This is a genomic window from Agrobacterium genomosp. 2 str. CFBP 5494, from assembly GCF_900013495.1.
In the GTDB taxonomy this organism is placed as follows: Bacteria; Pseudomonadota; Alphaproteobacteria; order Rhizobiales; family Rhizobiaceae; genus Agrobacterium; species Agrobacterium pusense.
The window spans coordinates 170,446-228,116 of the sequence record NZ_LT009718.1 but is presented as its reverse complement, the minus strand read 5'-3'; the positions used below and the strand labels follow the sequence as shown (position 1 = coordinate 228,116).

At 59.4% G+C, this 57,671-nt stretch carries 41 protein-coding genes and 2 riboswitches (2 of these 43 only partly in view); of the genes, 23 read left to right on the top strand and 18 right to left on the bottom strand.

The window, feature by feature from the left end; genetic code table 11:
* The 3 genes in view from holA to leuS are tightly spaced (at most 11 nt apart) and all read right to left on the bottom strand, a layout consistent with a single transcriptional unit that may run on beyond the window.
* Nucleotides 1–439, bottom strand: the 5' end (the start) of a protein-coding gene (gene holA / locus AGR2A_RS01005) for a DNA polymerase III subunit delta (RefSeq protein WP_072495181.1). 599 nt of this gene lie to the left of the window's left edge; 439 of the gene's 1,038 nt are visible here — the first part of the coding sequence; it begins with the start codon at nt 437–439; its stop codon lies off the left edge, out of view.
* Nucleotides 440–450: 11 nt separating this feature from the next.
* Nucleotides 451–996: an LPS assembly lipoprotein LptE gene (lptE, locus tag AGR2A_RS01000; RefSeq protein WP_006698300.1), complete on the bottom strand. Its 546-nt coding sequence runs from the start codon at nt 994–996 to the stop codon at nt 451–453.
* Complete coding sequence (leuS, locus tag AGR2A_RS00995) at nt 989–3,619, bottom strand: leucine--tRNA ligase (RefSeq protein ID WP_080822346.1); 2,631 nt, start codon at nt 3,617–3,619, stop codon at nt 989–991. Before leuS ends, lptE begins: the two co-directional genes overlap by 8 nt.
* A gap of 191 nt (nt 3,620–3,810) precedes the next feature.
* On the opposite strand from leuS, the gene AGR2A_RS00990 reads away from it, so the two are divergent.
* Complete coding sequence (locus AGR2A_RS00990) at nt 3,811–4,470, top strand: YggS family pyridoxal phosphate-dependent enzyme (RefSeq protein WP_072495178.1); 660 nt, start codon at nt 3,811–3,813, stop codon at nt 4,468–4,470.
* 57 nt (nt 4,471–4,527) lie between these two features.
* On the opposite strand, the gene AGR2A_RS00985 is transcribed toward AGR2A_RS00990, so the two are convergent.
* Nucleotides 4,528–5,229 carry a DUF1013 domain-containing protein gene (locus tag AGR2A_RS00985; RefSeq protein ID WP_006698297.1) on the bottom strand — a complete coding sequence of 234 codons (702 nt, stop codon included), beginning with the start codon at nt 5,227–5,229 and terminating at the stop codon, nt 4,528–4,530.
* A 230-nt stretch (nt 5,230–5,459) separates the two neighbouring features.
* Here AGR2A_RS00985 and acs point away from each other — a divergent pair, with 230 nt between their 5' ends.
* Complete coding sequence (gene acs / locus AGR2A_RS00980; RefSeq protein ID WP_004444026.1) at nt 5,460–7,412, top strand: acetate--CoA ligase; 1,953 nt, start codon at nt 5,460–5,462, stop codon at nt 7,410–7,412.
* Between the two features lie 107 nt (nt 7,413–7,519).
* Here the strand turns inward: acs and AGR2A_RS00975 are convergent, their stop codons facing one another.
* The 6 genes from AGR2A_RS00975 to AGR2A_RS00950 form a co-directional block, all read right to left on the bottom strand.
* Entirely contained in the window at nt 7,520–8,527 is a 1,008-nt protein-coding gene (locus tag AGR2A_RS00975; protein ID WP_004444024.1) for a TRAP transporter substrate-binding protein, read from the bottom strand.
* Nucleotides 8,528–8,566: 39 nt separating this feature from the next.
* Complete coding sequence (locus AGR2A_RS00970) at nt 8,567–9,844, bottom strand: TRAP transporter large permease (protein WP_080822340.1); 1,278 nt, start codon at nt 9,842–9,844, stop codon at nt 8,567–8,569.
* Between the two features lie 4 nt (nt 9,845–9,848).
* Nucleotides 9,849–10,379, bottom strand: coding sequence for a TRAP transporter small permease (locus tag AGR2A_RS00965; protein WP_072528831.1), 531 nt, complete (start codon nt 10,377–10,379; stop codon nt 9,849–9,851).
* A 21-nt stretch (nt 10,380–10,400) separates the two neighbouring features.
* Nucleotides 10,401–11,558 carry a fumarylacetoacetate hydrolase family protein gene (locus AGR2A_RS00960; protein WP_080822338.1) on the bottom strand — a complete coding sequence of 386 codons (1,158 nt, stop codon included), beginning with the start codon at nt 11,556–11,558 and terminating at the stop codon, nt 10,401–10,403.
* Between the two features lie 196 nt (nt 11,559–11,754).
* Nucleotides 11,755–12,471, bottom strand: coding sequence for a FadR/GntR family transcriptional regulator (locus tag AGR2A_RS00955; protein ID WP_045533422.1), 717 nt, complete (start codon nt 12,469–12,471; stop codon nt 11,755–11,757).
* Between the two features lie 119 nt (nt 12,472–12,590).
* On the bottom strand, nt 12,591–14,036 hold the full coding sequence (locus AGR2A_RS00950; protein WP_004444014.1) for an FAD-binding oxidoreductase: 1,446 nt from the start codon (nt 14,034–14,036) through the stop codon (nt 12,591–12,593).
* 200 nt (nt 14,037–14,236) lie between these two features.
* Between AGR2A_RS00950 and denD the strand changes: the two genes are divergently transcribed.
* The 4 genes from denD (at nt 14,237) to AGR2A_RS00930 (ending at nt 19,001) form a co-directional block, all read left to right on the top strand.
* The gene (gene denD / locus AGR2A_RS00945; RefSeq protein WP_006698295.1) at nt 14,237–15,223 is read left to right on the top strand and encodes a D-erythronate dehydrogenase; all 987 of its coding nucleotides are present in this window, start codon (nt 14,237–14,239) and stop codon (nt 15,221–15,223) included.
* Nucleotides 15,220–16,122, top strand: a complete 903-nt coding sequence (locus AGR2A_RS00940; protein WP_006698294.1) for an NAD(P)-dependent oxidoreductase — start codon at nt 15,220–15,222, stop codon at nt 16,120–16,122. The genes denD and AGR2A_RS00940 overlap by 4 nt, the downstream gene beginning before the upstream one ends.
* A gap of 9 nt (nt 16,123–16,131) precedes the next feature.
* On the top strand, nt 16,132–17,916 hold the full coding sequence (locus tag AGR2A_RS00935) for an IlvD/Edd family dehydratase (RefSeq protein WP_072495175.1): 1,785 nt from the start codon (nt 16,132–16,134) through the stop codon (nt 17,914–17,916).
* Between the two features lie 110 nt (nt 17,917–18,026).
* Complete coding sequence (locus tag AGR2A_RS00930) at nt 18,027–19,001, top strand: threonine ammonia-lyase (protein WP_072495174.1); 975 nt, start codon at nt 18,027–18,029, stop codon at nt 18,999–19,001.
* 11 nt (nt 19,002–19,012) lie between these two features.
* On the opposite strand, the gene AGR2A_RS00925 is transcribed toward AGR2A_RS00930, so the two are convergent.
* The gene (locus AGR2A_RS00925) at nt 19,013–20,116 is read right to left on the bottom strand and encodes an NAD(P)/FAD-dependent oxidoreductase (protein ID WP_072495246.1); all 1,104 of its coding nucleotides are present in this window, start codon (nt 20,114–20,116) and stop codon (nt 19,013–19,015) included.
* Between the two features lie 227 nt (nt 20,117–20,343).
* On the opposite strand from AGR2A_RS00925, the gene AGR2A_RS29850 reads away from it, so the two are divergent.
* Nucleotides 20,344–20,487: a hypothetical protein gene (locus AGR2A_RS29850; protein ID WP_004443999.1), complete on the top strand. Its 144-nt coding sequence runs from the start codon at nt 20,344–20,346 to the stop codon at nt 20,485–20,487.
* Nucleotides 20,488–20,563: 76 nt separating this feature from the next.
* Here the strand turns inward: AGR2A_RS29850 and AGR2A_RS00915 are convergent, their stop codons facing one another.
* Nucleotides 20,564–21,742, bottom strand: a complete 1,179-nt coding sequence (locus AGR2A_RS00915) for a M20 aminoacylase family protein (protein WP_004443996.1) — start codon at nt 21,740–21,742, stop codon at nt 20,564–20,566.
* A 564-nt stretch (nt 21,743–22,306) separates the two neighbouring features.
* Between AGR2A_RS00915 and AGR2A_RS00910 the strand changes: the two genes are divergently transcribed.
* Nucleotides 22,307–30,802 (top strand): GH36-type glycosyl hydrolase domain-containing protein, encoded by an 8,496-nt coding sequence (locus AGR2A_RS00910; protein ID WP_072495173.1) that lies wholly within the window; start codon nt 22,307–22,309, stop codon nt 30,800–30,802.
* 528 nt (nt 30,803–31,330) lie between these two features.
* Here the strand turns inward: AGR2A_RS00910 and AGR2A_RS00900 are convergent.
* Nucleotides 31,331–33,097 (bottom strand): glucan ABC transporter ATP-binding protein/ permease, encoded by a 1,767-nt coding sequence (locus tag AGR2A_RS00900; protein WP_004443992.1) that lies wholly within the window; start codon nt 33,095–33,097, stop codon nt 31,331–31,333.
* A 335-nt stretch (nt 33,098–33,432) separates the two neighbouring features.
* On the opposite strand from AGR2A_RS00900, the gene AGR2A_RS00895 reads away from it, so the two are divergent.
* The 6 genes from AGR2A_RS00895 (at nt 33,433) to AGR2A_RS00870 (ending at nt 41,963) form a co-directional block, all read left to right on the top strand.
* Nucleotides 33,433–34,170, top strand: a complete 738-nt coding sequence (locus AGR2A_RS00895; RefSeq protein ID WP_004443990.1) for a helix-turn-helix transcriptional regulator — start codon at nt 33,433–33,435, stop codon at nt 34,168–34,170.
* 105 nt (nt 34,171–34,275) lie between these two features.
* Nucleotides 34,276–37,737: a pyruvate carboxylase gene (gene pyc / locus AGR2A_RS00890; RefSeq protein WP_072495171.1), complete on the top strand. Its 3,462-nt coding sequence runs from the start codon at nt 34,276–34,278 to the stop codon at nt 37,735–37,737.
* 122 nt (nt 37,738–37,859) lie between these two features.
* Complete coding sequence (locus tag AGR2A_RS00885) at nt 37,860–38,639, top strand: DeoR/GlpR family DNA-binding transcription regulator (RefSeq protein ID WP_035207974.1); 780 nt, start codon at nt 37,860–37,862, stop codon at nt 38,637–38,639.
* Nucleotides 38,640–38,672: 33 nt separating this feature from the next.
* Complete coding sequence (locus tag AGR2A_RS00880; RefSeq protein WP_004443984.1) at nt 38,673–39,863, top strand: MFS transporter; 1,191 nt, start codon at nt 38,673–38,675, stop codon at nt 39,861–39,863.
* Between the two features lie 120 nt (nt 39,864–39,983).
* A complete protein-coding gene (gene ispG, locus AGR2A_RS00875) occupies nt 39,984–41,234 on the top strand; it encodes a flavodoxin-dependent (E)-4-hydroxy-3-methylbut-2-enyl-diphosphate synthase (protein WP_006698284.1) in 1,251 nt (416 codons plus the stop codon).
* A 66-nt stretch (nt 41,235–41,300) separates the two neighbouring features.
* Entirely contained in the window at nt 41,301–41,963 is a 663-nt protein-coding gene (locus AGR2A_RS00870) for an OmpA family protein (RefSeq protein WP_004443979.1), read from the top strand.
* Between the two features lie 31 nt (nt 41,964–41,994).
* Here the strand turns inward: AGR2A_RS00870 and AGR2A_RS00865 are convergent, their stop codons facing one another.
* Nucleotides 41,995–42,909, bottom strand: coding sequence for a polyprenyl synthetase family protein (locus AGR2A_RS00865; RefSeq protein ID WP_004443976.1), 915 nt, complete (start codon nt 42,907–42,909; stop codon nt 41,995–41,997).
* 237 nt (nt 42,910–43,146) lie between these two features.
* Between AGR2A_RS00865 and mtgA the strand changes: the two genes are divergently transcribed.
* Nucleotides 43,147–43,794 (top strand): monofunctional biosynthetic peptidoglycan transglycosylase, encoded by a 648-nt coding sequence (gene mtgA / locus AGR2A_RS00860; protein ID WP_220360067.1) that lies wholly within the window; start codon nt 43,147–43,149, stop codon nt 43,792–43,794.
* Between the two features lie 15 nt (nt 43,795–43,809).
* On the opposite strand, the gene AGR2A_RS00855 is transcribed toward mtgA, so the two are convergent.
* Both AGR2A_RS00855 and metA read right to left on the bottom strand, forming a co-directional pair.
* Nucleotides 43,810–44,829: an aldose epimerase family protein gene (locus tag AGR2A_RS00855; protein ID WP_072495170.1), complete on the bottom strand. Its 1,020-nt coding sequence runs from the start codon at nt 44,827–44,829 to the stop codon at nt 43,810–43,812.
* Between the two features lie 76 nt (nt 44,830–44,905).
* Entirely contained in the window at nt 44,906–45,832 is a 927-nt protein-coding gene (metA, locus tag AGR2A_RS00850) for a homoserine O-acetyltransferase MetA (protein WP_022556978.1), read from the bottom strand.
* Between the two features lie 84 nt (nt 45,833–45,916).
* Nucleotides 45,917–45,993: riboswitch (SAM riboswitch) on the bottom strand.
* Nucleotides 45,994–46,082: 89 nt separating this feature from the next.
* On the opposite strand from metA, the gene AGR2A_RS00845 reads away from it, so the two are divergent.
* The 7 genes from AGR2A_RS00845 to AGR2A_RS00810 all read left to right on the top strand — a co-directional run bounded on the left by AGR2A_RS00845 (nt 46,083) and on the right by AGR2A_RS00810 (nt 54,397).
* Nucleotides 46,083–46,736: a thiamine diphosphokinase gene (locus AGR2A_RS00845; RefSeq protein WP_072495169.1), complete on the top strand. Its 654-nt coding sequence runs from the start codon at nt 46,083–46,085 to the stop codon at nt 46,734–46,736.
* A gap of 4 nt (nt 46,737–46,740) precedes the next feature.
* A complete protein-coding gene (locus AGR2A_RS00840; RefSeq protein WP_072495168.1) occupies nt 46,741–48,567 on the top strand; it encodes an ABC-F family ATP-binding cassette domain-containing protein in 1,827 nt (608 codons plus the stop codon).
* Between the two features lie 88 nt (nt 48,568–48,655).
* On the top strand, nt 48,656–49,048 hold the full coding sequence (locus AGR2A_RS00835; RefSeq protein ID WP_072495167.1) for a VOC family protein: 393 nt from the start codon (nt 48,656–48,658) through the stop codon (nt 49,046–49,048).
* A 45-nt stretch (nt 49,049–49,093) separates the two neighbouring features.
* Nucleotides 49,094–49,204: riboswitch (TPP riboswitch) on the top strand.
* Between the two features lie 37 nt (nt 49,205–49,241).
* Nucleotides 49,242–50,255, top strand: coding sequence for a thiamine ABC transporter substrate binding subunit (gene thiB / locus AGR2A_RS00830; protein ID WP_080822336.1), 1,014 nt, complete (start codon nt 49,242–49,244; stop codon nt 50,253–50,255).
* A 19-nt stretch (nt 50,256–50,274) separates the two neighbouring features.
* The gene (gene thiP / locus AGR2A_RS00825) at nt 50,275–51,915 is read left to right on the top strand and encodes a thiamine/thiamine pyrophosphate ABC transporter permease ThiP (protein ID WP_072495166.1); all 1,641 of its coding nucleotides are present in this window, start codon (nt 50,275–50,277) and stop codon (nt 51,913–51,915) included.
* Nucleotides 51,912–52,628 (top strand): thiamine ABC transporter ATP-binding protein, encoded by a 717-nt coding sequence (locus tag AGR2A_RS00820; RefSeq protein WP_072495165.1) that lies wholly within the window; start codon nt 51,912–51,914, stop codon nt 52,626–52,628. Before thiP ends, AGR2A_RS00820 begins: the two co-directional genes overlap by 4 nt.
* A gap of 254 nt (nt 52,629–52,882) precedes the next feature.
* Nucleotides 52,883–54,397, top strand: coding sequence for a M48 family metalloprotease (locus AGR2A_RS00810; protein ID WP_072495164.1), 1,515 nt, complete (start codon nt 52,883–52,885; stop codon nt 54,395–54,397).
* A 51-nt stretch (nt 54,398–54,448) separates the two neighbouring features.
* Here the strand turns inward: AGR2A_RS00810 and leuC are convergent, their stop codons facing one another.
* Nucleotides 54,449–55,858, bottom strand: a complete 1,410-nt coding sequence (gene leuC, locus AGR2A_RS00805) for a 3-isopropylmalate dehydratase large subunit (protein WP_072495163.1) — start codon at nt 55,856–55,858, stop codon at nt 54,449–54,451.
* A gap of 413 nt (nt 55,859–56,271) precedes the next feature.
* Between leuC and AGR2A_RS00795 the strand changes: the two genes are divergently transcribed.
* Complete coding sequence (locus tag AGR2A_RS00795) at nt 56,272–57,549, top strand: MFS transporter (protein WP_022556971.1); 1,278 nt, start codon at nt 56,272–56,274, stop codon at nt 57,547–57,549.
* A gap of 47 nt (nt 57,550–57,596) precedes the next feature.
* Here AGR2A_RS00795 and AGR2A_RS00790 read toward each other — a convergent pair whose 3' ends face one another.
* Nucleotides 57,597–57,671 carry the 3' end of an amino acid ABC transporter permease gene (locus AGR2A_RS00790; RefSeq protein WP_080822331.1) on the bottom strand. It continues 759 nt past the right edge of the window, so the window shows 75 of its 834 coding nt (coding positions 760–834); its start codon lies off the right edge, out of view; it ends in the stop codon at nt 57,597–57,599.

Below are 57,671 nucleotides of genomic sequence, written 5' to 3'. Positions count from 1 at the left end.
GCGCATCGTCCGCGTAACAGGGAATGGCTGCGATGGATCGAGCCGGTTCCGCGATCTTGCGCAGCCCCGTGCCCTTCTTGATGTCGCCTGCTTCGATGATGAGAAAGCTCGCTTCCGGCGGCGTTTCCGCCAGAATCTGGAGGGCATCCACCAGCGCCTTTTCAGCTGACGCGCCCTTGATCCAGACAAGTTTCTCGCCGCCGAAAAGACCAATGGCGTTCACCTCATCCAGCAAACGCCCCGGGTCGCCCTGGAGATCGGACGCAGTCAGTTTCAGCGACGCAAAAGCGTCGTCGGGATCTATACCCGTCTTTTTGGCGATGAGGGTTGCGCGTTCTGATACGAGACCGCGATCCGGACCGTAGAGCACGAAAACGCGAAAGCGCTCCGCCGGATTCTCGGCGAAGCGCTCGAATTCATGGGACTTTATCTCCGCCACGGCCGCCGCTCTCAGCGGCCGAGCGTGGCGGCGATATCGGTGCGGATGATTTCGGCAAGTTCGCGCGCCGCACGGTTTTCGGCGTCGCGGGTCGCCCGGATCTTGGCGAATTCCTGCTGTGGCAGATCCACCTGCGCCGTCACGCTGCGGCGTGCGGAGCGCAGGATCTGACCGTCGGAAATGCGCGTCAGCACGTATTGGCCGCTCATGATGACACGGCCTGGATACGGCCCGTCGTAATTGTTGTTCGTCCGTGTGGTTAGGTCGTAATTCTGCACCTCTGTCGAGGAAGCGCTCGAGCTGACCGAAACCTTGACGTTATATTGCGCCGTCGTCGGCTGCCCAGCGCCGCCAGCCAGAAGGAAGATTAGCTGGTTGCGAACTTCCTGTCCAACTCTGCCGCCGATATCGGAGACGCTGACGGCCGCCAGCCTTTCCTTGGTCCCGGAAGCCTCGCCATAGAGCGGGCGCACCTGGCAGCCCGCCAGAAGACCAGCCATCATCACGACGGAAATTGCTGCCGCGACGCGGCTCCATCTCGAAAAAACGTCAGACAACAATGTTCACAATCCTCTGCGGAACCACGATGACTTTCTTGGGCTCGCCGCCGGCAAGAAGAGATTTGACGGCATCCAGAGCAAGGGCAGCCGCGCGGACCGCATCTTGATCTGCATCGCGCGCGATTGTCAATTCGCCGCGCTTCTTGCCATTGACCTGCACGGGCATGACAACGTCGTTTTCCTCGACCAGCGATGGCACGAAGGTCGGCCATGGCGTCTCAGCCACCAGACCTTCATTGCCGAGTGCCGCCCAGCATTCTTCCGCCAGATGTGGCGTCATGGGGGCGATGATGCGGATCAGGATTTCGACGGCATCACGCGCTGCCGCCTTGACGTCATCGGACTTGCCGCCCGCAGCGACATCCGCAAGCGGACCGGCGAGTGCATTGACCAGTTCATAGATGCGGGCAATGGCCTTGTTGAAGGCGAGCTTGTCCAGATCTTCCTGAACGGCCTTCAGCGTCTTGTGAGCCGCCTTGGAGGCCGCCAGCCCTTCACCCTCGGTCGCCGGCTTCGGCTTCACGCCCTTCAGCTGTTCGGCAGCTTCGCCGATGATGCGCCAGACGCGCTGGACGAATCGGTTCGCACCCTCGACGCCCGATTCGGACCAGATGACGTCGCGATCCGGCGGCGAGTCCGACAGCACGAAGAAGCGTGCTGTATCGGCGCCGTACGATGCGATGATATCATCGGGATCGACCACGTTCTTTTTCGACTTCGACATTTTTTCGATCGAGCCGATCTTCACCTCTTCGCCGGAAGAAAGCAGGAAAGCTCGGCGCGTGCCGTCATTTTCCTCTATCCGCAGGTCCGCAGGTGGCACCCATTCGCGCGCGGTGCCTTCACCGCGGCTATAGGTCTCATGGACCACCATGCCTTGGGTGAACAGACCCTTGAAGGGTTCCTTGACGTCCACGTGACCTGTTTCGCGCATCGCGCGGGTGAAGAAGCGAGAATAGAGCAGGTGCAGGATCGCGTGCTCGATACCGCCGATATATTGATCCACCGGCAGCCAATGATTGGCGACCTTCGGGTCGGTCGGTGCGTCTTCCCAGGGTGCCGTGAAGCGCGTGTAATACCAGCTGGAATCGACGAAGGTGTCCATCGTGTCGGTTTCACGACGCGCGTCATGGCCGCATTGCGGGCAGGAGACATGACGCCAGGTGGGGTGGCGGTCCAGCGGGTTGCCGGGCACGTCGAATGTCACATCGTCAGGCAGCTTGACGGGCAGGTCCTTTTTCGGGACCGGCACGACGCCGCAGACTTCGCAATGAATGACCGGGATCGGGCAGCCCCAGTAACGCTGACGGGAAATGCCCCAGTCGCGCAGACGGAAATTGACCTTGCGCTCGGCCTGAGGCGCGTTGCCCAGCGTCTGCGCCGACAGCTTCTGCACGACTGCCTCGAAGGCATCCGTCGTTTTCATGCCATTCAGGAAGCCGGAGTTAATCATCACGCCGTCGTCGGTGTAGGCGGTGTCATCGACCGTGAAGCTTTCCGCATCCGGGCCCTCAGGGGCGACGACCGCCACGACCGGCAGGCCGTATTTGCGGGCGAAGTCCAGGTCGCGCTGGTCGCCGGAGGGGCAACCGAAGATCGCGCCCGTACCGTAATCCATCAACACGAAGTTGGCGACATAGACTGGCAGTTCCCAGGTCGCATCCAGCGGATGGACGACCTTGACGCCGGTATCGATGCCCTTCTTTTCAGCCGTTTCCAACGCGGCCAAAGAGGTGCCATGGCGGCGGCATTCATCGCAGAATTCGGCGATCGCAGGATTTTTTTCCGACAGTTCTTTCGCCAGCGGATGGTCGGCGGCAATGGCCAGGAAGGAGGCGCCGAACAGCGTGTCGGGGCGTGTGGTATAGACGGTGATGTCAGAAAAGCCTTCCGGCGCCGTGTCAGCAACGGTCTGCCAGCGCAGTGACAGGCCTTCGGAACGGCCGATCCAGTTCTTCTGCATCAGGCGCACTTTTTCCGGCCACTGATCCAGCGTGTCCAACTCGTCCAGCAGGTCCTGGCTGAAATCGGTGATGCGGAAGAACCATTGCGTCAGCTCGCGCTGTTCGACCAGCGCACCGGAGCGCCAGCCGCGGCCGTCGATCACCTGCTCGTTGGCCAGAACGGTATGGTCGACCGGGTCCCAATTGACCTTCGACTGCTTGCGGTAGACCAGACCCTTTTCCATGAAGTCCACGAACAGCGCCTGCTGGCGATGATAATATTCCACATCGCAGGTGGCGAATTCGCGGGTCCAGTCCAGGGACAGGCCCATGGATTTCAGCTGACCGCGCATGGTGGCGATGTTCTGGTAGGTCCAGTCCTTGGGATGAACCTTGTTCTGCATGGCCGCATTTTCGGCCGGCATGCCGAAGGCGTCCCAACCCATCGGGTGCAGGACGTTGAAACCGCGGGCGCGCTTGTAGCGGGCGACGACGTCACCCATGGCATAGTTGCGGACATGGCCCATGTGGATGCGACCCGACGGATAGGGAAACATCTCTAGAACGTAATATTTCTCACGCGGATCGCTGTTGTCTGTCACGAAGACCTTGTCTTCGTTCCATTTTTGCTGCCAGCGCGGCTCGGCGTCGCGAGGATTGTAACGTTCGATGGCCATTGTCTAAAATTCCGGGTATCGAGGGGAAAAATGTGCGCTGACCTTCACCATGAAACGACCGGGGCGTCAAGTTTGGCGGGGCGTTCGGACGTTCAATCTTGGCCAGCGTGCCTCAAATGGTGCTAAAGCCGCTTGGCATCAAGGCGATCGGCGTCTAGTTAGCGGTTCGAACGGTTAAAAAAGGTCTTGTGATGGAAATCGAAGCACGACTTCAGGATGTCAGGCAGCGCATTGCGGATGTGGCGGAAAAATCCGGCCGCAAGGCGGCAGATGTTGCCCTCGTCGCGGTATCGAAGACCTTCGAAGCGGAAGCGATCCAGCCCGTCATCGATGCCGGCCAGCGCGTGTTCGGGGAGAACCGCGTGCAGGAAGCGCAGGGCAAGTGGCCGGCGCTGAAAGAGAAGACTGATGGCATAGAACTGCATCTGATCGGCCCGTTGCAGTCCAACAAGGCTGCGGACGCCGTGGCATTGTTTGATGTCGTCGAAAGCGTCGACCGCGAAAAGATCGCCCGCGCGCTTGCCGAGGAGTGCAGCAAACAGGGCCGCAGCCTTCGTTTTTATGTGCAGGTCAATACCGGGCTCGAGCCGCAAAAGGCGGGCATCGATCCGCGAGAGACCATCGCTTTCGTGGCCCTTTGCCGGGATGAGTTGAAATTGGCTGTCGAGGGGCTGATGTGCATTCCGCCGGCAGATGAAAATCCCGGTCCGCATTTTGCGCTGCTGGCGAAACTTGCCAAGCAATGCGGCTTGGAAAAACTCTCCATGGGCATGTCCGGTGATTTCGAAACGGCCGTTGAATTCGGCGCGACCAGTGTTCGTGTGGGCTCGGCGATCTTCGGCACGCGATAAGGCCATAAACAAAAAACCCGGCACTCAGGCCGGGTTTCGAGCATTCGAAAACGTCGATCAGTACTGATCGTCCTCGTCTTCATCCTTCTGCGTGGATTTCAGCGAGGAGAGCTTCTTGAAGACTGCATCGGCGTCGATCTGTTCGTCTTCTTCGCGCTGGAAGTTGTAATCCAGACCTTCCGTTGCCGTCGCCGGCTGCAGCGTATTGTCCAGCTCTTCGGCGGTCGGCAGCGGACGGCCACGCGAGGCGCGCTCGACTTCGAGGTCGAGATCGATCTGGCTGCAGAGGCCGAGCGTGACCGGGTCCATCGGCGTCAGGTTTGCCGAGTTCCAGTGGGTGCGGTCGCGGATCTGCTCAATGGTCGACTTCGTGGTGCCGACGAGACGCGAAATCTGCGCATCCTTCAGTTCCGGGTGGTTGCGAACGAGCCAGAGAATGGCGTTCGGACGGTCCTGACGCTTGGAAACCGGCGTGTAACGCGGACCGCGACGCTTGGATTCGGGCACGCGTACCTTCGGCTCGGAAAGCTTCAGCTTATGGTTCGGATTGGCTTCAGCGCGGGCAATCTCGTCGCGGGAAAGCTGTCCGGTGGCGATCGGGTCTAGGCCCTTGATGCCCTGCGCGGCTTCACCGTCGGCAATTGCCTTGACTTCAAGCGGGTGCAGTTTGCAGAACGTGGCGATCTGATCGAACGACAGCGCGGTGTTGTCAACCAGCCATACAGCCGTTGCCTTTGGCATGAGCAATTGTTGAGCCATAGATACAGTCCTTCTGTCCGTCCGCGCCGGTGTCGCGGGCGTGGTATCAACCACTGATTTCCGGGATATTGCCGCTCTATAACCGGATTGCATCATAATTGCAATTCTTTGCGAAACAAATGACCTTTGTCTAATTGCCGTGCGCAATTGACCTGCTATGAATTCAACACATGCCTGAGGTGGGAGTCTCGGGCCGCGTCAGAAGCCATACCCGGTTCCAGGAGGAGTTCATGTCTGCCAAAATCTACCCGGTGCTCAAGTCGGCGAAAGCCCGCACGCTCATCGACAATGAGCGTTACCAGAAATGGTACCAGGAGAGCGTCGAGGATCCAGAAAAATTCTGGGACAAGCATGGCCGTCGGATCGACTGGTTCAAGCCTTACACCAAGGTCAAGAATACGTCCTTCAAGGGCAGGGTGCCGATCAAGTGGTTCGAGGACGGCCTCACCAACGTCTCCTACAACTGTATTGACCGGCATCTGAAGACGCATGGCGAGCGCACCGCGATCATCTGGGAAGGTGACAACCCCTATATCGACAAGAAGATCACCTATAACCAGCTTTATGATTACGTCTGCCGTCTGGCGAATGTGCTGAAGAAGCACGGCGTCAAGAAGGGCGACCGCGTCACCATCTATATGCCGATGATACCGGAGGCAGCCTATGCGATGCTTGCCTGCGCGCGCATCGGGGCGATCCATTCGGTCGTCTTCGGCGGCTTCTCGCCGGAAGCGCTGGCGGGCCGCATCGTTGACTGCCAGTCGACCTTCGTCATTACCTGCGATGAAGGTGTGCGCGGCGGCAAGCCGATACCGCTGAAAGAAAATACCGACAAGGCGATCGATATCGCCGCCAAGCAATATGTCATTGTCAACAAGGTTCTGGTCGTTCGCCGAACCGGCGGCAAGACCGGCTGGGCGCCGGGCCGCGACATCTGGTACCACCAGGAAATCGCCACGGTGAAACCAGATTGCCCGCCCGTGAAGATGCGCGCGGAAGATCCGCTGTTCATCCTCTATACGTCGGGCTCTACCGGCAAGCCAAAGGGCGTGCTGCACACCACGGGCGGCTACCTCGTCTATACGTCGATGACGCATGAATATGTCTTCGATTACAAGGATGGCGAGGTCTACTGGTGTACGGCCGATGTCGGCTGGGTCACGGGACACTCTTATATAGTCTATGGACCGCTGGCCAATTGCGCGACGACGCTAATGTTCGAAGGTGTTCCCAATTTTCCGGATCAAGGCCGTTTCTGGGAAGTCATCGACAAGCACAAGGTCAATATTTTCTATACGGCGCCGACAGCGCTCAGATCGCTGATGGGTGCGGGTGACCAGTTCGTCCAGCGCTCGTCGCGCTCCAGCATCCGTCTCCTCGGCACCGTGGGCGAGCCGATCAACCCGGAAGCATGGGAGTGGTATTACCATGTTGTCGGTGAGGACAAGAGTCCGATCGTTGATACATGGTGGCAGACGGAAACCGGCGGCATTCTCATCTCGCCGCTGCCGGGTGCGACCGATCTGAAACCCGGCTCGGCGACAAGGCCGTTCTTCGGTGTGCAGCCGCAGCTTGTCGATGCCGAAGGCAATGTGCTGGAAGGGCCGGCGGACGGGAATCTCTGCATCATCGACAGCTGGCCGGGCCAGTCGCGCTCCGTCTATGGCGATCATCAGCGCTTCATCGACACCTACTTCTCCACCTACAAGGGCAAGTATTTCACCGGTGACGGCTGCCGGCGCGATGAGGATGGTTATTACTGGATCACCGGCCGCGTCGATGACGTGCTGAACGTTTCCGGTCATCGTCTCGGCACGGCCGAGGTGGAATCGGCGCTGGTGTCGCATCATCAGGTTTCGGAAGCGGCCGTGGTGGGTTATCCGCATCCGATCAAGGGGCAGGGCATCTATTGTTATGTCACGCTGATGGCGGGGCAGAACGGCGACTATGCGCTGCGCGAAGAGCTGGTAAAACACGTGCGCAACGAGATCGGACCGGTTGCGACACCCGATAAGATCCAGTTCGCGCCCGGCCTGCCGAAGACCCGTTCCGGCAAGATCATGCGGCGCATCCTGCGCAAGATCGCCGAGGATGATTTTGGTGCGCTGGGAGATACGTCGACGCTCGCCGATCCGGCTGTTGTCGAAGACCTCATCGCCAACCGGCAAAACCGTACGGCGTGATCTGTTGAAAGGCTGCTGCGGCAGCCTTTTTTCTATTGGCTAATTTCACAAACAAAAACACCCGGAGGCAGAACCTCCGGGTGTTTTTAGTTGTATTCAGTAAAGGCTTACTGGCCGCGGATTTTCTTCAGGTCCGCCAGAACGGCGTCAACGACGTCGGCGCCGATTTCAGCCTTGTGCTTTTCGTAAACGACCATCGACTTTTCGCGGATACGCGCCTGCTCTTCGGCAGACAGCGAGTTCACCTCGAGGCCGGCCGCCTTGATCTTTTCCAGCGACTTCTGGTTCAGTTCGCGGATGACCTTGCGCTCTTCGTCACGACCCACGACTGCGCATTCGCGCAGGGCTGCCTGTTCTTCCGGCGTGTAGCTGTCGAAGATCGGCTTGGAGAAGAGGAAGAGGAACGGCGTGTAAGCGTGGTTCGTCTCCGTGATGTACTTCTGCACCTCGTAGAACTTCGAGGTGTCGATCGTCACATAGGGGTTTTCCTGGGCATCGATCGCGTTGGTCTCAAGCGCCGAGAAGACTTCGCCGAAAGCCATCGGCGTAGCGTTTGCACCGAGGTTCTGGAAGGTGTCGAGGAAGATGTTGTTCTGCATCACGCGGACCTTGAGGCCCGAGAAATCTTCCCACTTGTTGACGGCATGCTTGGAGTTCGACAGGTTGCGGAAGCCGTTTTCCCAGTAAGCGAGGTTTACGAGACCCTGTTCTTCCAGCTTCTTGTTCATCATGTCGCCGAAGGCGCCGTCCATGACGGCATCGGCTTCCTTGGCATTGGCGAAGAGGAATGGCAGGTCGAAGACGCCAAGCGACGGGATGAGACCGACGAGCGGCGAGGACGACGTGACGACCGCTTCCTGAACGCCGGAGCGCAGGGCCTGTGTCGCCTGAAGGTCACCGCCGAGAGCACCACCCCAGAATGCCGTCAGTTTCAGCTTGCCGCCGGACTTGTCGTCGAGGCAGGCCTGCATGGCCTTGATGCCGTTGCCGACGGGATGATCCTGGTTGATACCGTTCGAAACGCGGATGTTGCGGCTGTTGAATTCGGCCATTGCCGGCGCTGCCGCGCCAACTGCGAAGGCGATTGCCGTGGTGGTCAGAAGAAGCTTTCTCATAATATCCTCCCTTGGATTGTGGTCGAGAAAAAGTTTCACTTAACGTAGGTACTGCAGAGGCACGAGGACGATGTCCGGGAAAATCACCAGCAGCGCCAGCACGATGGTTTCGGCGACGAGGAACGGCCAGACACCGACCGTGACCTTGCCGAGCGGGATGCGGCCAACGCCGCTGACGACGTTCAGCACCACGCCAACCGGAGGGGTAATCAGGCCGATGGCGTTATTGATGATGAAGAGGACACCGAAATAGACCGGGTCGATGCCCGCCTGCTTGACGATCGGCATCAGGACAGGCGTCAGGATCAGGATGGTGGGTGTCAGGTCGAGAGCGGTGCCGACGATGAAAACCAGAACCATCATGGCGGCCATCAAAAGCATGGGACGGTCAATGAGCGGCTCGATGTAACCGGCGACCTCGTTCGGAATGTTCGCAGCCGTGATGAGCCACGCCGAGACGAGAGCGGCGCAGACCAGGAACATGATGATCGAGGTGCTCTTAGCGGCGCGCAGAAGCACGTGGAACAGGTCTGCCGGCTTCAGTTCGCGGTAGATTACCATGCCGACGAACAGCGCGTAGGCAGCGGCGACGACGGCGGCTTCCGTCGGCGTCATGATGCCGGCTTTGATGCCGCCAAGGATGATGACCGGCATGCCAAGCGCCCAACCGGCGCGCGCTGTTACGAGCAGACGTTCTTTGCCCGATGTTTTCGGCAGAGGCTGCACGTTGTCCTTACGCACGACAATCAGCCATGCGATGATGAGCGATGCGCCCATCAGAATACCGGGTACGATACCGGCAAGGAAAAGCTGGGTGATCGAGACGTTGGCGGCGACACCGAAGACGATGAAGGCCATGGATGGCGGAATGACCGGGGCGATGATACCGCCAGCGGCGATCAGGCCGCCGGAGCGCGGAATATTGTAACCGGCCTTCGCCATCATCGGGATGAGGATTGCGGCAAGGGCTGCGGTATCGGCTGCGGCCGAACCGGAGATGCTGGCCATGATGATGGCAGCGACGATGGCCACGATGCCGAGGCCGCCTCTGATGTGTCCGACGAGCGCGATCGCAAAGTCGATGATGCGGCGAGAAAGACCACCGGAATTCATCAGTTCGCCAGCCAGGATGAAGAAGGGAATGGCAAGCAGGGTGAAGGTGTCAGCGCCCGAGATCATGTTCTGCGCGATGATCGCGGTGTTGAACATGCCCATGTACCACATGAGCACGACGCCGCAGAACATCAGCGAGAAGGCGACGGGAACGCCGATTGCCATGGCTCCCAGAAGAGAGCCGACAAAAACGAAAAGTGTCATGGTATCAGCGCTCCGAAAGCTGTTCGATCGTCAGGTTCTCGCCCGCAAACTGGGCGATTTCGTCTTCCGTGACGCGGCCGGTCACTTGCCGGTAGAGACGTTCCAGCGCGATGACGAACATCAGCCCACCCGTGAACATGCCGATGCCATAAACCCAGATCATGGAGAGCTTGGTGACCGGCGCATGCATGCTGGCGTTGATGCCGGACTGTTTCCAGGTTCCCCAGAAGAAGATGGCGGAACAGGCCAGAATGATGATGTTCGAGATAATCATGCAGACGATGCGGGCGCGGCGCGACAGAAACATCACGAGCGTTTCAATGCCCATATGGCTGTTCTCGCGGAAGGTCAGCACCGCGCCCAGGAAGGTCAGCCATACGAAGAAGTAGCGTGACAGCTCTTCCGAAACATTGATGCCGGAATTCATCGTGTAACGCATGACGACGTTGACGAAGACCATGATCGACATGCCAGCAAGCAGCGCGACGAGAATGATTTCGAGAATCCGGTAAAAGAGATTGATGGTCTTTTGCATTTTCCCCTCCCGAAGAAATATCTAGAGTAGCCCTCGTTTCGCCAGGTTGCGCATCAGTGCCGCGGTGCCGAACGTCCATTCCGGGCATTCGTCAGTCGTCGTGACCCAGTTGATCAGCTTACCGAGCTTGGGCGTGGAGATTTCGACACGGTCACCCTTTGAATGGGTGAAGCCGAGACCTGGGCCATGGCGGTCCTTTACCGGCGCGAACATCGTGCCAAGGAAAAAGACTGCGCCGTCAGGATATTGGTGGTTACGGTTCAAGAGCTGCGAAGCGAGGTTTTCGGGCGTGCGGCTGATCGCCTCCATGGGGCTGACGCCCGTCATGGTGAAACCATCCTCTCCTTCGACCAGAAGAGAAATCTGCGCCTTCTTCACATCTTCAATGCTGAAGTTGCCATCGAACAGGCGGATGAACGGGCCGATTGCGCAGGAGGCATTGTTGTCCTTCGCCTTGCTGAGCAGCAGGGCGGAGCGGCCTTCGAAATCGCGCAGGTTGACGTCGTTGCCGAGCGTCGCGCCGACAATGCGACCGTCAGAGGTGATGGCCAACACCACTTCCGGCTCAGGGTTGTTCCACTGCGATTTGGGATGGACGCCGATCAGGGCACCACAGCCGACGGAGGCCATGGCCTTCTTGGAGAAGATTTCCGCATCCGGGCCGATGCCCACTTCCAGATATTGCGACCAGAGGCCCATTTCCTGAAGCAGTTTTTTCACCTCGGCGGCTTTTTCTGAGCCGGCCTCAAGTCCCTTGAGGTTGTCGCCGAGAACAGGCGCCAGCCGTCCGCGAATTTCCTGCGCACGCAGCGGATCGCCTTTGGCCTGCTCTTCGATTACGCGTTCCAGCATACTGTCGGCAAAGGTGACACCTGCAGCCTTGACGGCCTGAATATCGTTGGGGGCGAGGAGTTCGCCGGCTGAGCCGTCCAGAAATGCGTCCAGTGCGCCTAAGGCGACGAAAGTACCGGTGTCGTTGAGCTGCTCCACCAGGTCGGTCTTCTCCAGAAGCTCTGACATGGTCGGAGAAACAGATGTGAGGTCATAAAGCACGCCATCCTTGAGGAGGACGGGGCAGGGGCCGCCTTCGCTTTTCGACCAGACGCGGCCGACCAGCAAAGCGTTTTCATAATCCTCAGGCAAAATTGCGGTAGCGTCGATCGACCTTACGCCGGCCATGTATATCCTCCCCTTTCAGACTTCCGACAGGCCGCCTCCTGCGGTCTTATTGTCTGGATGTCTGACAACCTAATCCTATTCTTCTTAGTATGACTTTTCGAGCGAGTCTAGCGGTCTCGCGGACAAATTTATCATGTATCGCTCATGAAGCGCGGAAACCTGTCCTATAGCTTGACTGCCAGTGCCTTTTTTCCAGTCAGAATATATCCAGCTCCAGATTGACGCGGCTCGCCGCACCAATCAGATGCTTGCGCATCGCGCTCTTGGCCGCGGGCGCATCAGCTTTTTCCACGGCCTCGTAAATTGCCACATGTTCGGCAATCGTTACCTCGAGAATTTCCCCAAAAACCGCCCGGGAGAAAGCGATGTTGATGGCGGAACTGATGCGCTCCGCAATGAAGCCGAGGAACATCAGGAAATATTCGTTTTGTGTGGCCTCAGCCAGAATACGGTGGAAGTCCAGATCGGCGGCAACGCCTTCCGTCGACCAATCGTCGGCGGTTTTCATCTTTTCCAGTGCCTCGGCCAGTCGCGCCAACTGCTGCGGGCTACGATGCAATGCCGCCAGCCCCGCTGCTTCTATTTCCAGCGGCATGCGAAGCTGGAAAAGATCGCGGAAGTTCTCCGGATCGTTCAGCCGGGAGCGCTCGATACGGATGGACAGTCTCTGCCGGGGATCGGTGACGAATGCGCCCACGCCCTGCCGGGTTTCGACGAAACCTTCATTGCGCAATTGTGCTATCGCCTCGCGGATGACAGAGCGGCTCACCCCGAAGGTTTTTGCCAGCACATGTTCAGTCGGCAGCCTGTCGCCCGGCCCGAGTTTCGAATCGTTGATCTCGCGTGCGATCTCTGCGGCGATGCGGCCGGGGAGATGGTCATTGCGATGTATCTGATTGAACTCCAGCGTCATGGTTGCTCCCGTTCCACAGAAACGATTGGTTCGTTTTTCCCGCTGCAGACGACTTCCTCCTTCGCCGTCAGCGGGGTTTTTTAAGGCGGCGTTTTTCAGCCGCCTCTGCCGTACCTTGATTAGCTATCCGGTTGCAGGGTTATCTGGCAACCGGGATTCATCCGCAAATCAGGGTCGAAGGTGTTTTTCAGGCCAGTGATCATCCGCCGCTGCACGTCAGATAGCCGGCTTTCGAAATCCGAGCGTTTCAACCGGCCGATGCCGTGCTCGGCGCTGATGCTGCCGACGTAACGGTCGAGGACGTCATTGACGAGCGTTTTGGACTTGTAGATGAATGCTTCGCGCTCTTCCGGCGTCGAGCCGTTCGGCGGCAGTACGTTGAGGTGGACGTTTCCGTCTCCCACATGGCCGTAGGAAACAGCGAGGCACTCCGGCAGTTTTTCCGCCAGTTCCGCTTCAGCTTCGGCCACGAAAGCCGCGAGTTTTGACAGCGGTACGGAAATATCGGTGCGCATATGGCTGCCGCGCAGCGCCTGGCCTTCGTTCATGCCTTCGCGGAATAGCCAAAGCGATTGCGCCTGCGCCCGTGACGATGCGATGACGCCATCCAGCACCAGCCCGTCTTCCATGACGCCTTCGAGGAAGCGGCCCATCAGATCTGCCGTGTCGACCAGGCCGGAGCCTGAAATTTCCATCAGCACATAGGCTGGGTAGTCACCGGCGATCGGCATTTTAAGGTCGGGGATTGCCTCGATTGCCAGCGTGAAGGCGACCGGCGGCATAAATTCGAAGGCAGACATCAGGTCGCAGCATTCGCGACGGGCGCGACGGTAAAGCTTGATGGCATCGTCAAGCGAATTGAGGCCGAGCAGCGCCGTTTCGACGTGTTCCGGATTGGGGTAAAGCTTGACGGCAACGGCGGTGATAATACCGAGCGTTCCTTCCGCACCGATGAAAAGCTGCTTCAGGTCGATGCCGCGATTATCCTTGCGCAGCGTCGACAGCCCATTCCAGATAGTGCCATCCGGTAGCACCACTTCGAGACCCAGGACCAGTTCGCGCGTCATCCCGTACCGCAGCACATTGATGCCGCCGGCATTTGTGGAGACATTACCGCCTATACGGCAGCTACCCTGGGCCCCAAGTGATAGCGGGAAGAACATACCCTTGTCCTGCACCGCGTCCTTGAATTCCGAGAGAATGCAGCCCGCTTCCACGACGGCGGAAAAATCATCGCTGTCTATGGTGCGGATGGCGTTCATGCGCTCGAGGCTTAGAACGACCTGGCGTTTAGGCGCATCGGGAATGCCGCCGAGTACAAGACCGGTATTGCCGCCCTGAGGGATGATGGCGAGTCCGAGTTCGGCGCAGGCGCGCACCGTATCAGATACTTCCTCCGTCGACCGGGGACGGATCACAGCTACAGCCGAACTGGTGACGTCGCCATGCCAGTCCCGGCAATAACGCAGCATGTCCTCCGGCGACGTGAGCACCAAAGCTTCGCCCAACCTGTTCTTCAGCGAGAATCGCAATTCCCCGATATCGTGTTCGCTGACGATCGTCATTCCACCCTCTCCGCTCAATCCGCCCTGAAATGTCCGGGCAAGGCTTCTTCGCCCTTGCTTTTGCCGGTTTGTGAAAAAATACTATTTTCAACTCGATCATATAAGGTTATCAGACAACCTTACAAGCTAATTTATCGGTCGGTTGGCTGATGATGTTTTTTCGGTCTCGGGAGAACGACCGGGACAAAGAGGAGGAAGACATGCATATCGCAATTATTGGCGCCGCTGGCATGGTGGGCCGCAAGCTGACGCAGCGTCTCGTCAAGGACGGGTCACTGGGTGGCAAGGCGGTGGAGAAATTCACGCTTATCGACGTGTTCCAGCCCGAAGCGCCCGCCGGTTTTTCCGGTGCTGTCGATGCGCGCGCGGCCGATCTTTCCGCACCTGGCGAAGCCGAAAAGCTGGTCGAAGCCCGTCCGGATGTCATCTTCCACCTTGCCGCTATCGTCTCCGGCGAAGCCGAACTCGATTTCGACAAGGGCTACCGCATCAATCTCGACGGCACGCGTTATCTCTTCGATGCCATCCGCCTTGCCAACGGCAAGGATGGCTACAAGCCGCGCGTGGTCTTCACCTCCTCGATCGCCGTCTTCGGTGCGCCGCTTCCCTATCCGATCCCGGACGAATTCCACACCACGCCGCTGACCAGCTACGGTACGCAGAAGGCTATCTGCGAATTGCTCCTGTCCGACTACAGCCGCCGCGGTTTCTTTGACGGCATCGGCATTCGCCTTCCCACCATCTGCATTCGTCCCGGCAAGCCGAATGCGGCTGCCTCCGGCTTCTTCTCCAATATCCTGCGCGAGCCGCTGGTTGGCCAGGAGGCGGTTCTGCCGGTGCCGGAAAGCATTCGCCATTGGCACGCCTCGCCGCGTTCCGCCGTCGGTTTCCTTATTCATGGCGCCACGATCGACGTCGAAAAGGTCGGCCCGCGCCGCAACCTGTCGATGCCGGGCCTCAGCGCCACCGTCGGCGAGCAGATTGAGGCACTGCGCAAGGTGGCGGGGGAAAAGGCCGTCGCCCTCATCCGTCGCGAGCCGAACGAGATGATCATGCGCATGTGCGAAGGCTGGGCGCCCGGTTTCGAAGCCAAGCGTGCCCGCGAACTGGGCTTTACGGCGGAAAGCTCCTTCGAAGAGATTATTCAGGTTCATATTGAGGACGAACTGGGAGGTTCACTGAAATGAGTGTCGGCGGGGAGGAGAAGAAGCGCTCGGTCGCCTTCATCGGCACCGGCCTGATGGGAGGGCCGATGGCCCGGCGCCTGCTGGGTGCGGGCTTTTCGGTCACGGTCTGGAACCGCAGTGTCGATAAGGCCGAGGCTCTTGTTGCCGATGGCGCGGTCGTCGCGGCATCGCCGGCAGATGCAGCCAAGGGCGCCGATATTGTCATCACCATGCTGAGTGACGGCAAGGCCGTGGGCGAGGTGCTGTTCGAGGCCGGTGTGGCCGAAGCGCTGAAAAAGGGGGCTGTCGTCATCGACAGCAGCTCGATTGCGCCGCCGATCGCGCGTGAACACTCCTCCCGGCTTCAGGCGCTTGGCATCCATCACGTCGATGCACCGGTTTCGGGCGGTGTGCCGGGTGCGACGGCCGGTACGCTCGCCATCATGGCCGGTGGAGACGAGGCGCTGATCGCGGATCTTGCTGATGTCTTTGCACCGATGGGCCGGCTCACCTATGTGGGTCCCTCGGGTGCCGGCCAGCTCTGCAAGCTCGCCAACCAGCAGATCGTCGCCATTACGATCGGCGCGGTTGCCGAAGCGATGATGCTGGTGGAAGCGGGAGGAGCCTCTCGCGAAGGTTTCCGCAATGCCATACGTGGCGGCTTTGCCGAAAGCCGGATATTGGAATTGCATGGCGAACGCATGGTAAAGCGCAATTTCGTGCCGGGTGGTCCATCCAAATTCCAGCTCAAGGATCTGAATGGCGTGTTGGCAACGGCGAAGGACCTGTCGCTTACCCTGCCGCTTACGCAGCAGGTGACGCGGGAATTCGACGACTTCGTTGGTGACGGCGGTGCCGATATCGATCACAGCGGCATCCTGCTTTACCTCGAAAAACTCAACAACCGCGAACAGGGCTGAGGCAGGCTTATGAGCGACGAGAAGACACCCATGCGCCGGCTGCGATCGCAGGACTGGTTCGACAACCCTGATCATCTCGACATGACGGCGCTCTATCTGGAGCGCTTCATGAATTATGGCGTAACGCCGGAAGAACTGCGTTCCGGCAAGCCGGTGATCGGGATCGCCCAGAGCGGCAGCGATCTTACGCCCTGCAACCGCGTCCATGTGGAGTTGGTGAAGCGTGTGCGCGACGGCATCCGTGATGCGGGCGGTATTCCTATCGAATTCCCGACCCATCCGATGTTCGAAAACTGCAAGCGCCCGACGGCGGCGCTCGACCGCAATCTTGCCTATCTCAGCCTCGTGGAAGTGCTTTACGGTTATCCGCTCGACGGTGTCGTGTTAACGACGGGCTGCGACAAGACCACGCCCTCGGCACTGATGGCGGCAAGCACGGTCGATATTCCGGCCATCGTGCTCTCCGGCGGGCCGATGCTCGACGGTTATCATGAGGGCGATCTGGTCGGTTCCGGCACTGTGATCTGGCGCATGCGCCGCAAATATGGCGCTGGCGAAATCACCCGGGAGGAGTTTCTGCAGGCGGCGCTGGAATCCGCGCCATCGGTCGGGCATTGCAACACCATGGGCACGGCGTCGACCATGAACGCCATGGCGGAAGCGCTCGGCATGTCGCTTACCGGCTGCGGTGCAATCCCCGCCGCTTACCGTGAACGCGGCCAGATGGCCTATCGCACCGGCCGCCGCGCCGTCGAACTGGTTGTTGAGAATATCAAGCCCTCGGACATCATGACGCGCGAAGCCTTCCTGAACGCGATCCGCGTCAACTCGGCAATCGGTGGCTCCACCAATGCCCAACCGCATCTCGCGGCGATGGCGAAACATGCGGGCGCTGAACTCCGTGAAGAGGACTGGCAGGTCCACGGTTACGATATTCCGCTGTTGGCCAACATACAGCCGGCCGGCAAATGGCTCGGCGAGAAATATCACCGCGCCGGCGGCACGCCCGCCATCATGTGGGAGCTTCTGCAGGCGGGCAAGCTCAATGGAAGCTGTCGGACCGTGACCGGTAGAACTGTGGCGGAAAATCTGGAAGGTCGGGAATCGACCGACCGAGATGTGATCCTTCCTTACGACAAGCCGCTGAAGGAACGGGCAGGTTTCCTGGTTCTCAAGGGCAATCTGTTCGATTTCGCCATCATGAAGACGAGCGTGATCTCGGCGGAGTTCCGGCAGCGTTATCTCAATGAGCCGGGCCACGAGGGAATTTTCGAGGGCAGATGCGTGGTTTTTGACGGTTCGGAAGACTATCACGCCCGCATCAATGATCCGTCCCTCAATATTGATGAGCGTACCATTCTCGTCATTCGTGGTGCGGGGCCGCTTGGCTGGCCGGGTTCGGCCGAGGTCGTCAACATGCAGCCGCCGGACGCGCTTTTGAAAAAAGGAATCACCAGCCTGCCGACGATCGGCGACGGCCGGCAATCAGGAACGGCGGACAGCCCGTCCATTCTCAACGCCTCGCCCGAAAGTGCTGCCGGCGGTGGCCTGGCGTGGCTTCGCACGGGCGATGTGATCCGCATCGACTTCAACAAGGGCGAGTGTAACGTGCTGGTGCCGGATGAGGAGTTTGCAGCCCGCAAGGCAGACGGCATTCCGGCTGTTCCCGCGGATGCGACGCCCTGGCAGCGCATTTATCGTCAGTCGGTAACGCAGCTTTCGGACGGCGCGGTTCTCGAAGGCGCTGCGGATTTCCGCCGCATTGCCGAGAAGATGCCCCGGCACAATCATTGATCACACGACCAGAATCCCCGGCCACGTCCGGGGATTTTTCTTTTCGGGCGGTTTCGTAAATGCGTGTGACCTCATAAGGTGCCTGCACATCCGCATTATAGGGGCAGGACATGACTGATATTTCGATGATAGAAGCCGCGCGGGAGCGCATCGGCCCTCAAGCGGTTCGCACGCCGCTTCTCTCATCACCTTTTCTGGACGAGATTGCCGGGCGAAAGCTCTTCGTAAAAGCTGAATGCCTGCAAAGAACGGGTTCCTTCAAGTTTCGTGGCGGCTGGTCGGCCGTCTCAGGCCTGCCTGCGGAGGTCCGCGCCAAAGGCGTCATCGCCTTTTCCTCCGGTAACCATGCGCAGGGCGTGGCGCTTGCCGCCAGCCTCCACGGCGTTCCCGCCGTCATCATCATGCCGATGGATGCACCGAAGATCAAAATCGACAATACCCGTGCTTATGGCGCGGAGGTGGTGCTTTATGACCGCGCGAATGAGGATCGCGATGCCATTGGGGACCGCATTTCGCGCGAGCGCGGGTTGACGCTGATCAGGCCCTATGACGAACCGCTGGTCATTGCCGGGCAGGGGACGGTGGGGCTCGAGATTGCTGAACAGGGCACGGAACTGGGTATCGATTCAGCCGAGATCCTGGTGCCGTGCGGCGGCGGTGGCCTTACATCCGGCATATCCATTGCGCTTGCAGCGAAAGCACCGAACTATAAGGTCAGGACTTCGGAACCGGAGCGGTTCGATGATGTGGCACGCTCTCTTGCCTCGGGCAAGATCGAGCGGAACGCCACGACCTCGGGTTCGATCTGCGATGCGATCGTTACGCCGCAGCCCGGTAACATCACCTTCCCGATCATGGTTGGGCTTTGCGGGAAAGGCATCGCCGTGACCGAAGAGGAAGCGCTGCGGGCAATGGTTCTCGCCTTCAACCGGCTGAAGATCGTCGTTGAGCCCGGTGGGGCGGTGGCCCTGGCGGCGGCCCTCTTCCATGGCGATGAACTGGAGAGTGAAACGGTGATCGCAGTCGCTTCCGGCGGCAATGTCGATCCGGAGGTCATGACGGGTGCGCTGTCCCGTTTAGGCTGAGCGGGTTGGGATCAAGCCCCAAGCCGCGCCGCGACCTCGTTGGCGATGGCCAGCGAGGCAGTAAGGCCGGGGCTTTCGATACCGAAGAGATTGACGAGACCGTTGACGCCATGCGTTTCCGGCCCGTCAATGCGGAAATCCATAGCGGGTTCGTCCGGACCTGAAATCTTCGGCCGGATTCCAGAATAGGCCGGGATCAACGCATGGTCGGGAAGGCGCGGCCAATAACGCCGTATCGCATCATCAAAACCTTGCATGCGTTGGGGATCGACGGCGTAATCGATGGCGTCCACCCACTCCACATCCGGGCCGAAACGAGCCTGGCCAGCAAGATCGAGGGTGAGATGTACGCCAAGGCCATGAGTATGAGGTGCCGGATAGATGAGCCTTGAAAAGGGTGACTTGCCGGCCAGCGAAAAATAGCTGCCCTTGGCGAAACGCGCCTGCGGGATACCATCCTCCGGCAATCCCTCTATCTTTCTTGCCACCATCGGCGCAACAAGTCCGGCGGAATTGATGAGCAGCCGGCACGTCAGGCTGGTGGGCTCCGCGCCGCCGACGTGGATCCGAAAACCATCGCCCGCCACTTCCGCCCTTTCGAAGGGGGCGTTGACGGCCATGGCTGCGCCATGATCCTGTGCGTCTCCGAACAGCGCCAGCATGTATCCGTGACTGTCGATGATACCGGTCGAAGGTGACGTAAGGGCTGCAACGCAGGTGAGCGCGGGTTCGAGTAAAACCGCCTGTCGTTCATCAATCAGCTCAAGATCGTTACATCCGTTGGCCTTGCCCTTCTCCTGGAGAGTGGCGAGCATGGCCGTCTCTTCATGGCTCGTGGCGACGATGAGTTTGCCGCAGCGGCGATGAGCAACGCCGTGGCTCTGGCAGAAAGCATAAAGACGCTCCTTGCCCTCCGCGCAAAGTCGGGCCTTAAGGCTTCCAGGCGGGTAATAAAGGCCTGCGTGGATGACTTCGCTGTTGCGGGAGGAAGTGATCGAGCCAAATTCCTTTTCGCTTTCCAGGATGACGACGAAGAGGCCGCGCATAGCGAGTTCTCGCGCTGTCGCCAGGCCGATCACACCGGCTCCAATGATGATGGCGTCGATATCTGTCATGGTATTTTCCGTGTCCGCATTGCCTTCAGACGGAAAGCGCCCCGTCGCGCTGATGCCGCGCAATGGGTAGATTGATGCTTGCTGCCCGGCAAGTTGCAATCCGTATTTTTCCCGATGCACCTATCTTATGGAATATTATCTCTACTGAAACGGTGGGGAATAAAGCTATTCTACGAGTGAAATAAGCAATGCCCGCTTTGAAGGGCCGAGCAGGAAGGGAGTGTACAATGTCTTATTCCAAGGCAGGAAAAGTAAAAGACTTTGTTTCGCAGCCCCAGTCGCCGCGCAACTGGAAAGATTCGGTTCATGCGGCTCTCGTCGGCGTTTGCATGGCCTTTGTCGCTGCCGTCATATTCGGTCTCGTTCCCTGATCCTCCCGATCTTCTCATCAGGTAATTTGAGAACAAAAGGCCGGTCGCTCCTCCGACCGGCCTTTTTCATTCCCATTCACGACTTCAGGTAATCTTCCGCAAGATCGACCCAGAAAGCGGTTCCGATTGGCAGGATTTCGTCGTTGAAATCAAATTTTGGATGGTGCAACGGCGGGTCGTTGTCGGTTCGTGCGGTGCCGAGGAAGAAATAACAGCCCGGTCGTTTCTCCAGCATGTAGGCGAAGTCTTCCGCGCCCATCGACGGGCGCTGCATTTCTGCGACCTTTTCAGGCCCGGCAAAACGGCGGGCGAGATCGGCGACATAATCCGTTTCCGCCCTGTGGTTGACGGTTGCATTATAACCGCGTTCGTAATCGATGGTGACGCTCATGCCGTAGCTGGCCGCCTGGCCTTCGGCTATCGCCCGAATGCGCTTTTCCAGCTCATCGCGCACGCCCGGATCGAAGGAACGGATGGTCAGTAGCATTTCCGCCGTTTCGGGAATGACGTTGCTGGCAGCACCGGCATGGAAGGCGCCAACGGTGACGACCGCCGACAGCTGCGGATGGATGTTGCGTGAAACTACCGTCTGCAGCGCCATGATGATGCTTGCCCCGGCAACGATAGGATCAGCGGCATCCTGCGGTTCGGCACCGTGGCCGCCATAACCGTTGACGGTGATCTTGCACTCGTCGACCGCGGCAAGGATCGGCCCGTCGCGCAGCACGAAGTGCCCGAAGGGCAGGCCAGGGTCGTTGTGGAGTGCAAAAACCGCATCGCAGGGAAAGCGGTCGAACAGGCCGTCCTCGATCATGATGCGGGCGCCGCCGAAATTTTCCTCCGCCGGCTGGAAGATCAGATGCAGTGTTCCGTTAAAATTCCTGCGTTCGGCTATGATCTTCGCTGCGCCGAGAAGCATGGCAGTATGGCCATCATGGCCGCAGGCATGCATCACGCCCTGATTGGCGCTCGCATACTCCGCCCCCGTTTCTTCGTGGATCGGCAGGGCGTCGATATCGGCTCGAATGCCAAGCGTGCGCGTGCTGTCACCATTGCGCAGCGTGGCGACAACGCCAGTGCCGGCGAGCCCGCGCGTTACCTCGTACCCCATCGCCAGCAATTGTTCGGCAATGAAATCCGAGGTCTTGAACTCGGAGAGCCCTATTTCAGGGTGACGGTGCAGGTGGCGGCGGATTGCCACCACATCCGGCATATGATTAGCAAAAGACGTCATGGTGGCGGTCTGTCTGGTCATTTTCGAAGTCCCGAGTTTCGCCGTTTTTTACGGTGCTTTTTCAAAATGACATAGCAGCATATGCATGGGCATGTAAGGGGCGCCGCAGGCACTCAGACAGCCTGAAATTCAGCGCTTGCATCGGGTCGCGACAGGTGGCATGGAACTATTGATGTCCTGGGGCATTAGCGTCTTTCGGATGTAGCGCGAACCGTTCCGGTTTCGTGTTGCCCTTCAGGTTATCAACGGGGGACCATCGGGCGTTGCGCGCACAAATTTCGCCGTCGGTGAGGGTGCGAAATCCAGTCGGAACGGCGTTGCCGGGCCGCAGGATGAGATCTTTCTGTCACCGGAAGCTTCCTGCACGCGCTGATCTCAAGCCCCGCAAACAGATTGCAAACATTGTGCAGCAGTATGTGGCGCCTTCCTGCCGGACGGTCCTCTCAGCCGGGTGTCCGGTCCGGTTCACCGAAGGTTCAGGATAAGTCATAAATATAGCGTGGCCGATTTTCGTGTGTGTTCCCGCCACGGACGAAATGCCGGTCAAGTCGAACAAGTCTCCATAAAGTTCAGAATACGAGCCCGATGTCATTTCATATCACCCCGACCGCCGCCGCCCGTGATTCCGAGACGAAGCAGATCGATCATAATGATTCGATCCGCGCGTCCTATATGACGGTCGAGGAACTGCATGATGCGGGCGCCGCGCTTTCCCGCGATGGCGCCGACAGCCTTCCCGGCTTCATGGAGTTCGATTTCTTCGAGCGTCATCGCGAGAATGAAAAGGAAATCCTCAGGGTCTATCGCACAACGGCGGTCGACGCGGAAAATGGCGCGACGATAACGCCGGCGGCGGAATGGCTTCTCGACAACCACTACGTCATCGAAGAGGCGATCCAGGAAGTCCGTCGTGATTTTCCGCGCAAGTTCTATCGCCAGCTGCCGACAATGACGGTGGGCGGCGTGACGATCCCGCGGGTCATGGCGCTCGGCTGGCTTTATGTTGCCCACACCCACAGCACGGTATCGCGCGAAAACATGACGGCGCTGGTGGATGGCTACCAGACCTCGAAGACGCTGCAGATCGGTGAATTGTGGGCGCTGCCCTCGATCATCCGTTTTGTCCTCATCGAAAATCTTCGCCGCATCTCCATCCGTGTGGAGCGTTCGCGCCGCATGCGCCAGAAGGCGAATGAGGTGGTCGACGAGATTATCCGCCTGAACGATGCGGAAGCGTCGGCAGCACTTCTCAAGCAGGTCGATTCGCTGGTCGATGACCCGACTTTCGCGACGCAGTTCCTTTATCGTCTGCGGAACGGTTCGCAGACCTCCGGTTTTGCCGTTGCCTGGCTCGAAGAGCGTCTTCACGCTGCCGGCACCGACGCTGAAAACGTGATGATGTCGGAGCATAATCGCCTTGCCTCCGGCAACGTGACGATGGGCAACATCGTCAAGAGCCTGCGCGAGATCGATGATACCGAATGGTCGGTGTGGTTCGAGGAAGTCAGCCATATCGACAAGGTTCTGCGCGAAGAAACCGATTACGAAACGCTCGATTTCGGCTCCCGGAACACCTACCGCAATACCATCGAACTTCTGGCGCGTCGTTCTCCCAAGACCGAAGTTGAGGTCGCCCGTGCCGCTGTCGAAATGGCGCGTACCGATATGCCCGTAGGGGCGGACGAGACGCATCCCGTCAATGTCGGCTCCGTGCTGGTGGGTCAGCGTCGTTTCGAGCTCGAAAAGGCGCTGGGATACCGGCCCCTGGTATCGCAGCGTATCGTCCGGGCGATGCGGAAGTTCAACTGGCTGGCAATTGCAGCGCCGGTGCTTCTCATCACCGCGGTCGCCATGCTGGCGGTCGGGTGGTTCCTCGCCGAAGCGGGCATGCCCTGGTATGTTGTCACCGCTTTCCTGCTGATGTTCGCTCTGCCCGCCTCGGAGGGCGCGACCGGCCTCTTCAACACCCTTGTCACCTTCTTCGTGAAACCGTTCCGGCTGGTCGGATACGAGTTCAAGAATGGAATTCCCGAGGACGCGCGCACATTGGTCGCCGTGCCCTGCATGCTGACCAGTCGCGACAGCGTTGACGAGATGATGCGCAATATCGAGGTGCATTATCTCGCCAATCCGCATGGTGAGATCTATTTCTCGCTGGTGAGCGACTGGCGCGACGCGCAATACGAGCAGTCCGAGGATGATCTTGAGATACTCGAATATGCCAAGCGCGAGCTGGCAACACTGAACAGCCGCTACGCCTTTGACGGCAAGACACGATTTTACCTTCTGCATCGTCGTCGCATCTACAATCCGGCCGAAGGCTGCTGGATGGGCTGGGAGCGCAAGCGCGGCAAGCTGCATGAGCTGAACATGCTGCTGCGCGGCGACAAGGACACGACGTTCCTCGGCGGCGCGAATATCATTCCGGAAGGTGTGAAATATGTCATGACGCTGGACGCCGATACGCGCCTGATGCGCGATGCGGTGACGAAGCTGGTCGGCAAGATGCACCATCCGATCAACCGCCCCAGGATCGATCCTGAATCCGGTCGGGTGGTCGAAGGTTACGGTCTGCTGCAGCCGCGCGTCACACCTTCCCTGACCACGGGCAAGGATGCTTCGGTTTTCCAGCGTGTCTTTTCCATCAACCGCGGTATCGATCCCTACGTCTTCACGGTTTCCGACGTTTACCAGGACCTGACCTCCGAAGGCACCTTCACCGGTAAGGGTCTTTACGACGTGGATGCTTTTGAGGCGGCGCTGAAGGGCCGTATCGAAGAAAACTCCGTCCTCAGCCACGACCTGCTTGAAGGTTCGTTTGCGCGTTGCGCGCTGGTGACCGATGTGGAACTCGTCGAGGACTTCCCGACGCGCTATGAGGTGGAAGTTTCGCGTCAGCATCGCTGGGCGCGTGGCGACTGGCAGCTGCTTCCCTATATTCTCGACCGCGCCCGCGGCGTCACCGCTATCGGACGGTGGAAGATGGTCGACAATCTGCGTCGCTCACTGACGCCGATCGCCTGGTTCTTCGCCTCGATCCTCGGCTGGTATTTCATGGATCCGCTCGGGGCGCTGATCTGGCAGATCCTGCTGATCTTCTCGCTCTTCGTTGCACCGACGCTTTCGCTGCTTTCCGGCCTTGTGCCGCGTTCGACAGACATCGTGCCGCAGGCGCATTTCCACACCATCTGGTCTGAAATCCGCGCCACCAATGCGCAAGTCGCGCTGAGAATCGTCTTCATCGCCGATGCCGCCTGCATGATGACAGATGCGATTGCGCGTTCGCTCTACCGCCTGCTCGTCAGCCACAAGCTGATGCTGGAATGGCGCACCGCCGCCAGTATCCAGTCCAGTGCGCAGGGCAGCATCATCGATTATTATCGTCAGATGTGGCACGCCCCCGTTGTGGCGATGCTCGGCCTTCTGTTCGCGGCGCTGCCGGGCGACAATGCCTTCCTGATCGGCATTCCCTTTACGCTGCTGTGGGTGCTATCGCCCGCCGTTGCCTGGTATGTCAGCCAGTCAGCCGAGACCGAAGACCGGTTGTTCGTTTCCGAGCACGTCTCGTTCGAACTACGCAAGATTGCGCGCCGTACCTGGCGTTATTACGAGACCTTCGTGACACCGCAGGAAAACCACCTGCCGCCGGACAATTTCCAGGAGACGCCGGAGCCGATCGTTGCCTCGCGCACGTCTCCCACCAATATCGGCGTCTATCTGCTCTCCGTCATCTCCGCGCGTCAGTTTGGCTGGATCAGCTTTGCCGACACGCTGGAGCGCATCGAGAACACGATCCAGACCGTTGAGAAGATGGAAAAATATCGTGGCCATCTCTACAACTGGTATCACACCGATACCTTGCAGACGCTCGGACCGCGTTACGTTTCGGCCGTGGACAGCGGCAACCTCGCTGGCCATTTGATTGCGGTTTCTTCCGCTTGCCGCGATTGGGCGGAAGCGCCGTCGGCCCATCTTCAGGGCAACCTCGACGGTATCGGCGACGTGGCCGGCATTCTGCGCGAAACGCTGAAGGCCTTGCCCGACGACCGCAAGAACCTGCGGCCGCTGCATCGCCGTCTCGAAGAGCGTATCATCGGCTTCTCGAACGCGCTGGCATCCGTCAAGCGCGAGCACGAATTCGCCTCCATTCGCGTCATCAATCTGGCGGTGCTTGCGCGTGACATTCAGAAGCTCGCCACCAATGTCGACCACGAGGTGAAGTCCACACAGAGCACCGAAGTGACGCGTTGGGCGCAGTTGCTGGTCGAGTGCTGCGAAGCCCATATTTCCGACAGCGCCATCGACCTGACCAATGTCGAGCCCTTGCGCCAGCGTCTCGCTTCGCTGCGCGACCGCAGCCGCAATCTCGCTTTCTCGATGGATTTCACGTTCCTTTACCGCAAGGATCGCCGCCTTCTGTCCATTGGCTATCGCGTCGAAAGCAAGGAGCTGGATGAGGCCTGCTATGACCTTCTGGCGTCGGAATGCCGTCTGACCAGCCTCTTCGCCATCGCGAAGGGCGATCTGCCGACTGAGCACTGGTACCGCCTTGGCCGTCAGGTCGTGCCGATCGGTGCGCAGGGCGCGCTGGTGTCCTGGTCGGGCTCCATGTTCGAATATCTGATGCCGCCGCTTGTGATGCAGGAGCGTCAGGGGGGTATACTCAACCAGACCAACAACCTGATCGTCAAGGAACAGATGAATCACGGTCGCCGTCTCGGCACGCCATGGGGCATTTCCGAAGCGGCGTTTAATGCCCGCGATCACAACATGAACTACCAGTACACCAACTTCGGTGTGCCGACGCTGGGCCTCAAGCGTGGCCTTGGCCAGAATGCGGTAATCGCGCCCTATGCATCGATCCTCGCCAGCCAATACGATCCGGATGGTGCACTTGAAAACCTCGACAAGCTGCGCAAGCTTGGCGCGCTTGGCCAATACGGTTTCCACGATGCGGTGGATTTCACGCCAACGCGTGTGCCTGATGGCAAGGTCTGTGCGGTGGTCTACAACTATTATGCCCACCACCATGGCATGTCGATTGCGGCCGTCGCCAACGTCGCCTTTGACGGCGTGCTGCGCGAGCTCTTCCATTCCGATCCGGTGATCGAGGCGGCTGAACTGCTGCTGCAGGAAAAGGCGCCGCGCGAAGTGCCGGTCATGAGCGCCAAATACGAGCCGGAGACCCCCGGCAAGGAACAGGCCGACCTGCTGCGGGCGGAAGTGCGCTCCATTACCGATCCGGCGGCGCGCGACCGTGAGGTGGTGTTCCTGTCGAATGGTCACTACTCGACCATGCTTACCTCGACGGGTGCAGGTTATTCGAAATGGAACGGGCAGGCGATTTCCCGCTGGAAGGCCGATCCGACCGAAGACCGCTGGGGCACCTTCATCTTCCTGCGCGACACCACCAACGGGCAATGGTGGAGTGCGACTGCGGAGCCGCGTGTCTTCGAGGGTGAAAAGACCAAGACGGTCTTCACCGACGACAAGGCCGAGTTCCACAAGACCACCGGCGACCTGCAGAGCGTTGTCGAATGCATCGTCGCCACCGAGCACGATGCAGAAGGCCGACGCGTCACCCTGCTCAATGTCGGTTCCGAGGATCGCTATATCGAAGTGACTTCCTATATGGAGCCGGTCATTGCGTCTGAGGATGACGACAACGCCCATCCGCTCTTCTCGCGCATGTTCGTGCAGACGGAGATCGGCCGGCGTGGCGACGTCATCCGCGCCTGGCGCAACCGTCGCAGCCCGAACGAGCCGGGCACCGTCATTGCGCATCTGGCCGCCGATAATGCCGGCCCGTCGCGCCCGACGGAATTCGAGACGGATCGCGCCAAATTCATCGGTCGTGGCCGTTCGCTGCGCGAAGCGGCGGCTTTCGATGCCGATGCGACGCTTTCCAGCACTGACGGCTTCACGCTCGACCCCATCCTGTCGCTGCGACGCACCGTGCGCGTGCCGGCAGGCAAGAAGGTGAGCGTGATCTTCTGGACGATTGCCGCGCCGAGCCGCGAGGAAGTCGACAAGGCGATCGACCGTTATCGTCATCCGGACGCTTTCGCGCATGAACTCGTTCATGCCTGGACGCGCACACAGGTGCAGATGCGCCATGTGGGCGTCACCTCACAGCAGGCGGCCGCCTTCCAGCATCTCGGCCGATATCTGACCTATCCCGACATGCATCTGCGGGCGGATTCGGAAACGCTGAAAACAGGACTCGCTTCGCAGCGCGCCTTGTGGCCGCTTGCGATTTCCGGCGATTTCCCGATTTTCAGCCTGCGCATCAACGACGATATGGACATGGACATCGCCCGTGAGGCGCTGAGTGCCCATGAATATCTGCGTTCGCGCGGCGTGATCTTCGATCTCGTTATCGTCAACGAACGGGCCGCATCCTACGCGCAGGACATGCAGCATGCGCTGGATCATATTTCCGAAGCACAACGCCGCATCAATCCCGCCGATGGCGGTCGCCCGCACGTCTTCTCCGTGCGCCGTGACCTGATGGATGAAGAGACGTGGAGCGCGCTTCTGGCCGCTTCCCGCGTTGTACTCCATGTGCGCAACGGCAAGATCGTGGACCAGATCAACCGCGCGGTATCGCTGTTTGCGGCCCATCGTGGTCCCGATGGCACAAGCGACGCCGCACAGGCCCGTCTGCCGGTCCCGGCTTTCCCGGTTGCGGAGCCGGTCGAAGACGCGGGTGATCTCGATTTCTGGAACGGTTTCGGCGGCTTCGCCAGGAACGGACAGGAATATGTGGTGCGTCTCCATGGTGGGCAGTCCACCCCGCATCCGTGGATCAACGTCATATCGAACGAGAATTTCGGCTTCCATATTTCGGCCGAAGGCGCAGGTTTCAGCTGGAGCCGCAATTCGCGCGATTATCAATTGACACCGTGGAGCAATGACCCTGTCATCAACCGGCCGGGCGAGGCCTTCTATGTCGCCGATGTGGACACAGGAAAGCTCTATACGCCGTGTGCCGCGTTGTCGCGTGATCCAGAAGCCATGTTCGAAACCCGTCACGGCCTGGGTTACTCCATCCTGACCGGCGTTGCCGACACACTTGAAGTCGAGGTGACACAGACCGTCGATCGTGAAAAGCCGGTCAAGTTCTCGCAGGTCATCGTTCGCAACAAAGGGTCCAAAAGCCGCAGGCTGAAGGTTTATGCCTATGTCGAATGGGTGCTGGGCAATAACGGACAGAAATCAGCGCCGTTCATTCTGAGCAGACATGATGCGGGCAACAACGCAATCTTCGCGTCGAACCCCTACAGCATCGACTACAGCGCACGCACGGCGTTCCTGACGCTTGATACGGAGGCGAGCGGTTTCACTACCAGTCGTCGGGAATTCATTGGCCGCTTTGGTTCGGCACAGGCCCCGCAGGCGATCGTGTCGGGTAACGCACTCAGCGGCAGCACCGAGGTTGACGGCGATCCCTGTGCGGCGCTGATGCAGGAAATCCACCTTAAGCCCGGCGAAGAACGACACATGACCTTCATTCTGGGCGATGCCGATAATGCGGAAGAAGCCGAGGCGCTGGTGAAGGATGTCCGCCGTGTGGATTTCCAGTCGGTGCTGGAGGAAAGCAAGGCGTTCTGGACCGGTTTTACCGGCCAGTTACAGGTGTCCACGCCGGATGCCGGCTTCAACCACATGGTCAACAATTGGCTGCCCTACCAGGCGCTGGCGTGCCGCATTCTGGCGCGCACGGCCTTCTATCAGTCGAGCGGCGCCTTCGGCTTCCGTGACCAGCTTCAGGATACCCTGGCGTTCCTGCTCTACCAGCCGGATCTCGCTCGCAAGCAGATCCTGCGCGCAGCCGGCCGGCAGTTCCCGGAAGGCGACGTTCAGCACTGGTGGCTGCCGCTGACAGGCGCCGGTGTCCGCACCACTATCTCGGACGACGTGGTATGGCTTGCTTATGCGATCAACCAGTATGTTTCGGCGACCGGTGATATCGCCATTCTGGATGAGAGCATTCCCTTCCTGAAGGGGCCGGCGCTGATGCCCGGCCAGCACGACGCTTTCTTCCAGCCGGAAACCAGCGACAAATCCGCGACGCTCTACGAACACGCGGCGCTGGCGCTCGATCTTGCCATTCATCGCACCGGGGAGAACGGCCTGCCGCTGATCCTCGGCGGTGACTGGAACGACGGCATGAACCGCGTCGGCATTGGCGGCAAGGGTACCAGTGTCTGGCTCGGCTGGTTCCTTTCCGGCGCCTTGCGCGATTTCATTGAAATTGCGGAAAAGCGCGGTGACACGGATCGGGTCGGCAGATGGGCCTCGCACCGCGAAAAACTGCGCAATGTGCTCGAAACCGCGGGGTGGGATGGCAGCTATTATCGTCGCGGCTATTTCGACGACGGCACGCCGCTGGGTTCCGCCGGAAGCGAGGAATGCCGGATCGATTCGCTCGGCCAAAGCTGGAGCGTTCTCTCCGGCGAAGGCGAAGAGGCCCGGTCGCGGCAGGCAATGGATGCGGTCATGGAGCATCTGGTGGATGAAAAGACCGGCATCATCCGGCTATTCACGCCGCCATTCTCGCGCGCGCCGCACGATCCGGGCTACATCAAGGGATATCCGCCAGGTGTGCGCGAAAATGGCGGACAATATACCCACGCGGCGACCTGGGTGGTTCTCGCTCTTGCCAAGCAGGGCAGGGCGCAGGAGGCCTGGAACTGCTTCAAGCTGCTCAACCCGGTCAACCACGCGCTCGATGCGGCAGCGTCGGAAACCTATCGGGTCGAACCTTATGTGGTGACCGCGGATGTATACGGTGAAGGCGCTTATGCGGGCCGTGGCGGCTGGAGCTGGTACACCGGCTCGGCCGGCTGGCTCTACCGTGCCGCTGTCGAGGGTATTCTCGGCATCACCCGCACTGACGGCAGGCTGCATATTTCACCGTCGCTGCCGGAGGACTGGAGCGGTTTCTCGGTGAAGATCACGCTCGACGGCAAGGCTAGAGACATTGCCGTCAGCCGCAAGCCTGGCACGGCGGAGATTTCGGTATCTGTCGATGGCAAGGACTTGGCGGCCGGCGAGAGGGTGATCCCCTTCGACTGAGACGAGCGGGCCTTCGGTTTGCTTTTTAAGTCGGGCTCCTGCGGTGACGCAGGGGCCCGAATTTTGTTATGAGGTTCCCCCGCCTTCGATGTTGTTTGGCGTCTGGGGCATGGCGCCGGTACGGCGATACAGGGCCGGCAAGAACGCTCAACGGGCGGTCAATGCGAAGCAAGGGCACGATGGCAGCAAATCGAGACCGATAGACCATTTCGCATATTTTCCGACGCATGAAGGGCAGATGCTGTACAGAGACTTCTTGGTCCCCCGTGGCTACAGCATCAACCGTGAGGCGATGGATGCATCGCAGACAGCGCGATGGGGAATAGAGTTTTCCAAGCCGCAAGCTCCGAACGAGATCGACCGAGGAATACGAGCTTCTCAGCACAACGGCTGCAAAAATTGGGTGGTGACTATGACGGTTGGGAGACTGAGGTAGAAGCTTCGTGATGTCCCGATATTTTCGAAGCAGACAACGAAAAAGGGCGGACACGACAGTGCCCGCCCTTTTTGCATTCCATTCGTTGAGCCTCAGGAGGCTATCGCCTTTGGCCGGGGCTGCTGGCCTTCGTCTTCCGTCAGCAGGCCGCTGGTGCGCAGCAGCGAGGTAAAGCGACCGCCGCGTTGGCTTAGCTCATCGAAGGTGCCCTTTTCGATGATCCGGCCCTGATCGAGGAACAGGACGAGATCGGCATCGCGGACAGTGGAAAGGCGATGGGCGATGATGAAGGTCGTGCGGTTCTTTCTCAGCGCATCCACTGCGGCCTTCACACGGGCTTCGGTTTCCACGTCGAGTGCACTGGTTGCCTCGTCGAGAACCAAAATGGGGGCGTTCTTCAGGATCGCACGGGCGATGGCGATACGCTGGCGCTCGCCGCCGGACAGGCGGTTGCCGCGTTCACCAACCTGGGTCAGATAGCCGTTGATGCGGCTGTCGATGAAATCCGTCGCCGCAGCGGCCGCCGCTGCTTCCACCACTTCGGCATCGGTGGCCGATTCACGACCAAGGCGTATATTTTCGCGGATCGAGCGGTTCAGCAGGCCGGCATCCTGAAACACCGTGGCGATGGAGTTGCGGAGCGAATTTTTCGTCACCGTCGAAATATCGGTTCCATCGATCAGGATCTGGCCGGAATCGGGATCATAGACCCGCTGCAGCAGGTTGATGAGCGTCGTCTTGCCGGCACCTGTCGGTCCGACAATCGCGATCGTCTCGCCGGCCCTGGCCGTAAACGAGACATCGTGAACGCCCTGCTTTGTGTTGGCAAAACCGAAATTGACATTGCGGAATTCCACGGTGCCGGAGACATTCGACAATTCACGGGCATCGCCCGGTTCTTCGCGTTCCTTGACGGAATCCTCGAGGACGAAGAAGTCCTCAAGCTTGGCGCGGGCTTCGAAAATCTGCGTCACGAACTGGCGCATCTGGTCCAGACGGCCTATCAGGAGATTGGCGAAACCGATGAAGGCGATGACATCGCCGACGCGCAGCTCGCCGTTCTTCACCAGCACGGTGCCGATCACGAGAATGATCATCATCGAAACGGTGGAGGCCGTGCGGTTCAGAGCGCTCGCAAAGGCCCACCAGTCGAGCACTGGATATTGCGCACTTAGCAGCTTTTCGGTGAAGGATTTCAGCGCTTTGGTTTCAGCCTCGATGCGGTTGTAGCTGTGCAGCACGGAAACGTTGCTGATGGAATCGCTGACATGGGCAAAAACGCTGTGATAATGCTCTTCGACCGAAGCCTGACCATCCTTGGTGCGGCCCATCACCCATTTGCCGATGAACCAGTAGACGATGCCGAGGCCAATCAGCACGAAGCTGAGGCGCAGGTCCATGGACATGGCGGTGGGCACAAGCAGCACCAGCGCAACGAAGGTCGCGAGATGGGTGCGCATGAATTCCAGCCATAGGCCGAAGAGCGTTTCGCTGGCGCGCAAGAGGGTGTGCAGGGCATTGGACGTGCCGCGCTGATGGTGCCAGGAAAGCGGCATCGAGATGATGCGCCCGAAGGCCTCCGTCAGGAGCGAAGCGCGCCTGCCATGCGCCAGCCGGTCGGCTTCGCGGGCGACGGCTACGTAAGCCACGGTGTTGAAGACGCCGAACCCCGCCCACAATATGAGAATGGACGTGACATTGGAGCCAGAAGAAATGGCGTCGATGATCCGGCCGAACAGCACGGGTTCGGCAATGGTGATCGCTGCAAGAATGACGTTGGCGATGACGACGACAGCCACACGCCATTTATGAACGGTCAGATAGCGCAGAGCGCGTGTGTAAACCTGAAACAAGGTCAAATTTTCAATCCAGTCCGGGCGTCTTTTCGAGCGGTTGATTGTTCGGCCTCAATACGATGCTACTTTAGCAAGGTTGCATGAGACGGCGAATTTTGTGTAATTATCGCTCTTTCTGTCTGAATGGCGGCTTAACAGATTGGCCGTCCATGCGAACCGAAAAAACCTCCCGGTGTTTCCCGGGGCCTGCCGTCACAAGATTTCGCATCTTCGTTTCAGGGATTGCTAACGACGATATGTTCAATCTCACCCGACCGGCGCCCGAGTAACATGACGTCATCGCGGGACCATGTCCTTCGTGTCATCCCCTTCAAGCCAAGTCCGGACCATGTGTCTTTATGCATGATATTCTTCACTTCATCTCTGCGTGTTACCAGGCGGGAAACGCCGAACGTGTGCGTTCAGAATTTGCAACGCTCATTCGGGAATATGGTTTCGAATATTTCCTTGTCAGCAGACGCATGACCGGCGAGCTGGCCTCCACCGGCCAAATCCTTGCGCAACATTTGCCGGAAGGCTGGATAGAGGTCTACAGGGCCAAGAAATACAACCTCGTCGATCCCGTCCGCAAAGTCATCGGCATGGTGCACAAACCCTTTCATTGGAAAGAGGCGCTGGAAGGGCTTCCCCGCGCCATGCATCGGAAAAGGGCGAGCGTGTTTTTCCACGATGCCGGCCGTTACGGCTTGCAGGGCGGTTATGCTTTTCCCGTGCATGGACGGGCGGGATTCATAGGTGCCGTGTTCATAGGTGGACAGGACCGGCAATTGCCCTCCTTGCAGGTGGAACTGCTTGATGCGGCGACCCGGGCGGTCTTCTGGCGCCTGCTCGATCTTTCAGGTCAGGCCCATGATCTCAGCAATATTCCAGACGGTTCCGCTCTTGAGCTCACACGGCGTGAGACGGAAGTGCTGGCGCTGATGGCGGATGGCATGACATCGGCGGAGATCGGCCGCAAGCTATCCATCTCCAACCATACGGTCGACTGGTATATAAACGGGATTCAGCGTCGTTTCAGCGCCAAGAACCGGCAGCACACCGTCGCACTCGCGTTCCGCCATGGCTTGCTGAGCTAGCGCAAACAGAACAGTTCTCGCCGGAATTGCCCTTTCCAAGACGGGGTTTTGCTGCTTAATTCCGCAGTGCAGCAGAATTTTGTTTTGGCGTGTGGGGAGACCGTCTTGAAAATATCGAAAATACTTGTTGCCAACCGATCCGAAATTGCGATCCGCGTTTTCCGGGCAGCCAACGAGCTCGGGATTAAAACCGTTGCGATTTGGGCGGAAGAGGACAAGCTGTCTTTGCACCGCTTCAAGGCGGACGAGTCCTATCAGGTCGGCAGGGGGCCGCATCTCGCCAAGGATATGGGACCGATCGAGAGCTATCTTTCGATCGAGGAGGTTATCCGCGTTGCGAAGCTCTCCGGAGCGGACGCGATACATCCCGGTTACGGTCTTCTGTCTGAAAGCCCCGAATTCGTGGAGGCCTGCAACAAGGCGGGCATCACCTTCATCGGACCGACGGCGGATACGATGCGCCAGCTCGGCAACAAGGTCGCCGCCCGTAATCTGGCGATTTCGGTTGGCGTTCCCGTCGTTCCCGCCACCGACCCGCTGCCGGACGACATGGCGGAAGTGGAGCGTATGGCCGAGGAGATCGGTTATCCCGTCATGCTCAAGGCCTCCTGGGGCGGTGGTGGCCGTGGCATGCGCGCCATCCGCAAAAAGGAAGACCTTGCCCGCGAGGTGACGGAAGCCAAGCGCGAGGCCAAGGCCGCCTTCGGCAAGGACGAAGTCTATCTCGAAAAGCTGGTCGAGCGTGCGCGCCACGTCGAAAGCCAGATTCTCGGCGACACGCACGGCAATGTCGTGCATCTGTTCGAGCGTGATTGTTCGATCCAGCGGCGTAATCAAAAGGTCGTCGAGCGTGCGCCTGCGCCCTATCTGTCGGAAGCGCAACGCCAGGAACTGGCCGCCTATTCCCTGAAGATCGCCGCCGCGACCAGCTATATCGGTGCAGGCACGGTCGAATATCTGATGGATGCCGACACCGGCAAATTCTACTTCATCGAGGTCAATCCGCGCATTCAGGTGGAACATACTGTCACGGAAGTCGTCACCGGTATCGATATCGTCAAGGCACAGATTCACATTCTGGAAGGCGCCGCCATCGGCACGCCGGAATCCGGGGTGCCGAGGCAGGAGGATATCCGCCTGAATGGCCACGCCCTTCAGTGCCGCATTACGACGGAAGACCCGGAACACAATTTCATTCCGGATTATGGCCGTATCACCGCTTATCGCTCCGCTTCAGGCTTCGGTATCCGTCTGGACGGCGGCACGTCCTATACTGGCGCTGTCATCACCCGCTACTATGATCCGTTGCTTGTGAAGGTGACGGCCTGGGCGCCGCGGCCTGACGAGGCGATCAACCGTATGGATCGCGCTTTGCGCGAATTCCGTATTCGCGGCGTGGCGACCAACCTCACATTCCTAGAGGCCATCATCGGCCATGACAGTTTCCGCAACAATACCTATACAACACGCTTCATCGATTCGACCCCCGAGCTTTTTGCCCAGGTCAAACGGCAGGACCGCGCTACCAAGCTTTTGACCTATCTCGCCGATGTGACCGTGAACGGCCACCCGGAAACCAAGGGACGCGCAAGGCCCTCGGACAAGGCGGCAAAGCCCATCGTGCCCTATATCGATGCGCCGACGCCCGACGGCACCAAGCAGTTGCTGGACAAGCTCGGCCCGAAGGGTTTCGCAGACTGGATGCGCAACGAAAAGCGGGTACTCGTCACGGATACGACGATGCGCGACGGACATCAGTCGCTGCTTGCGACCCGTGTCCGTACCCATGATATCGCCCGCGTCGCCAGCGCCTATGCCAAAGCGTTGCCACAGCTTCTGTCGCTGGAGTGCTGGGGCGGTGCGACATTCGACGTTTCCATGCGCTTCTTGACCGAAGACCCGTGGGAGCGTCTGGCGCTGATCCGCGAAGGTGCTCCCAACCTGCTGCTGCAGATGCTTCTGCGCGGGGCAAACGGCGTCGGGTACAAGAACTACCCGGATAACGTCGTGAAGTATTTTGTCCGTCAGGCCGCAAAGGGCGGCATTGATCTTTTCCGTGTCTTCGATTGCCTGAACTGGGTGGAGAATATGCGGGTCTCGATGGATGCCATCTCGGAGGAAAACAAGCTCTGTGAAGCGGCCATCTGCTACACCGGAGACATCCTCAATTCAGCGCGTCCGAAATACGACCTGAAATATTACACCAATCTCGCCCAGGAACTGGAACGCGCAGGCGCGCATATTATTGCCGTCAAGGATATGGCGGGCCTGCTGAAACCGGCTGCCGCCAAGGTTCTGTTCAAGGCGCTGCGGGAAGAAACGGGTCTGCCGATCCATTTCCACACCCATGATACGTCCGGAATTGCGGCAGCGACGGTTCTTGCCGCCGTGGATGCGGGTGTCGACGCGGTCGATGCCGCGATGGACGCCTTCTCTGGCAATACGTCGCAGCCGTGCCTTGGTTCGATCGTGGAAGCGCTTGCCGGGTCGGAACGCGATACGGGCCTTGATACCGAATGGATTCGCCGCATTTCCTTCTATTGGGAGGCCGTGCGCAACCAGTATGTGGCTTTCGAAAGCGATCTCAAGGGGCCGGCGTCGGAAGTCTATCTGCACGAAATGCCGGGTGGTCAGTTCACTAACCTCAAGGAGCAGGCGCGTTCGCTGGGTCTCGAAAGCCGTTGGCACGAAGTGGCGCAGGCTTACGCCGATGCCAACAGGATGTTCGGCGATATCGTCAAGGTGACGCCGTCTTCGAAAGTCGTCGGTGATATGGCGCTGATGATGGTCAGTCAGGATCTGACAGTGGCCGACGTACAGAATCCGGAGCGCGAGGTCTCTTTCCCGGAGTCCGTGGTTTCCATGCTGAAGGGCGATCTCGGACAATCGCCCGGCGGTTGGCCGGAAGCCCTGCAGAAAAAAGCGTTGAAGGGCGAAGCGCCCTATACCGTTCGTCCGGGTTCACTATTGGCGGATGCCGATCTCGATGCCGAACGGGAGACCATCGAGACCAAGCTGGAGCGCAAGGTCGATGATTTCGAGTTCGCGTCCTATCTGATGTATCCGAAGGTATTCACGGATTTCGCGCTCACCGCCGAAACTTATGGTCCGGTCTCGGTGCTTCCCACCCATGCCTATTTCTACGGAATGGAGGATGGCGAGGAACTGTTTGCCGATATCGAGCGCGGCAAGACGCTGGTCATCGTCAATCAGGCTTCGTCCGGCGTTGACGACAAGGGCATGGTGACGGTGTTTTTCGAAATCAATGGTCAGCCGCGCCGTATCAAGGTGCCGGATCGGACGCATGGTGCTTCCGGCTCTGCCGTGCGCCGCAAGGCCGAACCTGGCAACGTGTCGCATGTCGGGGCACCGATGCCGGGTGTCATCAGCCGCGTCTTCGTCACTCAAGGCCAGGAGGTCAAGGCTGGCGATGTGTTGCTCTCCATCGAGGCGATGAAGATGGAAACGGCGCTTCACGCAGAGCGGGATGGCAAGATCGCGGAAGTTCTGGTGCGCCCGGGCGACCAGATCGATGCGAAGGATCTACTGATCGCTTACGCGGAATAAATACAGTCGTCGATTGAACAGTCAGACGCCCGCCTTCCCGGCGGGCGTTTTTTATTGCGCTTCCCTGGAAACTCGAATATGCATGTTCATGCACGTTTATTCCTGTTTATGCATGAGTCTGCATGAGTGATCATTTCGTCAGCGAGCGGCAGGCGCTCATCCTCGAACAGTTGCGGCAGAGCGGCCGTGTGCTGGCGCAGGACCTCGCCCAAAACTTTGGCGTTTCTGAAGACACGGTTCGCCGCGACCTGCGAGAGATGGCGGCCCGCGGCGAATGCATGCGCGTTTATGGCGGCGCCCTGCTCTCCGATAGCAAGACGGTGCCGCTGAAGACGCGGATCGCCGAGGATGCGGACCGCAAGGCTCTGCTGGCCCGCGCCGTTGTCCCGCTTCTCAAGCCGGGCATGGTCGTTTTCATCGATGCCGGTTCGACGAACCTCGCCATTGCCAGGGCGATCCCGGCTGGTCTCAATGTAACGGTGGTGACGAATACGCCCGCCATTGCCGCCGAACTCACGGGGCGGGCGGATATCGATCTTGTGCTGATCGGTGGCAAGGTTGATCCCGCCGTTGGTGCGGCAATCGATGCAATGGCGCTGCGGCAGCTCGAATTGATGCGACCCGATCTCTGTGTTCTCGGGGTCTGTGGTGTCGCGGTCGAGACCGGCCTGTCGGCCGATGTCTTCGAGGATGCCGTTTTCAAGCGGCTCGCCTGCAGCGCCAGCCAGCGGATTGTCGCTGCAATCACCACCGAGAAGCTGGGGCATAAGGCAGCGTTCCACGTGCATGATTTTTCCCCGCCGCTTTCCCTTGTGCTGGAACGGGATGCCGACCGCGTATTGGTCGAGGGCGTGTCCAGCCGAGGTGTAGACGTTTATTGCGGCGACGATGCCGTCGCCTGATTTTCACATGGTCAAGTCTGAAGGATATAGCCGATGAATGGCCCCACCACATTTTCGCAGACGGGTGCACGCTCGTCCTATCTGACGCGTCATCGTATCGGCGTTTCTCTGCTGTTCTTGATGAACGGGTTCATGATGGGATCATGGGCGCCCAAGATTCCCGAATTTGCGGCGCGTCTTTCCCTTAGTGAAAGCGCGCTTGGTCTCATCATCCTGGTCTTCGGTATCGGCTCGCTGGTTTTCATGCCGATCGCCGGCTCGCAGATCGCCCGTTTTGGCTCCCGGACGGTCAGTCTCGTGACCGCGGCGATCTTTCTGCCCACACTGCTTTTCATTTCCTGGGCGGGAACCGTCTGGGCCGGGGTAATCGCGGTTTTCCTGTTTGGCGGCCTAACGGGAGCGATGGATGTCGCCATGAATGCCAATGCGGTAGCGGTTGAGCGCGATATGCGCCGCGCCATCATGTCATCCTGCCACGCTTTCTGGAGCCTCGGCGGCCTCATCGGGGCCGGTCTCGGCGGTTATCTCATCACGGCCATCGGCGTGCAGGGGCATGCCATTGCGCTGACGGTCATCGCATTCGTACTGCTGATCGTGGCATGGCCGCGTGTGCTTGCAGATCGTCCGCACCCGGAGGAAGAGCGCCCGAAAGGCGGCCTGCCGCTGACGCCGCTGCCGTGGATCATCGGCCTGATGGCCCTTTTCTCGATGATCCCGGAAGGCGCAATCCTCGACTGGGGCGCTCTTTATCTGCGCAACGAGCTCGGAGCTTCGGTGTCACAATCCGGCTTCGCCTTTGCGGCTTTCTCGATGACCATGGCGGCCATGCGTTTTGCCGGCGATCTGGTGCGCGACCGCTTCGGGGCTGTGACGACCCTGCGCTTCTGTTCGGCCATGTCGATTATCGGTCTTCTTATCGCCGGTATTGCGGGAAATTCCACCATCGCGATCGTTGGCTTCGCGATTGCGGGCATCGGCATCTCCAACATGGTGCCCATTGCCTTCTCGGCGGCGGGCAATATGCCGGGCCTGGCACCGGGAATCGGCCTTTCGGTCGTCACCACCATGGGTTATTCCGGCATTCTGGTGGCGCCATCGGCGATTGGCTTCATTGCGGAACATACCGGTCTCGCCAGCGTCTTCCTGTTTCTCCCGTTACTGCATGTGGTGGTTCTGCTACTTTCGCGGCTCGCCCGTCATGCCGACGGTGCGGGCAAGGAATAGGCGTATCGAATTTTGCCATGATTGCGGTAAAGTAGAAGCTCCAGCGCGTTGGGTGTTGACAAGAAGTCCCCCTTGTTTCACCTCAATTGCAAGACCTTGCCGCAAGCTCCAGAGACCGCCATGACGTCACATGCCGATTACGACCCGAAGCCCCGCCGCGCCTCCGTCGCCGTAGACGTCGGCGGCGTCATCGTCGGTGGCGGCGCACCCGTCGTCGTGCAGTCGATGACCAATACCGATACGGCTGATATCGACGCCACCGTCAGCCAAGTGGCGGCGCTGTTCCGGGCCGGTTCGGAAATCGTCCGTATCACCGTAGACCGTGATGAGAGTGCGGCCGCCGTGCCGAAAATTCGCGAACGGCTGCTGCGTCTTGGGATGGATGTGCCGCTGGTCGGTGATTTTCATTATATCGGCCACAAGCTTCTGGCCGACCATCCGGCCTGCGCCGAAGCGCTGGCGAAGTACCGCATCAACCCGGGCAATGTCGGTTTCAAGGACAAGAAGGACAAGCAGTTTGGTGAGATCGTCGAAATGGCGATCCGTTACGACAAGCCCGTTCGCATCGGTGTCAACTGGGGATCTCTGGATCAGGAATTGCTGACTACGCTGATGGACAGGAACAAGGAAGAGGGCTTTCCGCTTTCCGCCCGTCAGGTCACGCGGGAGGCCATTGTTCAGTCGGCGCTGATTTCCGCCGAGCTTGCTGAAGAGATCGGCCTGCCGCGCAACCGTATCATCCTCTCGGCCAAGGTCAGCCAGGTGCAGGACCTGATTGCCGTCTATTCGATGTTGTCTGAACGCTCCGACCATGCCCTCCATCTCGGTCTCACGGAAGCCGGCATGGGTTCAAAGGGTATCGTCGCCTCGTCCGCCGCCATGGGTTATGTGTTGCAGCATGGTATTGGCGATACGATCCGCGTTTCACTGACGCCTGAGCCGAATGGCGACCGGACCCGCGAGGTGCAGGTGGCGCAGGAATTGCTGCAGGTCATGGGTTTCCGTCAGTTCATTCCGGTGGTTGCGGCATGTCCCGGCTGCGGGCGTACCACGTCGACGGTATTTCAGGAACTGGCCCAGAACATCCAGAACGATATCCGCAAGAATATGCCGGTCTGGCGTGAAAAATATCCCGGCGTCGAGGCATTAAATGTCGCCGTCATGGGTTGCATCGTAAATGGTCCCGGTGAAAGCAAGCACGCGGATATCGGCATTTCGCTGCCCGGAACGGGCGAAAGCCCGGCGGCGCCGGTCTTTATCGACGGAGAGAAAGCCCTCACCCTGCGTGGCCCCAACATAGCCGCTGATTTCGAAGCGCTTGTGACCGATTACATCGAAAAGCGTTTTGGCCGGAAAGACGCGGCGGAGTAACGAGTAGCGTGAAAAGGCCGCAATTCCACTGTCATACCTCCTGACCCTTTCGGAGCATCAAAACACATGATCAAAAAAATCGCGATCGTCGCCCTTTGCGGCACCTATCTTTCCGCCTGCACCACCACCGATCCCTATACGGGCGAGCAGAAAATGTCGAACACGGCCGGCGGCGCGGGTATCGGCGCTGTTGTCGGTGCGCTCGGCGGTCTGGCTGTGGGCGGTTCGCCGGTCGGACGCCGTAACGCTGCCCTGATCGGTGCCGGCATCGGCGCGCTCGCTGGCGGCGCCATCGGCAATTACATGGATGGCCAGGAAGCGGAACTCCGCGCGCAGCTTCAGGGGACCGGCGTTTCGGTGACCCGCCGTGGCGACAGCATTGTTCTCAACATGCCGTCGAATATCACCTTTGCCACGGATCAGGATCAGGTCATTCCGCCCTTCTATCAGACGCTCGATTCCGTTGCGATCGTGCTGAACAAGTTCAACCGCACGCTGATCGACATCAACGGCCATACCGACTCGACCGGTAGCCTCGCCCACAATCAGGGGCTTTCGGAACGCCGCGCCGCGTCGGTTGCCAACTATCTCGGCGCACGCGGTGTCGATCAACGACGCATTTCAACACTTGGCTTTGGGCCTTCGCAGCCCATCGCCTCGAACGCAACGTCTGATGGTCGCGCCCAAAACCGCCGTGTGGAAGTGTTGATTTCGCCGCTCAAGGGCTGATCGACTGGAGAGGCTGAGCGGGAAAACCCACTCAGCTTTTTCGTTCTGCGATAAATCTGGCGGCCGCGATGAGAATCGCGGCCTTTTCGCCATAGGGAGCCAGGAGTTCGCTGGCCTCTGCCACTTGTTCCTGAAGTTTGCGACGCGCCCAGTCTTGGCCGCGCAGCGCCACCAGCGTTCCCTTGCCGCGTGCGGCATCCTTGCCGGTCGCCTTGCCCATGGTGGCGGCGTCGGCCGTCAAATCCAGGAGATCGTCTGCAAGCTGGAAGGCGAGGCCGATTTTTTCTCCAAAGAGGCGTAGCCTCTGCCTTTCGCAATCATCGCTACCGGCGATGATTGCGCCCGCCTCGCAGGCGAAGCGCAGCAGTGCGCCGGTTTTCATAGCCTGCAATGTAATAATGCCGGTTTCGTCCGGTGCGTTCTTTTCCGCGGCGAGATCAAGCGCCTGCCCGCCGGCCATGCCGCCGATGCCCGCTGCGCGGGCAAGCGAAAGCACGAGCGCGGCCTTGCGCCCGGCCGCGAGCGGATTTTCTTCCGATGCAATGATATCAAAGGCCAGCGTCAGCAGGCTGTCGCCAGCGAGGATGGCGGTCGCCTCGTCGAATTTGCGATGCACCGTTGGCTGGCCACGACGGAGGTCGTCGTCATCCATAGCCGGCAGATCGTCGTGAACCAGCGAATAGCAATGGAGGCATTCCAGCGCGGCACCGGCAAAAAGCGCAGCTTCTCCATCTCCGCCGAGGAGTGCGGCGCTTTCGATGACTAGGAAGGGCCGCAGGCGTTTACCGCCGTTCAGCACGCCGTGGCGCATGGCCTCGAGCAGATTCTGCGGACGCGCGATCTCATCCGCGCGTGTCTCGCCGGAGAGCAGGCGGCCAAGCAGGGCTTCGGTCCTGGCGGCGTTCTCGCGCAGCCGCGTTTCGAAATTCGTCATCTGAGCGTCCATGCCGCGCTCTTTGGCACGCCGCGCGAATGCAGGCAAACCTTTTCGTGATTCCCCAACTCAACTGTCGCGCCGGACTCGCCTTGAAGACGGCAATGGACTATGAAAGGCTTCAACTGGCGTGGGGTGCGGGGACGGATAGTGAGCAGTACGCCTGAAAGCGACGCAGATTACGCCGTGCTGGCGGAAGACCGGAGCAGTCCGAAGGTGGATTTTCGCACGTTGGCCAAGCGCATCATCATGACCTTGCTGGCATTGCTCATCCTGCCTTATCTGCTGATTCCGGTTTATGCGTTGCCCTTCATCCGGCCCGTGTCGACGCTGATGCTTGCCGATCTGGTCACGCTGCAAGGCTATGACAGGCGCTGGGTGCCACTAGAGGATATTTCACCGCGCCTCGTGCAATCGGTGATGATGTCCGAGGATGGGCAATTCTGTTTTCACGGCGGGGTTGACTGGAACCAGATGCAGTCCGTGGTCAGCAATGCGCTCGACGGGGCCGCGACGCGCGGTGCCAGCACCATCCCGATGCAGACGGCCAAAAACCTGTTTTTATGGAACGGTCGTTCGTTTCTGCGCAAGGGACTGGAATTGCCGCTGGCGATTGCCGCCGATTTCGTATGGTCAAAAAAGCGGATGATGGAGATTTATCTCAACGTCGCCGAATGGGGACCGGGTATTTACGGCATCGAGGCTGCCGCCCAGCACCATTTCAAGGTGCCGGCCGCCAAGCTCAGTTCCCGACAGGCCGCACTTCTGGCCGTTTCGCTTCCCAATCCCATTGATCGTGTGGCCAGCAAGCCGGGGCGCGGGTTGCAGAGGCTCGCCGGCCTTATCGAGCGCCGCGCCCGCGCCTCGGGCAGCTATGTCGGCTGCGTGCTGGATTGATACCAGCGCGCCGCTTCAGCCCTTCTTGAAAATATAGTCGGTTTCCTGGCGCAGCGTCTCGCCCGGCCGTAGGATGGCATGCGGAAAATCACGGTGGTTGACGGCATCCGGCCAGATCTGTGTTTCCAGGCAGAAACCGGCAAAGGGACCGTAGTGACGGCCATCGAGGCCCGGAACGGGAACGTCCAGTTTGAAAGCCGAATAAAACTGCACACCGGGTTCGGTGGTGTGAACCTCTAGAGCTATATCGGAGGCTGGCGAATAAGCGCGGGCGACCTTGCGCTTGGCGCGGCGCTCGGGCGAAAGGCAGAAATTATGGTCGTAGAGAACCTGCTCACCATTTTCGCTGCGCCGCATCGGCGTCGGGTGGCGAAGGTCGAAGACGGTGCCTTCGACGGAGCGGATTTCGCCGGTCGGTATCTGCTTGTCGTTGGTGGGCAGGTAAAAGTCAGCCGCGATGCTGATCTCATGCCCAAGTGCGGTGTCGGCGCCATCGAGATTGAAATAGGAATGCTGGCACACGTTGGCGATGGTCGGCTTGTCGGTCACCGTTTCATAGACCACCGAAAGTACGCCGCCGTCACGGATCGTGTAGGTGGCTGTGACCGTGCAGTTGCCGGGATAACCGGCACGGCCATCGGGGTCGATGATCTGCAGAACCGCGTGGCTTTCGCCGTGTTCCATCAGCATCCAGTTGCGTTTGCCCATGCCGTCGCTGCCGCCGTGCAGGTGGGTTACGCCCTTTTCATTCAGCTCCAGCTGGTATTCGTGACCGTCGATCGAAAATCTGCCATTGCCGATGCGGTTGGCGTTACGGCCGGGTGTGGCGCCGAAATAGGAGGAATATTTATAGTCCTCGAATTTGTCGAAGCCGAGAACGAGCGGCGGCTGGTGACCCTCAAGGCGCAAATCCTGGATGACGGCACCCCAGGTAATGACCTTCGCTGTAAGCCCACCTTTCGAAATGGTGACACGCTCGACCTTTTCGCCCGTTGCCGTGAAACCAAAATTCTCCCGTGCTGCCCCGTCGCTCATAACATCATTCTCCCGGTTGCCATGAATTGCCGGGCGGACGTTGCGTCATTTCCCGGCAATTCGCAATCCCGCAAATTCAGGCCGCCAGCTGGCCGATGGCCTCGAGTTCATACGGTGTGGTCTGGTATATCTCGTTGATCCAGTTTCCGAAAAACAGATGGGCATGACTGCGCCAGCGGTTAAGGGGCGCGAGTTCGGGGTCGTTATGCGGAAAATAATCATGCGGCAGCTTGATCGGCACGCCGGCGTGAACATCGCGGAAATACTCTTCCGAAAGCGATGTCGAATCATATTCGACATGATTGAACATATAGAGACGGTTGCCTGCCTTCTCATGTACCAGACATACACCCATTTCCTCCGACTCCATGAGGATTTCGAGTTCCGGATGTTTTTCGATGTCGGCGCGGCGCACTTCCGTCCAGCGTGACACGGGAACCTGGAAATCGTCCGAAAAACCATTGAGGTAGATCGACGAGGGGCAAAGATTGCGGTGGCGGTAAACACCGAAAGCCTTTTCCTTCAGCTCGTATTTAGGCACGCCGTGGAAGTGATAGATGGCGGCCATCGCGCCCCAGCAGACGTTGAGGGTCGAATGGACATTGGTCCGCGTCCACTCGAAAATCTTTTGCATTTCATTCCAGTAGGTCACGTCCTCATAGTCCAGCAGCTCAATGGGAGCACCGGTGATGATGAAACCGTCGAACTTGCGGTGACGCACCTCTTCCCACGTCTCGTAGAAGGAGAGGAGATGTTCTTCCGGTGTGTTCTTGGCGCGATGACCGCCGATGCGCACGAGCGACAACTCAACCTGAAGCGGCGAGGCGCCAACGAGGCGCGCCATCTGGATTTCCGTCTTGATCTTGTTCGGCATGAGGTTGAGAAGCCCGATCTGGAGCGGGCGGATATCCTGCCGGATGGCCGCCGTTTCGGTCATGACCCGCACGCCCTCGTGAACGAGGGTCTCAAAGGCGGGAAGCGTATCGGGAATCTTGATCGGCATGTCGAACTCTCTTTTCCGGATCACGTAAAGAACGTTGCGAAAACAAAAAAACCGGCAGCGGAAATCGCGACCGGTCCCAGGAAATTGCCTTTTTCCTCGACCCTTTAGCGACTTCTTTAAAGTGGCTGCAAGCCGGTCGGCAAATCACCACTAAGGCGTTTCATAATCCCGAAGCCGACGAAAATCAATATGGACGGTTTTCGGAGGCTTTCGGCTTTCCATTTTCGGCCGAGGTGCGATAAGGCAGGGCATGGATAAAGCGCACTTCACCATTCTGCTCGGCGGCGATGTTTCGGTTACTGATCGTCTCAGGGACGCGGTGGCGGGTAGCCGCGTGATCGCGGCTGATGGCGGCATGCGCCACGCCCGGCCGCTTGGCCTCACACCGGAGTTGTGGGTCGGGGATTTCGATTCCGCCAGCAAAGAGTTGCTGGATGCCTGGCCCGGTGTGACACGGCAGCCTTACCCGGCAGCAAAGGCGGTGACCGATGGTGAGATAGCGGTCTCGGAGGCGCTCGCCCGCGGCGCCGGTACGCTGGTGCTTGTCGGCGCGCTCGGGGGTGCACGAAGCGACCATGCCCTCCAGCACCTCCTTTACGCCGTCGCGCTTGCCGAACGTGGTCTCGATGTTTCGCTCACCTCCGGCGAGGAAGAGGCCCGGCCGCTGCTCCCGGGCTCGCTTAATGTCTCTCTACCCGCAGGCTCGCTTTTCTCGGTGGCCGGCTTCACAGCCCTGAAGGGGCTGGATATCGGCAATGTGCGTTACCCGCTGGAGGATTTCGCGCTTGCTTTCGGTTCCTCCCGCACTATTTCCAATGTCGCGAATGGCGGCCCTGTGCATTTTTCGCTTAAAAGCGGAAAAGCCATCGTGCTCGCCCGCCCTTATGATCTGACCGGAGCCTGACGCCTTGGCACCCCCTATTTTGAAACTCGATGACATCAAGCTGACCTTCGGCGTTACCCCGCTGCTGGACGGCGCCAATCTCCAGGTGGAGCCGGGCGACCGCATCTGCCTTGTTGGACGCAACGGTTCCGGCAAGTCCACGCTGATGAAGATCGCAGCGGGCCTTGTCGAGGCCCAGTCGGGCGAGGTTTTCCGTCATCCCGCTGCAACCATCCGTTATCTGGAACAGGCTCCGGATTTTGCCGGTTACGATACCGTTCTGGCCTATGCCGAGGCGGGACTCGGGCCTGGCGACGATGCTTATCGGGTTACTTATCTTCTCGAGCATCTCGGGCTTACAGGTCAGGAAAACCCGGCAAACCTCTCCGGTGGTGAAGCGCGCCGCGCCGCGCTTGCCCGTGTCATGGCGCCGGAGCCCGATATTCTGATGCTGGACGAACCCACCAACCATCTGGATCTGCCGACAATCGAATGGCTTGAAAGCGAACTCCAGCAGACGCGCAGCGCGCTGGTGCTGATTTCGCACGACCGTCGTTTTCTCGAACGGGTTTCGACCTCGACCGTCTGGCTCGATCGCGGCCAGTCCCGCCGTCTCAATCGTGGTTTTGCCCATTTCGAGGAATGGCGCGACAAGGTGCTTGAAGAGGAAGAGCTTGAACAACACAAGCTCGGCAAGGCCATCGAGCGCGAAGAACACTGGATGCGTTACGGCGTGACCGCAAGGCGCAAGCGCAACATGCGCCGTGTCGGTGAGCTTCAGGCCATGCGGGCGGAATATCGTGGGCACAAGGGGCCGCAGGGGACGGTGCAGGCGACCGTCACGGAAGGCCGGGAGTCCGGCAAGCTGGTCATCGAGGCGGAGGCCATCACCAAGGCTTACGGTGAGCGCATGATTGTTGCGCCGTTCTCACTGCGGGTGCATCGCGGCGATTGCATCGGTCTCGTCGGACCGAATGGCGCGGGCAAGACAACGTTGCTGAAGATGCTCACCGGCCAGCTTGAACCAGACAGCGGCTGGGTGAAGCTCGGCACCAATCTCGAGATCGCAACGCTTGACCAGAAGCGCGAGGAGCTCAATCCCAACGATACGCTCGCACATTATTTGACCGACGGCCGGGGCGACAATCTTCTCGTCAATGGCGAGGTGAAGCATGTCACGGGTTATATGAAGGACTTTCTGTTCCAGCCGGAACAGGCCCGCACACCCATCCGCAACCTTTCCGGCGGCGAGCGTGCAAGGCTCATTCTGGCGCGTATTCTCGCCCGGCCGACCAATCTTCTGATTCTCGACGAACCGACCAACGATCTCGATATCGAAACGCTGGATCTGTTGCAGGAGATCGTGGCCGGTTTTTCCGGCACGGTCATCCTTGTCAGCCACGACCGTGATTTTCTTGACCGTACGGTCACCTCCACCATCGCGCCGGCCAATCCCGATCAACCGGACGGACGCTGGATCGAATATGCCGGTGGCTATTCGGATATGATGGCGCAGCGCAAGGGAGCTGCGGAAGAGAAACGAAAAGCTGAGAGACAGGAAAAGGCGAAAGCCGCACCTTCAGCCCCGTCTTCGCAGGAGCCTGGAAAGGCCAAGGCCAAGCTTTCGTTCAAGCAGAAATTCGCCCTCGAAAATCTCCCCAAGGAGATGGAGAAGGCGCAGGAAGAGATTGCAAAACGCGAGCAGCGCATGGCCGACCCGGAACTCTTCGCCAAGGATCAGGCGGCCTTCAACAAGCTGGCGCAGGAAATGGAAAAGCTGCGCGAAAAACTTGAGGCCATGGAAGAGGAGTGGCTGGAGCTGGAGATGCTGCGCGAGGAACTGGAAGGCTGAGGACGATCTTTCCGGCCGCCCCGCCATCCGCCTTTGACAGGACCGCGGAAATGCCGTTTGCTGTCCCGGTTCGGAGGAGTTCAACACCATGCGCATGATCTTCGTCAACCTGCCCGTCAAGAATATCGAGACATCGAGAGCCTTCTTCACGACACTGGGTTTCACCTTCAATCCGGAATATTCCGATGACCGCACGCTCTGCATGATTGTCGAGGAGAACATCTTCGTCATGCTCCTTCAGGAAGAGCGTTTCCGTGATTTCATCAACGGCGACATCGCCGACGCCAAGCGGAGTACCGAGGTACTGACCTGTCTTTCCGCCGGAAGCCGGGAGGAAATCGACCGTATGATCGAGGCAGCGCTCGCGTCAGGCGGCAGCCACTGGAAACCCATTCAGGATCACGGATTCATGTATGCAGGCAGTTTTCAGGATCCCGACGGCCACGTCTGGGAACTGGTGCACATGGCGCCGCAGGGTTGATGGCAGCCATCTTGCCAAGATGGGTCTGCGGGACTACACCATTATCTTGATCTAACGGGGTGTCTTTCGCGCTTGGGCGCAAAAGGCTGAGAGGCTTGCCAACCCGAAGAACCTGATCCGGTTCATACCGGCGGAGGGATTAGACGGCTTTCCTGCAGGCGGCTATTTCCCTCCTCGTTTTGAGGAGATATTCGTGCGCCGTCGTCTTTTTGTAAATTCCATCATTGCCGTTTCCATGCTTCTGCCCGGCTTCGCAGTTGCGCAGGAAAAACCGGAACTGACGGTCTACACCTATGAGAGCTTCGTTTCTGAATGGGGGCCCGGTCCCAAAATAAAGGAAGCTTTCGAGAAGGTGTGCGCTTGCACCGTCAATTTTGTCGGCGTGGCGGACGGCGTGGCGCTTCTCAACCGGCTGAAATTGGAAGGTCCGGGGTCCAAGGCGGATGTCGTCGTGGGACTTGATACAAATCTGGTCGCGGAGGCGAAACAGACCGGCCTTTTCGATGTCAGCGGCGTTGATGCATCAGCGGCCAAGGTACCCGGCGGCTATGAGGACGATGTGTTCGTTCCCTATGATTACGGCCATTTCGCTATCGTCTATGACACCCAGACGCTGAAAAGCCCACCAACGAGCCTCAAAGAACTCGTGGACGGCGACCCCGCCCAGAAGATAGCCATTCAGGACCCGCGCACCTCGACGCCGGGACTGGGGCTGCTTCTGTGGGTGAAATCGGTTTATGGCGACCAGGCGCCGGAAGCCTGGGCAAAGCTCAGGAAGCGGATCCTTACCGTTACGCCGGGCTGGTCGGAGTCCTACGGGCTCTTCACCAAGGGGGAGGTGCCGATGGTGCTGTCCTACACGACTTCGCCCGCCTATCATATGGTCGCCGAAAAGTCCGATCGTTATCAGGCCGCAGCTTTCTCCGAAGGACATTACATCCAGATCGAAGTTTCAGGCCTTCTCAAAAACGCGCCGCACAAGGATCTCGCAAAGCAGTTTCTCGCATTCACCCTCACCTCCGGTTTTCAGGATACCATTCCCGAAAACAACTGGATGATGCCGGTTGCGGCAACCTCCGCCCCCCTGCCGGAGGCCTTTTCCAGGCTCGTCGTGCCGCAGAAGACTTTCCTGATGCAGCCGGAAGAGGTCGCGAAAAACCGCAAGGCATGGATAGACGAATGGCTGACGGCCATGAGCATGAATTGAAGAAGAGGCGCGTCCACGCATGATGCTGCGTCGCGATTACCGGCGGTCAATCATTTTCGGGACGGCGGCTTTTGCCGCCGTTTTCCTGTTCATGGCGCTCGCCGTGTTTGCGCTTCTGTCCTTTGATGCGGGTGCATCCGCTTCCGGCATTTTGGACCCTTATACATTGCGTATTCTGCGCTTCACGGTTTATCAGGCGACGCTCTCCACCCTTCTTTCCATCATTCTTGGTCTTCCCGTGGCCTTGGCACTCTCCCGGCAGCGGGAGTTTCCGGGAAGGATCTGGATCATCCGGTTGATGGCAGTGCCGATGGGGCTGCCGGTGATCGTCGGCGCCTTCGGTATCATTACCATCTGGGGGAGGCAGGGTGTCTTGAATACGCTTCTTGTTTTCGCCGGCGCGGAAGAACCTTTCAGCATTTACGGTCTTTCCGGCATCCTCATTGCTCATGTGTTTTTCAATCTGCCGCTTTCCGTCCGGTTGTTGCTGGCCGGGCTGGAGCGTATTCCGGGCGAATATTGGCGCATGGCGGCGAGCCTCGGCATGGGGCCGATCTCGGTTTTCCGTTTTGTCGAATGGCCGGCCGTGTCCCGGCTTGTTCCGGGTATCGCCGGCCTCATCTTCATGCTTTGCGCCACCAGTTTTACGCTCGTGCTCCTTCTGGGCGGCGGGCCGGCGGCGACCACCCTGGAGGTCGCTATATACCAGGCGCTGCGGTTCGATTTCGATCCGCAGCGGGCGATCGCGCTCTCGGTTCTGCAGATCGTCCTCACCGCGGCCCTGCTCGGCCTTCTGGCCTTCCTGCCGTCGCCGGAAGCGGAAATCGCTTCACTTGGCCGGCCTGTGCGCCGTTTCGATGCGGGCCGCGCGGCGGCCCGCCTGTGGGACGGTCTAATCATCGTTTCCGCGGTGCTGTTGATCGGACTGCCGCTGGTCGCCATTGTGTTCTCGGGCGTCCAGGCAGACCTGCCGCGCCTCATCACAGCACCGGTCTTCCTGCGCGCGGCGGCGACAAGTCTTGGGATTGCCGCGTTCTCGGCAATTTTCGTGATCATCGTCAGCATGGCGATCATCCGCGCACGTCAGGCGGTCAGCGCGAAACGGCGGGCCGCGCGGCCTCTTCACGTCTTGTCCAGCGTTCTCGGCGCGGGATCGTCTCTGGTTCTGCTGGTTCCGCCTGTGGTGCTCGGAAGCGGATGGTTCCTTCTCTTGCGGCCTTTCGGTGACGTCGCTGTTTATGCCCCGGTTCTCGTGGCGCTCATCAACATGCTGATGGCCCTGCCGCTTGCCATGCGGGTGCTGGAGCCGGCCGTCACCAGCCATTTTCTCCGCACCGGCCGACTTTCCGCCAGCCTCGGGCTTCAGGGTCTGCCGCGACTGCGGTTCGCCGATCTGCCCGTCCTGTGGCGGCCGCTGGCCATGGCATTTTCCTTCGCGATGGCCCTGTCGCTTGGCGATCTCGGCGCGGTTGCCCTGTTCGGTTCAGAGAATTTCGTCACCTTGCCGTGGCTCGTCTATAGCAATATGGGCAGCTACCGGACCAACGATGCCGCCGGTCACGCCTTTCTTCTCGGTGTGGTCTGCCTGTTGCTTGCTGCAACCGGCGTATCGCGACATTCACAATCGAAGCGGGTAAAAGCGGCAGAGGCGATGACATGAAGGGCGACGATTTCGCAGTGCAGCTTGACAGGGTCAGGCTGCGGCTTGGAACGCAGGATTTCGACCTCGACTGTGCGTTTCCGCAGGGGCAGGTCACCGCTGTCGTCGGTGCATCCGGTTCGGGAAAATCGACACTGCTTAACCTCGTTGCCGGTTTCGAGTTGCCGGATTCCGGCCGCGTGATGATCGGCGGACGGGACGTGACGACGCTCGACCCTTCCGAAAGGCCTGTCTCTTCGATTTTTCAGGACAATAATCTTTTTGCCCATCTCGACGTTTTTACCAATGTCGCGCTTGGTATAAGCCCCACGCTCAGATTACACGCGGAAGACCGGCAAAGGATAAATGTTGCGCTTGCGCGCGTTGGTCTTTCGGGTTTCGACAAGCGTTTGCCGGGCACGCTCTCCGGAGGAGAAAGGCAGAGGGCGGCGCTTGCGCGCGCATTGGTCAGGAAGAAGCCCGTCATGCTGCTCGATGAACCTTTCGCCGCACTTGATCCAGGGCTACGGGCGGGCATGAGTTCTCTGTTGCTTGACTTGCATCAAGAAACAAATAATGCGGTGATTATTGTGAGCCATCACCCGGAAGACATAAAAAGATTAGCGCGGCGGGTGGTTTTTCTTGATCGTGGCCGTGTCGTTTTTGCCGGAGCGACAGCGGATTTCTTTGCCACACAAAATGTGAAGGCCGTGGACAGTTTCCTGAACGGGTGACCGCCTTATTTTCGACGCGCGCCGCTGGCAATCGCTTTAGATGACTTCAATGGCGCTAATTTGCACTTGCCAGTTTTAAGTTGTTGCCCGAGAAAAGATGAGAATTATTGCGTTCTTCAGGAATATTCCGGATTTGATGGATCGATTTTACCGTCTCGGCATTCATCGCCCGTTGGGGCGAATCTGTTATTCTGGTCTGCAATTAACGGATGATCAGGAACGTTAAGGGGCAGGCATAGAGAATGAAAAATAGCATGACTGCACAGCGGAGGCTCTTCTCCGGTTCAGGCCTTCGCCGTTCCGGCCGGCTCGCTGCGGCGTGGTGCGCGCTGACCGCTTCTGCCGTGTTGCTGTCATCGTGCCAATCTCTTTTCAGCCCGGCCTACCAGTCCACATTGCGTCCCTCGGACAATCCGCAGACGGTGGAAGAGGTTCAGAAGAACGATCCGCGCGCGCAGATGGGCGCACGCGAACATCCACGCATCGTGGCAAGCTATGGCGGCGAATATCGTGATGCCAAGACGGAGCGGCTTGTCGCCCGGATTGCCGGAGCGCTGACGGCCGTCTCCGAAAATCCGCAGCAATCCTACCGCATCACCATTCTCAATTCGCCCGCCATCAACGCTTTCGCTTTGCCCGGCGGGTATCTTTACGTGACGCGCGGTCTTCTGGCGCTCGCCAATGACGCCTCGGAAGTGGCGGCCGTGCTGTCGCACGAAATGGGTCACGTCACCGCCAACCACGGGATCGAACGTCAGCGCCGCGAAGAAGCGGAAGTGATTGCGAGCCGCGTGGTTGCAGAGGTCCTGTCCAGCGATCTCGCCGGCAAGCAGGCGCTTGCCCGTGGCAAGCTGCGGCTTGCAGCTTTTTCGCGCCAGCAGGAGTTGCAGGCGGATGTGATCGGGGTACGCATGCTTGGCGAGGCGGGTTACGATCCTTACGCATCGCCGCGCTTTCTCGATTCCATGGCGGCCTATGCGCGGTTCTCTTCGGCCGATCCGGAAAACGATCAGAGCCTCGACTTCCTTTCGAGTCACCCCAATACACCACAGCGCATCGAGCTTGCGCGCCGGCATGCCCGTGCCTTCGGCCAGGAAGGCCAGGTCGGAGATCGTGGCCGAGACTGGTTTCTGGATGGTATAGACGGGCTGCTTTACGGCGATAGCCCGCAGGAAGGTTATGTCCGCGGCCAGACATTCCTGCATGGAACGCTCGGCATTCGTTTCGACGTGCCGGAAGGTTTCGTGATCGACAACAAGGTTGAGGCTGTGCTGGCGACAGGGCCGGGCGAGGTCGCAATCCGTTTCGACGGCGTCGCCGATCCGAAACAGACGAGCCTTGCCAATTACCTGACGAGCGGCTGGGTCGCCGGCCTGCTGCCTGAAACGGTAAAGGAAACGCAGATCAACGGACTGGAGGCCGCGACAGCCCGGGCAAGCGCGGATAAATGGGATTTCGACGTCACGGTCATCCGCGTCGGCCAGCAGATATTCCGGTTCCTGACCGCGGTGCCGAAGGGCAATACGCAACTCGATTCCATCGCCAATACCTTGCGCACCAGCTTCCGCAAGATGACGCCGCAGGAGATCGCCTCCCTGAAGCCGCTAAGAGTGCGGGTAGTGACGGTGAAGCCGGGTGAAACCGTGGCCACGATGGCGGCGCGGATGATGGGAACGGAGCGGAAGCTTGACATGTTCCGCATGATCAATGCGATGGGCGCCACGGCCACGATTCAGCCCGGGCAAAGGGTAAAGATCATCTCTGAATAACAAAAACCCCGGATAGCCCCGGGGTTTTATGTTCAGGCCTTCACCCGGCAATCACTGCCACTCACGAACGTCAACAAAATGACCCGCAATGGCCGCCGCCGCCGCCATGGCGGGGGAGACGAGGTGGGTACGGCTCTTATAGCCCTGACGGCCTTCGAAATTGCGGTTCGAGGTGGAGGCGCAGCGCTCGCCGGGCTTCAGGCGATCGTCGTTCATGGCGAGGCACATGGAACATCCGGGCTCGCGCCATTCGAAACCGGCGTCGAGGAAAATCCTGTCCAGTCCTTCCTTTTCCGCCTGTTCCTTCACAAGGCCGGATCCGGGCACGATCATGGCCGAAACGCTGGGAGCCACCTTGCGGCCATCGACGATCTTGGCCGCGGCGCGCAAATCCTCGATGCGGCCATTGGTGCAGGAGCCGATGAAGACGCGGTCAATGGCGATATCGGTAATGCGCGTGCCGGGCTTGAGGCCCATGTAGTCAAGCGCGCGCCACTTGGAGGCCCGCTTGTTTTCTTCATCGATATCATCGGGATTGGGAACAATGCCTTGAACAGAGGTTACATCTTCCGGAGAAGAGCCCCAGGAGACGATAGGCGGAAGATTGGCCGCATCGAGGATGACGACCTTGTCGTAATGGGCGCCCTCGTCGGATTTCAGAGTCTTCCAGTAGGCGATCGCCTGTTCCAGCGTTTCGCCCTTCGGCGCACGCGGCTTGTCCTTGATGTATTCGAAGGTCGTTTCGTCAGGCGCAATCAAGCCGGCGCGCGCACCGCCCTCGATGGTCATGTTGCAGACCGTCATGCGACCTTCCATGGAGAGCGAACGGATCGCCTCACCGGCAAACTCGATGACATGGCCAGTGCCACCGGCGGTGCCTATCTCGCCGATAATGGCAAGGATGATGTCCTTGGCGGTAACGCCCTCGGGGATTTTGCCATCGACACGCACCAGCATGTTCTTGGCTTTCTTTTGGATCAGCGTCTGTGTGGCCAGAACATGCTCTACTTCGGAGGTGCCGATGCCATGCGCCAGTGCGCCGAATGCGCCGTGGGTGGAGGTGTGGCTGTCGCCGCAGACGATCGTCATACCCGGCAGGGTGAAACCCTGTTCGGGGCCGACGATGTGAACGATGCCCTGGCGCTTATCGCGTTCGGAATAATATTCAACGCCGAAGTCCCTGGCGTTCTGCGCCAGCGCTTCCACCTGAATTCGGCTTTCTTCGTTCTTGATGCCTTCCAGCCGGTCGGCGGTGGTCGGCACGTTATGATCGACCACAGCGAGCGTGCGGGCCGGCGAATGCACCGGACGGCCGGCGATGCGCAGACCTTCGAAGGCCTGCGGGCTCGTCACCTCATGAACGAGGTGACGGTCGATATAGAGAAGACAGGTTCCATCTGGGTCGCGATTGACGACGTGGTCGTCCCAGATCTTGTCATACAAAGTGCGGGGTGCGCTCATGGCTCTGTGCCTTGTCATGGAAAAGGATAGTAGGGTTCAGTAAGGCGGTGGACAGCGGTGCTGTCAGGCGAGCCTAAGTCGGCTGGTGAGCGCCCCGGAAATGCGCGCAAAGAAGCGTGCCGGCAGACGCTTGTGGTCCTGCAGCACATACACATTCTGAGCGAGACATCCGAATTTAGATCCCATGGCAACTTTCATAGCAGATCGATGGTTTTACGGCAACATGAATGCGCAGGAGACAGGCTGAAGGACAGGATCGTGCCAACACTATGCACTGCATCACGGCGAGACGGCCTGCCCAGCAACGCTTTGCGGTTGTTATGATGCAACGCAACTTGCCTATTTTGCAGCGCACATATAGATGGGTTCCCTTATCATTTGCATTCGACGAGAAATCGAAGGGAGGAAAGCATATGGTATCCGAAAAGGCCCTTATCTCGAAGATCACCTGGCGGCTCATGCCGTTTCTTGGCCTTCTCTATCTCATCGCCTATATCGACCGACAGAATGTCAGCTATGCCAAGCTGCAGATGGTCGACGCGTTGAGCCTCAGCGAATACGCCTATGGACTTGGCGCGTCGCTGTTCTTCATCGGCTACTTCATCTTCGAAGTGCCAAGCAACCTGTTCCTCAACCGCTTCGGCGCCAGCAAATGGTTTGCCCGCATTCTGGTTTCCTGGGGGGCCGTCACCATCGCGCTTGCCTATACGCAGAACGCCACGATGTTTTACATCCTGCGCTTCCTGCTCGGGCTTTGCGAGGCGGGCTTCTTCCCGGGTGTGCTGTTCCTGATGACGCTCTGGTTCCCGCGCGATTATCGCGGCCGCATGATCGGCCTGTTCATGATCTTCAGCGCGCTCGCCAATGCCATCGGCGCGCCGCTCGGCGGCATGTTGCTCGATCTCGACGGTTTCCTCGGTTATGCCGGGTGGGAATGGGTATTCCTTGCCACTGGTATTCCGGCTGTGATCGCTGGGATAGCCACCTTCTTCTATCTGGATGATACGCCCGAAAAGGCCAAGTTTCTGTCGCAGGACGAGAAGGACTGGCTGAAGAACCGGCTTGCCGAAGAGAACAAGGGCATGGAAGAGCATGCGGAAGATGGCTTCAAAGCCCTGATCAATCCGCGGGTTCTGTTCATGTCGCTCTGCTATGTTGGATTTCCGCTGGCCGCCTATGGTCTCAGCTACTGGCTTCCAACCATCGTGAAGAGCTTTGGCGTTTCCAACACCGCGAACGGTTTCATCAACATCATCCCCTGGGTGATCGTTGCCGTTGCCTTGTTCGTCGTGCCTCTGGCGGCCGATAAGGCAAAGAACAAGACGCCCTATATCGTTGGTCCTGCCTTTATCGGCGCGTTTTGCCTGCTGATGTCGGCATTGCTGAGCGACCCGGTGTTGCAGTTCGCTTTCCTCTGCATCGCCGCTGCAGGTATCTTTGCAGGCCAGCCGGTGTTCTGGAGTCTGCCCGGCCGCTTCCTCAAGGGAGCGGGCGCTGCTGCGGGTATCGCCGCCATCAATTCGGTCGGCAATCTCGGTGGCTTCGTGGCGCAAAACGTCGTGCCCTGGATCAAGGATCAGACCGGCAGCACCATTGCGCCGATGTTCTTCCTTGCCTTCTGCCTCGCGCTTGCCGGTGTGCTAGTCATCATCGCCACCCGCAAGATGGGCAATCAGGCTCAAACCGCCTGAACCAAAAGAGAGGGATAGCCGGATTGCTTCCGGCTGTCCCTTTTCCTTCATCCTTGTTTCGAGCGCATCGCCTTTTCAATCCGCCGCAATATCAGTGACAGGCCTATGATCAGGATCAGGTA

What these genes read in the sequence shown, in the direction of transcription:
- leuS (WP_080822346.1), bottom strand. Translation starts at nt 3,619, where the DNA reads ATGGCCATCGAACGTTACAATCCTCGCGACGCCGAGCCGCGCTGGCAG.
- AGR2A_RS00990 (WP_072495178.1), top strand. Translation starts at nt 3,811, where the DNA reads ATGGAAATCGAAGCACGACTTCAGGATGTCAGGCAGCGCATTGCGGAT.
- AGR2A_RS00985 (WP_006698297.1), bottom strand. Translation starts at nt 5,229, where the DNA reads ATGGCTCAACAATTGCTCATGCCAAAGGCAACGGCTGTATGGCTGGTT.
- acs (WP_004444026.1), top strand. Translation starts at nt 5,460, where the DNA reads ATGTCTGCCAAAATCTACCCGGTGCTCAAGTCGGCGAAAGCCCGCACG.
- AGR2A_RS00975 (WP_004444024.1), bottom strand. Translation starts at nt 8,527, where the DNA reads ATGAGAAAGCTTCTTCTGACCACCACGGCAATCGCCTTCGCAGTTGGC.
- AGR2A_RS00970 (WP_080822340.1), bottom strand. Translation starts at nt 9,844, where the DNA reads ATGACACTTTTCGTTTTTGTCGGCTCTCTTCTGGGAGCCATGGCAATC.
- AGR2A_RS00965 (WP_072528831.1), bottom strand. Translation starts at nt 10,379, where the DNA reads ATGCAAAAGACCATCAATCTCTTTTACCGGATTCTCGAAATCATTCTC.
- AGR2A_RS00960 (WP_080822338.1), bottom strand. Translation starts at nt 11,558, where the DNA reads ATGGCCGGCGTAAGGTCGATCGACGCTACCGCAATTTTGCCTGAGGAT.
- AGR2A_RS00955 (WP_045533422.1), bottom strand. Translation starts at nt 12,471, where the DNA reads ATGACGCTGGAGTTCAATCAGATACATCGCAATGACCATCTCCCCGGC.
- AGR2A_RS00950 (WP_004444014.1), bottom strand. Translation starts at nt 14,036, where the DNA reads ATGACGATCGTCAGCGAACACGATATCGGGGAATTGCGATTCTCGCTG.
- denD (WP_006698295.1), top strand. Translation starts at nt 14,237, where the DNA reads ATGCATATCGCAATTATTGGCGCCGCTGGCATGGTGGGCCGCAAGCTG.
- AGR2A_RS00940 (WP_006698294.1), top strand. Translation starts at nt 15,220, where the DNA reads ATGAGTGTCGGCGGGGAGGAGAAGAAGCGCTCGGTCGCCTTCATCGGC.
- AGR2A_RS00935 (WP_072495175.1), top strand. Translation starts at nt 16,132, where the DNA reads ATGAGCGACGAGAAGACACCCATGCGCCGGCTGCGATCGCAGGACTGG.
- AGR2A_RS00930 (WP_072495174.1), top strand. Translation starts at nt 18,027, where the DNA reads ATGACTGATATTTCGATGATAGAAGCCGCGCGGGAGCGCATCGGCCCT.
- AGR2A_RS00925 (WP_072495246.1), bottom strand. Translation starts at nt 20,116, where the DNA reads ATGACAGATATCGACGCCATCATCATTGGAGCCGGTGTGATCGGCCTG.
- AGR2A_RS29850 (WP_004443999.1), top strand. Translation starts at nt 20,344, where the DNA reads ATGTCTTATTCCAAGGCAGGAAAAGTAAAAGACTTTGTTTCGCAGCCC.
- AGR2A_RS00915 (WP_004443996.1), bottom strand. Translation starts at nt 21,742, where the DNA reads ATGACCAGACAGACCGCCACCATGACGTCTTTTGCTAATCATATGCCG.
- AGR2A_RS00910 (WP_072495173.1), top strand. Translation starts at nt 22,307, where the DNA reads ATGTCATTTCATATCACCCCGACCGCCGCCGCCCGTGATTCCGAGACG.
- AGR2A_RS00895 (WP_004443990.1), top strand. Translation starts at nt 33,433, where the DNA reads ATGCATGATATTCTTCACTTCATCTCTGCGTGTTACCAGGCGGGAAAC.
- AGR2A_RS00885 (WP_035207974.1), top strand. Translation starts at nt 37,860, where the DNA reads ATGAGTGATCATTTCGTCAGCGAGCGGCAGGCGCTCATCCTCGAACAG.
- AGR2A_RS00880 (WP_004443984.1), top strand. Translation starts at nt 38,673, where the DNA reads ATGAATGGCCCCACCACATTTTCGCAGACGGGTGCACGCTCGTCCTAT.
- ispG (WP_006698284.1), top strand. Translation starts at nt 39,984, where the DNA reads ATGACGTCACATGCCGATTACGACCCGAAGCCCCGCCGCGCCTCCGTC.
- AGR2A_RS00870 (WP_004443979.1), top strand. Translation starts at nt 41,301, where the DNA reads ATGATCAAAAAAATCGCGATCGTCGCCCTTTGCGGCACCTATCTTTCC.
- AGR2A_RS00865 (WP_004443976.1), bottom strand. Translation starts at nt 42,909, where the DNA reads ATGGACGCTCAGATGACGAATTTCGAAACGCGGCTGCGCGAGAACGCC.
- mtgA (WP_220360067.1), top strand. Translation starts at nt 43,147, where the DNA reads ATGACCTTGCTGGCATTGCTCATCCTGCCTTATCTGCTGATTCCGGTT.
- AGR2A_RS00855 (WP_072495170.1), bottom strand. Translation starts at nt 44,829, where the DNA reads ATGAGCGACGGGGCAGCACGGGAGAATTTTGGTTTCACGGCAACGGGC.
- metA (WP_022556978.1), bottom strand. Translation starts at nt 45,832, where the DNA reads ATGCCGATCAAGATTCCCGATACGCTTCCCGCCTTTGAGACCCTCGTT.
- AGR2A_RS00845 (WP_072495169.1), top strand. Translation starts at nt 46,083, where the DNA reads ATGGATAAAGCGCACTTCACCATTCTGCTCGGCGGCGATGTTTCGGTT.
- AGR2A_RS00835 (WP_072495167.1), top strand. Translation starts at nt 48,656, where the DNA reads ATGCGCATGATCTTCGTCAACCTGCCCGTCAAGAATATCGAGACATCG.
- thiP (WP_072495166.1), top strand. Translation starts at nt 50,275, where the DNA reads ATGATGCTGCGTCGCGATTACCGGCGGTCAATCATTTTCGGGACGGCG.
- AGR2A_RS00820 (WP_072495165.1), top strand. Translation starts at nt 51,912, where the DNA reads ATGAAGGGCGACGATTTCGCAGTGCAGCTTGACAGGGTCAGGCTGCGG.
- AGR2A_RS00810 (WP_072495164.1), top strand. Translation starts at nt 52,883, where the DNA reads ATGACTGCACAGCGGAGGCTCTTCTCCGGTTCAGGCCTTCGCCGTTCC.
- leuC (WP_072495163.1), bottom strand. Translation starts at nt 55,858, where the DNA reads ATGAGCGCACCCCGCACTTTGTATGACAAGATCTGGGACGACCACGTC.
- AGR2A_RS00795 (WP_022556971.1), top strand. Translation starts at nt 56,272, where the DNA reads ATGGTATCCGAAAAGGCCCTTATCTCGAAGATCACCTGGCGGCTCATG.